This is a genomic window from Massilia polaris (assembly GCF_012927275.1).
GTDB classification, from domain to species: domain Bacteria; phylum Pseudomonadota; class Gammaproteobacteria; order Burkholderiales; family Burkholderiaceae_D; genus Telluria_A; species Telluria_A polaris.
Genome location: NZ_JABBGG010000002.1, coordinates 226,313 through 281,347, shown reverse-complemented (window position 1 = coordinate 281,347; position 55,035 = coordinate 226,313). Strand labels below are relative to the sequence as shown.

The window sequence follows — 55,035 nt, the reverse complement described above, 5'->3', positions numbered from 1 at the left end:
CGAGTATCACTACATTCATGAGCAGTCGTTCAGAAAAGTTGAAAAGATGAAAAGATGAAAAAGTTTAACACGCAAGATACCTTATTCCATCGGATTCAATTGCTGTGCGTGATCGCCCTCATGCTGGCCGTCGCCGCCTGCAGCAGCGTCCGTTTTACCTACAACAACGGCGATACGCTGCTTTATTACTGGCTGAACGCCTACGTCGACATCGATACCGACCAGTCCGACTGGGTGAAGAAGGATATCGACGACCTGTTCCAATGGCACCGCAGCACCCAGCTGAAGGATTATGTGCAGTTGCTGCAGAAAGGGCAGCGCCAGCTGGCCGGCAACCTGACCCAGGCCGACCTGCTGGCCGATTACCGCGAGATCCGCGCGCGTTCCGAGAAGCTGGCCAACAAGGCGGTGCCGGACCTGGCCGAGCTGGCGATCTCCCTCAAGCCGGACCAGATCGACACCCTGGCGCGCAAGTTCGAGTCCAACAACGACAAGTACCGCAAGAAGTTCCTGCGTGGCGATACCGACGATCGCAACAAGGTGCGCTTCAAGAAGGCGATGGAGCAGTTCGACCTGTGGTTCGGCGACTTCAGCCGTGACCAGGAAAAGACGCTGCGCAAGGCTTCCGACGCCCGTCCGCTCGACAATGAAACCTGGCTGGATGAGCGCATGCGCCGCCAGCAAATGATCCTGGCGCTGCTGCGCAAAGTGCACGACCAGAAATTGAGCCGCGAGGCGGCGATACCGCTGGTCCAGGGCCTGGTGCGCGACGTCTTCGCGCGCATGGACTCGCCTGAGCGCAAGGCGTTCTACGACGCATCGGCCGACGGCACGGCCAGGATGATCCTGACCGCCGTAAAGATTGCCACGCCTGAGCAAAAAGCCCATGCGCACAAGCGCATGCAGGGCTGGATCGACGACTTCAACGTGCTGGCGGCCGCCCGGCAGCAGTAGCGCGGCCGGCTGGGCAGGATGGCGCGTGGTATAGTCGCGCCGCTCAATTTCACCTGATATCCGATGCCTAAGAAACCAGCCAAGCCCGCCAAAGTCCCGGTCCACCGCGCCCCGCCGCCACAGCAGGTGCGCATCATCGGCGGCGAATGGAAACGCACGCCGCTGCCGGTGCTCGACGCCCTTGGCCTGCGCCCGACCCCGGACCGGGTTCGCGAAACGGTGTTTAACTGGATAAACCATTTACGCGGCGCCGAATGGCACCATGCGACCGTGCTCGACCTGTTCGCCGGCAGCGGCGCGCTCGGTTTCGAGGCGGCCAGCCGTGGCGCCCGCTCGGTACTCATGCTCGACAGCCACACCCCGGTCGTGCGCCAGCTTGAAGTCATCAAGGACAAATTGAAGGCGGAAGCCGTGACGATCATGCGCGGCGACGCCTTCGTTACCGCGCAGGGCATGGCGCAGCGCGGCCAGCGTTTCGACCTGATCTTCCTCGACCCGCCGTACGGCCAGGATTTCCTGGCCAAGGCCTTGCCGCTGTGCGAAGGCTTGTTGAATGAAGGCGGTCTGGTCTATGCCGAAGCCGGCGACGCCTTGCCATTTTCACCAGAACAGGGCGCGATGCCGGACTGGCTGGCCCCGTGGGAGCAAGTGCGCGCTGACAAAGCGGGCATCGTGTTCTATCATCTGCTCAAACTGCACGAAAAGTCGGCGGAAACGCCACAGATGAGTGCTTAACAGTGTGGTCAATGACCCAACAAGGGTAGGCTGGCTGAATTCAGGCATAATGCGCGTTTAAATTGGTGCATCGCAAGGGAGCCGAAATGGTTGTAGCCGTCTATCCGGGAACGTTCGATCCGCTTACCCGCGGTCATGAAGATTTGGTGCGCCGCGCATCCGGTCTTTTCGACGACCTGGTCGTCGGCGTGGCCGACAGCAAGAACAAGAAACCGTTCTTTTCCCTCGACGAACGCCTCGAAATCGCCAATGAAGTCCTTGGCCATTATCCGAACGTGCGGGTCGAGAGTTTCTCGGGCCTGCTCAAGGATTTCGTGCGCAAGCATGATGCGCGCGTGATCGTGCGCGGCCTGCGCGCCGTGTCCGACTTCGAATACGAGTTCCAGATGGCGGGCATGAACCGCTACCTGCTGCCGGATGTCGAAACCATGTTCCTGACGCCGTCCGACCAGTACCAGTTCATCTCCGGGACCATCGTGCGCGAGATCGCCATGCTGGGCGGCGATGTGTCGAAATTCGTGTTCCCGTCGGTCGACCGCTGGTTGCAGAAGAAAATCGCGACGTTGGCGCCGCCAACGGCTTAAGTAGAGCAGCAATATGGCCTTACTCATTACCGACGATTGCATCAACTGCGACGTCTGCGAACCGGAATGCCCCAACGAGGCCATCTCGATGGGCCCGGATTTCTACGTGATCGATCCGAACAAGTGCACCGAGTGCGTCGGCCATTTCGATGAGCCGCAATGCCAGCAGGTGTGCCCGGTCGCGTGCATTCCGCTCAACCCGGCCTGGCGCGAATCGCGCGAGGAACTGATGGCCAAGTACGAGCGCCTGACCGCCGACAAAGCGGCGTAAACAGCCCTCACCGTCAGTCCGCAAGCTCCCACTTGCCGCTTTTTTAATCCCTCCCGTACTTCTTCTTTACCGCGCTCCACGCGACCTTGTGCGCGGTTTCCCCACGCCGCTCGGAAACCGATGCGGCTCTGCAGCATGGAAAAAGTGCCATCTGGTTACTTTCTTTGAATTAATGAATGCTATATTTGTTGATAATAAATTAGCACGCCCATTCTTTTAGAGGCCAACGGACAAATGAGAATCAGAGACATGAGTATTGGCCAGCGCCTGGCCATCGGGTTTGGTATTGTCATCGCCTTGCTGGTGATGCTTGCCGGGATTTCCTATCAGCGGATTACCAGCCTGAACAAGGAAGTATCCGCGATGGTCGAGCAGCGCTATCCGAAGACCGTCGCCGCCAACCAGGTCAAGGCCGACGTCAACGAGGCCACCCGCAGCATGCTGAGCGTGCTGGTGATGAGCGATCCGGACCAGGTCAGGAAAGAGCTGGCGAACGTGGAAGCGCGCAACACCAGCGCCACTGCGGCGATCGAGGCGCTGGCCGACAGCACCACCGACGCGCGCGGCACGGAGATATTGAAGGAAATCGCTGCCAGCCGGGCCAAGTTCCTGCCCGCGCAAGCCGCCTTCATCAAGCTCATCAATGATGACCTGAGGGATGACGCGATGATGAAATTCATGTTCTCGCTGCGCCCGCAGCAGGCCAGGTATTTCGCCCAGCTCGACCAGTTCATCGCTTACCAGGATGGCGTGATGGCCAAGGCCGGCGCCGAAGCGGCCGCGGTCAGCAGCCGTACCCAGTTCCTGATTTTGGTGCTGGCAGGCGTGGCGGCGGCGATCTCGGTCGGCATCGCCGTGGTCACCACGCGCGGCATCACCGGGCCGATCGGCTACGCCGTCAAAGTGGCGCGCCGCGTGGCCGAAGGCGACCTTACCAGCGTCATCAACGTCACCAGCCGCGACGAAATGGGCCAGATGCTCGAAGCGCTCAACCATATGAACGCGAGCCTGGTCGAGATTGTGGGCGATGTCCGCCTGGGTACCGAATCAATTTCTTCGGCATCGGGTCAAATCGCCAGCGGCAACCTCGACCTGTCGTCGCGGACCGAACAGCAGGCCGCCTCGCTCGGCCAGACCTCCGGTGCGATGCGGGCGCTGACCGAGACCGTGCAGCAGAACGCCGACAACGCGCGCCAGGCCAACCAGCTGGCGGCGAACGCGTCGGAAGTGGCGGTGCGCGGCGGCGCGGTGGTGTCGAAGGTCGTGTTCACGATGGGCTCGATCACCGATTCGTCGAAGAAGATCGTCGATATCATTTCGGTCATCGATGGCATCGCGTTCCAGACCAATATCCTGGCGCTGAATGCCGCCGTCGAGGCGGCGCGCGCAGGCGAGCAGGGCCGCGGCTTTGCCGTGGTGGCGGCGGAAGTGCGCAACCTGGCCCAGCGCTCGGCGGCGGCGGCCAAGGAAATCAAGGCGCTGATCGGCGACTCGGTCGACAAGGTGCGCGAGGGCAGCAGCCTGGTCGAGCAGGCCGGCGCGACCATGCAGGAGGTGGTCGCCAGCGTTCGCCATGTGACCGATATCATGGCCGAGATCACCGCGGCCAGCCAGGAGCAAAGCAGCGGCATTGCCGAGGTGAAGCAGACGATCCTTGAAATGGACGAGACAACCCAGCAGAATGCAGCGCTGGTCGAGGAGGCGGCCGCGGCGGCGGCGTCGATGCAGGACCAGGCGGCCAACCTGGCGCGCGTGGTCAGCATCTTCAAGGTCGAGGCGGGCGGGGCGCAGGCAGCGATTCACGCCCCCGTGTCTACCGTTCGGCGTCCGCCTGCGTTAAGGAAACAGATTGCCGCGGCGCCGAAGGCGAAGCGGGTAGTAAGGCAGGAACCTGAACTGGTCGCTACTGAAGAGTGCTAAACCCGGTCCACTAATATTTTCAACAATGGAGACACCATGATTGCTACGAAAAACCTCGGTATCAAGGGCTTGCTGGCCGGCCTGGCGATTGCCTGCTCACTGACCCTGCCGGCGATGGCTGCCGAGATCAACGGCGTCAAGTTCGCCGATACCGTCAAGGTCGGCGGCAGCGACCTCAAGCTCAACGGCCTGGGCATGCGCACCAAAGTCGTGTTCAAGGTGTATGCGGCCGGCCTGTACCTGACCGAGAAGAAGACCACCCCGGCGGACATCATGATGGTCCAGGGCCCGCGCCGCGTCACCCTGGTGATGATGCGCGACCTGACCTCCGAGGAATTCGGCAACGCCTTCATGACCGGCCTGAACAACAACCTGAGCCAGGCCGAAAAGTCGAAGATCGTCAGCCAGATCAGCAAGTTCGGCGAGATCTTCGCCAGCATCGAAAGCCTGAAGAAGGGCGACGTCCTGCACATCGACTGGATCCCGGGCACCGGCACCCAGACCGAACTGAACGGCAAAAAGGTCGGCGAGTCCGTACCTGACCTGGCATTCTACAATGCGATCCTGCGCATCTGGATCGGCGACAAGCCGGCCGACAGCTCGCTCAAGCCAGCCCTGCTGGGCGCGCGCAGCTAAGCAAGCACGCATAAAAAAACGCGGCGCCGGCAATCCGGACGCCGCGTTTTTTCTGTGTAGCACTTCGGGGTCAACGTGACCCGGTCCGTCCCCGGGGACGGACCCCGAATTTGGGGTGCGCGAATTTGGGGTGCGCCGAATTTGGGGTGCGCCGAATTTGGGGTGCGCCGAATTTGGGGTGCGCGAATTTGGGGTGCGTGCTTTTTAAGCGCGTGCTGCGAGGGCGCGCAGTTCGGCCGCGTGGCTCGGGCCGTGCGAGGCGTTGATCATGCGTTGCAGCATCTGGGCGTCGCGCATATGGCGGCGCGCCTGACGCTGTTCCTTGGTCAGGCGTGGGCTGACGACCAGGAGCATGGCGCGCGCGATGCCAACCAGCAGCGGCTTGAAAAACACCAGCAGGCCTGCAACGGCGGCGAAGCTGAACACGCCACGCACCAGTGGAAATACCTGCACGCCGGCAGCGGTTTGAAGTAGTGTAGCGGTAGTCGACAAGATATTTCCTAAAGCCAATTTTCGTTATGCAGAACTATACTGCACCGCAACATATCATGCCAATTTCAGTTTCCGATAACCATTATGCGAATCGTGAATGGTTTGCGGTACTATTTGGCACTCACCTTTATTTCGGTTTCCCATGAGCTTCCTGACGCTTGACTTGAACCTGCTGCGCGTTTTCGACGCAGTGATGACGGAGCAAAACCTCACCCGCGCCGCCGGCCACCTGGCGATGACGCAGCCGGCCGTCTCGAACGCCATCAAGCGCTTGCGCGAGAGCCTCGGGGACGAACTCCTGATCCGCACCGCCTACGGCGTCAAGCCGACTCCGCGCGCCGAGGCCTTGTGGCCGGCGGTGCGCTCGGCCCTTGCCGGGCTGGAAGCGGCCGTGATGCCGGAAACCTTCGACGTGTCGCAAGCGCACGCCACCTTCCGGATGGCGATGGCCGACGCGACCGCCGTGCTGTGGCTGCCGTCGCTGATGCGTTCGATCGAGAGCGAGGCGCCGAAAGTCAACGTGCGCATGGTGCCGCTGACCACGCGCGAGCCGCGGCCGATGCTGTTGCGTGGCGATATCGACCTGGCGGTGGGATTCTTCCCCGGCGTCGCAGCGCAATTGTCGAGCGAAATGAGCTCGCCGATCCGGCACGAACGTCTTTACTCAGGGAAGTATGTGTCGGTGATGCGCAAGGATCACCCGCTGGCCAAGGGCGAGCTGACACTGGACAATTACTGCAAGGCGAATCACTTGCTGGTCAGTTTCTCGGGACGGGCGCACGGCCTGGTCGACGAGGCGCTGGCGCAGCTGGGGCGTGAGCGCAGGATCTGGCTGACGGTGAACCAGTTCTTCACGGCAGGTAAGGTAGTGGCGAACTCGGATCTGATTACGGTGTTGCCGAAGCACCTGATCGCGTCGACGGGTATGACGAATGCGCTGGTATGGCGCGAGTTGCCGTTCCCGATGCCGGCGGTTCACCTCGACATGCTGTGGCACGAACGCGACGCCCGCAGCCCCGCGCACAAGTGGCTGCGCAAGCACCTGGAAAGCATGAATGCCACGTCGATCAAGTCGGGGATGGAGAGCGACTAACATCGTCGATCGACCCCGAGACCTTTGATCCGTCGTTCCCGCGAAAGCCTCGGCGGCCCCGCGGGAACGACGGTGCTTACTTGATCGGCAGCTTGGTCGAGTTTTTCACTTCTTCCATCACCGCGTACGTGTGCGTCTCCCGCACACCCTTCTGCAGCAGCGTCTTGCCCAGGAACTCCCGGTACGCCGCCATATCCTTCACGCGCGCCTTGACCAGGTAGTCGAACCCGCCCGCCACCATGTGGCACTCCAGCACTTCCGGAATCATCTGCACGCTGCTCTTGAACGAATCGAACACTTCCGGCGTGGTTCGATCGAGCACAACTTCAATGAACACCAGCAGCGACACATCCAGCAGCTGAGGATTCAGCTGCGCCGTGTAGCCCATGATGTAGCCAGACTCATGCAATTTCCGCACCCGCTCCAGGCAGGCTGCAGGTGACAAGTTGACACGTGCGGCAAGTTCCACATTGCTGATGCGGCCATCATTTTGTAGCTCTGAAAGAATTTTTTTGCTAATCTTATCCAGCATGTGAATCGTCTCCTAATTAATATTATTTGGTTAAATTCTCTCACCAAAAACTATCTATGGCTAGTCTTCTGTATTACCAGAATTAATCCAGAAGATTTCGCTCTACAATCGAATCATCTTTTCGCGCAATTTCCCCTCGTTTCTTTGATCAAAAGCAGGAGCGGATGCTGCGCGGGTTCAAGTATTTCCGATTCCTTTGTTAAGAGCTTTTCCCATGTCTACTGCGCCATCCCTCCCCTTCGCTGCACTCCAGTCTGAAATCAAGCGTGAGCAATCGTCATTACGCGCCGCCATTACGGGCGCCTATCGCCGCGAGGAAACCGAGGCTGTCGACTGGCTGCTGGCGCAGGGTGCAAAACCGTCGCCTGAGGCCGCTCCGCTGGCCCACCGCCTGGTGTCCGCGGTACGTGAAAAACGCACCCGTTCGTCCGGTGTCGACGCGCTGATGCACGAGTTTTCGCTGTCGTCGGAAGAGGGGGTGGCGCTGATGTGCCTGGCCGAAGCACTGTTGCGCATTCCCGACAGTCAGACCGCCGACCGCCTGATTGCCGACAAAATCAGCAAGGGCGACTGGCGCAAACACCTCGGCGAATCGCCATCGCTGTTTGTCAACGCGGCGACCTGGGGCCTGCTCATCACCGGCAAACTGGTCTCGACCAGCAGCGAAAACACCCTCGGCTCGGCCCTGACCCGCCTGATCGGCAAGGGCGGCGAGCCGCTGATCCGCAAAGGCGTGGACATGGCGATGCGCATGCTGGGTAACCAGTTCGTCACCGGCCAGACCATCGGCGAAGCACTCAAGAACAGCCGCGACAACGAGGCGCGCGGCTACCGCTATTCGTACGACATGCTCGGCGAAGCCGCGCTGACCGAAGCCGATGCAAAAAACTACTACGCTTCGTATGAAACGGCGATCCACGCGATCGGCAAAGCCTCGAATGGCCGCGGCATCAAGGATGGCCCGGGCATCTCGATCAAGCTGTCGGCGCTGCACCCGCGCTACAGCCGCGCGCAGCACGCCCGCGTGATGGAAGAACTGCTGCCGCGCGTGCGCAGCCTGGTCCTGCTGGCCAAGCAGTACAACATCGGCCTGAACATCGACGCCGAGGAAGCCGACCGCCTCGAAATCTCGCTCGACATGATGGAAGCGATGGCGTTCGACCCTGAACTGGCTGGCTTCGACGGCATCGGCTTCGTGGTGCAGGCTTACCAGAAGCGCTGCCCGTTCGTGCTCGATTACCTGATCGACCTGGCCAGGCGCAGCGGCCGCAAATTCATGGTGCGCCTGGTGAAGGGCGCCTATTGGGACGCCGAGATCAAGCGCGCCCAGGTCGACGGCATGCCGGGCTATCCGGTCTACACCCGCAAGGTCTACACCGACGTCTCCTACCTGACCTGCGCGCTGAAGCTGCTTGGCGCGTCCGCTTCGATCTATTCGCAGTTCGCCACCCACAACGCGCACACGCTGTCGGTCATCTACACGTGGGCGAAAGAGAAGGGCATCGAAGACTACGAGTTCCAGTGCCTGCACGGCATGGGCGAAACGCTGTACGACCAGGTCGTCGGCGCCGAGAACCTGAACAAGCCTTGCCGCATCTACGCGCCGGTCGGTTCGCACGAAACGCTGCTGGCCTACCTGGTGCGCCGACTGCTGGAAAACGGCGCCAACTCGTCGTTCGTCAACCAGATCGTCGACGCCAAGGTGGCCATCGACACCTTGATCGCAGATCCGTTCGAAGCGTCGCGCAAGCAGGGCGGCGTGGCGCACCCTGGCATCCCGCTGCCGCTGGAGCTGTTCGGCCTCGAGCGCAAGAACTCCGCCGGTATCGACCTGACCGATGAAAACGTGCTGCGCGGCGTATCCGAAACGCTCGCCGCGCCGCGCAACTACAACGCCGCACCGTTGATCGATGGCGCAGCCGCCACGTCGGCGTGGGCCGATATCGTCAACCCGGCCAACCGCCAGGACATCGTCGGCCGCGTCAGCGAAGCTACTGCCGCCGACGTCGAAACCGCGCTCGCACGCGCCGATGCCTTTGCAAGCGACTGGCAGGCGACGCCGCCAGCGCAACGCGCCGACATCATCGCGCGCGTCGCCGACCTGTTCGAGGAAAACCGCGACGAGCTGATGGCGCTGGCCGTGCGCGAAGCCGGCAAATCGCTGCCGAACGCAATCGCCGAGATCCGCGAAGCGGTCGACTTCCTGCGCTATTACGCTGCGCAGGTTCATGGCTCGAAGAATATCCAGGCGCTTGGTCCGGTTACCTGCATCAGCCCATGGAACTTCCCGCTGGCGATCTTCACCGGCCAGGTCGCCGCTGCACTCGCAGCGGGCAACGTGGTGCTGGCCAAGCCTGCGGAACAGACGCCGATCATCGCGCACCGCGCCGTGGAGCTGTTCCACGAAGCGGGCATTCCGAAAGCGGCGCTGCAGTTCCTGCCGGGCCGCGGTGAAGTCGTCGGCGCTGGACTGTGCAACGATGCGCGCGTCAAAGGCGTAATCTTCACCGGCTCCACCGAAGTCGCGCAACTGATTAACAAGACGCTGGCGGAACGTTCGGTGCGCGAGTCCTGCGACATCGCGCTGATCGCCGAAACCGGCGGCCAGAACGCGCTGATCGTCGATTCTTCCGCGCTGCCGGAACAAGTGGTGCAGGACGTGATGACCTCGGCCTTCGACAGCGCCGGCCAGCGCTGCTCGGCGCTGCGCGTGCTGTTCCTGCAAGAAGAAATCGCCGACAAGACCATCAAGATGCTCAAGGGCGCGATGCTGGAACTGCGCGTCGGTTCGCCGGACCGCCTGTCGACCGACATCGGCCCGGTGATCGACAGCGAAGCACAAGGCAACCTGCTGGCGCACATCGATCGCATGAAGGGAAAAGCCACCGCCCACTACTCGCTGCCACTGTCGCCAGCGGCAGCAGCTGCCGGTACCTTCGTTCCGCCGACCGTGCTCGAAATCGGCTCGCTGTCGGAACTGACGCATGAAGTCTTCGGCCCTGTGCTGCACGTGATCCGCTACCGCCGCGCCGACCTGCCGAAGGTGATCGAGTCGATCAACGCCACCGGTTACGGCCTGACGCTCGGTATCCATTCGCGCATCGACGAAACGATCGACTACATCGTCTCGCGCGCACACGTCGGCAATATCTACGTGAACCGGAATATCGTTGGCGCAGTGGTCGGCGTGCAGCCGTTCGGCGGCGAAGGCAAATCGGGCACCGGCCCGAAAGCCGGCGGCCCGCTGTACGTCAAGCGCCTCCAGCGCGGCGCGCCTCCGCTGCTGCAGCACGAACGCCAGCCGACGCCTGGCCTCGACGCGCTGATGGTATGGGCTAAAGGCAATGGCATTGACCGCGTCGTCGAACTCGGCACCGAATACATGCGCACCACCTTGCTCGGTTCGACCCTGGCATTGCCAGGACCTACAGGCGAACGCAATTCGCTGGCCTTCGTCCCACGCGGCGTGGTGCTGTGCGCAGCAAGCAGCGCTGGCGCACTGGTCAACCAGCTGGCGGCTGCGCTGGCCACCGGTAACCGCGTCGTCGTCGTTGCGCCTTCGAAGGAGCTGATTCTTGAAGGCTTGCCGCCAGAAGTATCGGATCGCATCGAGGTTGTCGGCAGCGTCGAGAACTGCAAATACGATTACCAGATCGCGCTGGTCGAAGCGCAGCTGGCGCCAAGCCTGCGTCCTGCATTCGCTGCCTTCACCGGCGCGATTGTCGGCGTGATCGAGACCTCAAGCGACACCGCGATTCCGCTGTGGCGTTTGGTCGCTGAGCGCGCGGTTTGCGTCAACACAACTGCGGCTGGCGGTAACGCAAGCCTGATGACATTGGGTTTGTAATAGTATTAGGATGTAAAAAAAACGGGGACAACCCGAGCCGTTGCATTAATAAACTTGGAGGTTCACATGATAGTAGGCGTTCCAAAAGAGATTAAGAATAACGAGTATCGGGTTGGCCTTACGCCACCAAGTGTCCGCGAACTGACACAGCGCGGGCATCAGGTGCTGGTCGAGAAAAACGCTGGCGCCGAAATCGGGCTGTTCGATGAGCAGTACGTCGCCGCCGGCGCAACCATGGTCGACACGGCAAAGGAAATCTTCGCGCGTGCCGAAATGATCGTCAAGGTCAAGGAACCGCAGCCGGGCGAATGCGCAATGCTGGGCGAAGGCCAGATCCTCTACACCTATCTCCACCTCGCTCCCGATCCGGAGCAGACCGCGGCGCTGGTCAAGTCGGGCGCCGTTTGCATCGCTTACGAAACCATCACCGGCCCAGGCGGCGGCCTGCCCCTGCTCGCGCCAATGAGCGAAGTCGCGGGACGCATGGCCATCCAGGCCGGCGCTGCGCATCTCGAAAAATCAAAGGGTGGAATGGGGCTGCTGCTTGGCGGCGTTCCAGGCGTGGCGGCTGGCCACGTCGTGATCATTGGCGCCGGCGTGGTTGGCGCCAACGCAATGCAGATGGCGATTGGTACCGGGGCGCGCGTCACGGTCCTCGACAAGAATGTCGACCGCCTGCGCCAGCTCGACCTCATTTACGGTAACCGCATCTTGACCCAGTACTCGAATGCACACTCGATTGAGGAAGCCGTGCTGTCGGCCGACCTGGTGATCGGCGGCGTGCTGGTACCAGGCGCCGCGGCGCCGAAGCTGGTCACGCGCGACATGATCTCAAAGATGAAGAAGGGCGCCGTGGTCGTCGACGTGGCGATCGACCAGGGCGGCTGCTTTGAAACCTCGCATCCAACCACCCATGCCGATCCGACGTTCGTTGTCGATGGTGTCATCCACTACTGCGTGGCCAACATGCCGGGCGCGGTTGCACGCACATCCACCTTCGCGCTGAATAACGCCACCATCGGCCATGCAGTCGCCCTGGCGAGCAAAGGCTGGAAGCAGGCGCTGATCGACGATCCTCATCTCAAGGACGGCCTGAACGTCTGCAAAGGGAAGGTCACCTACGCCGCAGTGGCGCAGGCGCTGGGCTACGACTACGCGCCGGCAGACTCCATGCTTGGCTGATAACCTCCGTACGTCGTCTGGCAGTAGCGCCGGACGATATGGAACGCATAACGCGCGGCTACCGATTTCACGAAACGCATGAAATCGGTGGCCGCGTCTTCGTTTGCGTTGTCCGAAATCGTCCGGATGACAGCAAATGGCACGCCCAGCTCGAAGCAGACCTGGGCGACCGCCGCCCCCTCCATTTCCACAGCCAGCAAACCCGATAAAGATTCGTTGAGCTGCGACATGTGCACGCCGCAGCTGACAAAGCGATCACCGCTTCCGATGAGTCCACGGTGAACCCGTGGGCGCTCAAGGCGGAATACCGCGCGTTCCTTGTCGTCGATGGATTCTTCGAAGTCATGCGCCAGGAACTGATGTGCTGCATCGGCGACCACATTGCTGATGTGTACATCGGAAGGGAAGTGCGACAAGCCTGTCAGCGGCACTTCAAACTTTGGAAACAGCGGACTGGCATCCATGTCGTACTGGACCAGTGAATCGGCCACCACGATGTCGCCAACAGCCACCCGTGCGTCTCCTGCACCTGCAACCCCGGTAAACAGGATGTGGGTAACTCCGAACTTCTCCACAAGCATGGTGGCGGTAGTGGCTGCTGCAACCTTCCCAATACGCGACAGGACGCACACAGCGTCGATTCCAAAGAGTCTCCCCTGGGTGTAGTCCCGCATGCCATGGATGAGCCTGGAGGCCCCTTGCATGGCTTCCACTAGGCCCTGCTGTTCTTCGTGGAGGGCGCTGATGATACCTAAACGCATATTTTGTCCGTGTTTTTCAGTCTGGAAGACGGGGTTTTGCGGTGAACAGTGGCCTGTGCAGGGGTTATCCCCGAACTTCCGCTGTTCTTTTGGTTTACATAGTAAGTATGTATACAAAAATAGTAGTAGTAGTAAACGAGGCTTATTTTTGTGGATAAGTCTGTTTACATCTTTACGATCATCGACTTAGGCGATTTGTAAACTGCTGGACAATGATTGTATCTAGCAAGGACGGATGGTGGATAAAAACCGAGTTTTGCACAAGCAGGTCGCTTTTGCACATCTCATCCTGTGGATATGCAGTGACTTATCCACACAAGGACCGGCGCTACGCGCCGGTTTTTTGTTTTTCAAGTTGACCTGTGCGCTTGCAAAGTTCGAGCGTCCAGAAAAACACGAGCCTTCGTTTTTTTTCAGGCCATCAGAAAATTTCTTTTACCCCAAGTTTTTCAAAACGAGACCTGGTGTGTGGTTTTTGCATCGCAGGCGACGCCGCGAGGGTTTTCTTTTCGTTTCTTGTTTACTTAAAAGGTATGTATACAAGCATAGTAGTAATAGTTAACGCGGGCACTTTCCTGTGGATAAGGCCATAATTCGCTCTACAATCATGCGTTTACGAATTTTATAAGCCGGTTGCCAACTCTGTATGTGGCTGGTACCAATTCTGGACAAAAATCAGCTTGTGTATAAAGTTGGGCTTATCCACAAACCGTACCTGTGGATATTCATAGAGTTATCCACACCCTGCCCGGCCACCCCCCTGCCCAAGCGCCAAAGCTTCTGTTAATCTGGCATTTCAGACGGGGGAGGAGCCATGGATTTGCAGTCGCTGTTCAAGTTTCCGATCATCCAGGGGCCGATGGCAGGCGGTTCTTGCACACCTGAACTTATCGCAGCGGTATCGAACGCTGGTGGACTGGGTTCATTGCCTGGTTCGCTGCTCGCGCCAGATGCCATTCGCGATCAGGCCGCCAGAGTCCGGCAGCTGACCGACCGGCCTTTCCTGATTAACCTGTTCGTCCTGAAGACACCGCAACCAAGCCGGGAAGAAATCGACCGGGCCGCAGAACTGATGCGCCCCATTTGGGAAGGCCTGGGCTGGACCGAGCTGCCGACGCCTGCGCAGTGGTGCCAGGACTTCGAAGCCCAGTTCGACACCTTGATCGAGCTGCGTCCCGCGGCCGCCAGTTTTACCTTCGACATTCTCACGGCCACCCAGGTCGAGCGCTTGCATGACGCCGGCATCTTTGTGATCGGCACCGTGACGACGGTTGAAGAAGCCGAGGCCTGGGAAGAGGTTGGAGCCGATGCCGTGATCGCATCGGGTGTCGAAGCAGGCGGACATCGCGGCACGTTCATCGGCGCCCAGGAGGATGCGACGCTTGAAGCACGGGTCCTCTGGCCAAAGGTTGCGCGGGCCGTCGAGATTCCGGTGATCGCCGCGGGCGGGATCATGACCGGCATCGACATCAACGAAGCCCTCGCGGCAGGGGCGACAGCAGTCCAGATGGGCACCGCCTTCCTGGTCTGCGACGAAACGGGCATTTCACCCGAATATAAATTCCGCCTCATCAATGCGGGCGATACACCCACCCGGCTGACCCGTGCTTTCTCCGGGCGCTACGCCCGCGGCCTTGAAAATCGTTTCATGAAGCAATTAGTAGATGTTGAGAAACAACTTCCGGCGTATCCTGTACAAAATGCATTAACAACAAGCATCCGGGCGGCAGCTTCCGCCAAGGGTGATACCGAACTGATGTCGTTGTGGGCAGGAGCGGAAGTGCGGCGCGCGCGGGCCATGCCGGCGGCGAAACTGATGCAAACGCTGATAGCAGAGATGCGAACCGAGTAGAGGAGACTTGATTGGAACCGGCTGGGGAATACGACTACATCATCGTTGGGGCAGGAACCGCAGGCTGCGTTCTTGCCAACCGTCTTACCAGGAATCCCGACAACCAGGTATTGCTGATCGAAGCCGGCGGTCGCGACGACTACATGTGGATTCACATCCCGGTCGGCTACCTGTACTGCATCAACAATCCCCGCACCGACTGGCTCTACAAGACCGAGCTCGACGCCGGCCTGGGCGGCAGGGCGCTGATCTATCCGCGCGGCAAAGTCCTCGGTGGCAGTTCCTCGATCAACGGCATGATCTACATGCGCGGCCAGTCGGCCGATTACGACCGCTGGGCCGAGCTGACCGGCGATCCGTCTTGGGCATGGGACGAGGTGCTTCCCCTGTTCAAGAAGAGCGAGAATTACCACGGCGGCGCCGGGCCGGTCCATGGCAGCGGTGGCGAATGGCGCGTGGAAAAGCCGCGCTTGTCATGGCAGATCCTCGACGCCTTCCGCGACGCCGCCGAACAGGCAGGCATCCCGAAAACCACTGATTTCAACGGCGGCGACAACAGCGGTTGCGCGTATTTCGACGTCAACCAGAAGCGCGGCGTCCGCTGGAACACGGCCAAGGCTTTCCTGCGGCCTGCTTCCAAGCGCCCGAACCTGACCATCATGACCGGCTGCCACGTCGAACGGCTGATCATCGAAAGCACCGAACAAGGCAAGGTTTGCCGCGGCGTCGAATTTACCGGCGGCGGCAAAGCCTGGCGTGCAACTGCAGTAAAGGAAACCTTGCTCGCTGCGGGCGCGATCGGTTCGCCGCAGATCCTTCAGCTATCGGGGATCGGGCCGGCGAGCGCGCTGCATGCGCTTGGCATTACCCCGCAGGTCGACCTGCCCGGCGTCGGCGAGAACCTGCAGGATCACTTGCAGCTTCGGATGATTTACAAGATCAATGGCGCCCCGACACTGAACACCCGTGCGGCCAGCTGGGTAGGGCGCATGAAGATCGGCATGGAATACGCGCTGTTCCAGAGCGGGCCGATGTCGATGGCGCCGTCGCAGCTGGGCGCTTTCGCCAAGTCGGATGACAGCCAGGTGACGCCGAACCTCCAGTATCACGTGCAGCCTTTGTCGCTGGAAAAATTCGGCGACCCGCTCCATCCGTTCCCGGCATTTACTGCAAGTGTGTGCAACTTGCGCCCGACCTCGCGCGGCCATGTGCGGATCGCATCGAACGATTCGTATGCGCCGCCCAAAATCACGCCCAACTATCTCAGCACGCCAGAGGACCGGAAAGTCGCCGCGGCTGCGCTCAGCGTGACGCGCAAGATCGTTGCCTCGCCCGCGCTGGCGAAATATGAGCCGGAAGAATACCGTCCCGGCGTCCACTACCAGACCGAGGACGAGCTGGCCGAAGCCGCCGGTCTCATCGGCACGACGATCTTCCACCCGGTCGGCACCTGCAAGATGGGCCGTGCGGACGACCCCGGGTCGGTTGTCGACAGCCGCCTCTGCGTAAAAAATGTGCAGGGCCTGCGCGTCGTCGACGCCTCGGTCATGCCGTACATAACGTCCGGCAACACGAACTCACCGACCTTGATGATCGCGGAGAAAGCCGCCGTGATGATCCTCCAGAAGAGTACTTAGACTACATTGCAGGCTGGTGGTTGCCCCAAAAAAGAGCGTTTTTGACGGGCGGGCCTATCTGCACACATGGTAGTTATACTATGTTGTGACAGAAAACTAATGTGTGTATTATCCAAATAAAAGCTTGCAAAACGGTATGAAAACAGAATACTGGAGACCCAATGACAGACGTCATTCTGGAAACAAAAAGCTTGACCAAGGAGTTCAAAGGGTTCACGGCGGTAAGTGACGTGAACCTGAAAGTCGAGCGTGGACACATTCACGCGCTCATCGGCCCTAACGGCGCCGGCAAAACCACTTGCTTCAATCTGCTCACCAAATTCCTGGTGCCGACCTCGGGCGAAATCCTGTTCAACGGCAAGGACATCACGCGCGCGAAACCTGCGCAGATCGCCCGCATGGGCATCATCCGGTCGTTCCAGATCTCGGCCGTGTTCCCGCACCTGACCGTGCTGCAAAACGTGCGCATTGGACTACAACGCGGACTCGGCAACACGTTCAACTTCTGGGAAAGCGAACGCGGACTCGACCGCCTCAACGACCGCGCCATGCAGTTGCTGAAGGAAGTCGACCTCGAAAGCTTCGCCGACACCGTCACGATCGACATGCCGTACGGCCGCAAGCGCGCGCTCGAGATCGCCACCACCCTGGCGATGGAACCTGAACTGATGCTGCTCGACGAGCCGACCCAGGGCATGGGCCACGAAGACGTGCACCGCGTGACCGAACTGATCAAAAAAGTATCGGCAGGGCGCACCATCCTGATGGTGGAGCACAACATGAACGTCGTGTCCGGCATCTGCGACAAGATCTCCGTGCTCCAGCGCGGCGCCATGCTGGCCGAAGGAACGTATGCAGAAGTTTCGAAGAATCCACAAGTGATGGAAGCCTACATGGGTACCACGAACGTCGAGCTGGAAGGAGCGCATTGATGACGGCTGCGCTAGCAATCACCAACCTGCAGGCCTGGTACGGCGAGTCGCACATCCTCCACAACGTGAATCTGTCGGTCAATCAAGGCGAAGTTGTGACACTGCTGGGCCGTAACGGCGCCGGCCGCACCACCACGCTGCGCGCGATCATGGGCCTGACCGGCGCACGCCAGGGCTCGATCAAGATCAACGGTGTCGAAGCGATCGGAATGCCAACGCACAAGATCGCCCACCTCGGCGTCGGTTACTGCCCGGAAGAGCGTGGCATTTTCTCGTCGCTGTCGGCCGAAGAAAACCTGATGCTGCCGCCAACCCTGGACAGCGGCAAGGGCATGTCGGTCGACGAGATCTACGAGATGTTCCCGAACCTGAAGGAGCGCCGCAACAGCCAGGGCACCCGCCTGTCGGGCGGCGAACAGCAGATGCTGGCCGTCGCGCGCATCCTGCGCACCGGCGCGCGCCTGCTGCTGCTGGATGAAATTTCCGAAGGCCTCGCGCCGGTCATCGTGCAGGGCCTGGCCCGCATGATTACCACGCTCAAGGCCAAGGGCTACACCATCGTCATGGTGGAACAGAATTTCCGCTTCGCCGCACCGCTGGCGGATCGGTTTTATGTGGTGGAGCACGGTCAGATCGTCGAGACCTTCGCCTCATCCGAATTGGACGCCAAGATGCCGGTACTTACCGAGCTGCTTGGTGTCTGAGAAGTGCTTTCATTACTGATACTTATATCCAAAAACGGAGACAAAATGAAACGTAAAGCTATCGCCATCGCCGCCGCCACCTGTGCCATCGGCTTTTCCCTGCCTGCGGCAGCGCAGGTGTCCGGCGACACCATCAAGATTGGCATGCTGACCGACATGTCGGGCGTCTACTCCGACATCGACGGCGTCGGCGGCGCGGAAGCCGTCAAGATGGCGATTGCGGATGCGGGCGGCAACATCGCCGGCAAGAAAATCGAATTCGTATCGGCCGACCACCAGAACAAGGCAGACATCGCCGCCAGCAAGGCGCGCGAATGGTTCGACCAGCAGGGCGTCGACATGCTGATCGGCGGCACCAACTCCGGCGCCAACCTGGCGATGGCCAAAGTCGCTGCGGAAAAGAAGAAGGTCTTCATCTCGATCGGCGCCGGCTCGGCCCGCCTGACCAATGAAGAATGCTCGCCGTACACTGTGCACTATGCGTATGACACCATCGCGCTGGCGCGCGGCACCGGCGGCGCGATCGTCAAGCAGGGCGGCAAGTCGTGGTTCTTCCTGACCGCCGACTACGCGTTCGGCGCATCGCTCGAGAACGACACCACCGACGTCATCAAGAAGAGCGGCGGCACGGTGGTTGGCAACGTCAAGCACCCGCTGTCGGCATCGGACTTCTCGTCCTTCCTGCTGCAGGCGCAAAACTCGAAGGCCCAGATCCTCGGCCTGGCCAACGCCGGCGGCGACGCGATCAACTCGATCAAGGCAGCTGCTGAATTCGGCATCAACAAGAAGATGAAGCTGGCCGGCCTGCTGATGTTCATCAACGACGTGCACACGCTCGGCCTGAACATGACTCAGGGCATGTACCTGACCGACGGCTGGTACTGGGACCAGAACGCGGAATCCCGCGCCTGGTCGAAGCGCTACTTCGCCAAGATGAAGAAGATGCCATCGATGCTGCAAGCGGCTGACTACTCGGCGACCATGAACTACCTGAACGCGGTCAAGGCGACCAAGACCGACGGCTCCGACGTGGTCATGGCTCACCTGAAGAAGACCAAGATCAACGACATGTTCGCCAAGAACGGCGTGATCCGTGGCGACGGCCGCATGGTGCACGACATGTACCTGATGGAAGTCAAGAAGCCATCCGAGTCGAAATACCCATGGGATTACTACAAGGTCGTCCAGACCATCCCAGGCGACCAGGCCTACGCCACCAAGGCGGAAACCAAGTGCGCGGCCTGGAAGTAATCGTTTAATCTCAAGCATCATCGTAGGGCGGATAAGGGGCTTGCCCCGCATCCGCCGAACGCATGCGTCACCGCGTCCTCGGCGGATGCGCGCGTCCTCGGCGGCAGCCACGCTTATCCGCCCTACGTCCGCATTCCCTCTTTGCAGACATAATCCATGGAAATTTTCGGCGTCCCCTTGCAGGCAATGATGAGCCAGCTCCTGCTGGGCCTCGTGAACGGCTCGTTCTACGCGATGCTGTCGCTCGGCCTTGCCGTCATTTTCGGCCTGCTCAATGTAATTAACTTTTCCCACGGCGCGCTCTATATGATGGGCGCCTTCCTTGCGTGGATGGGACTCTCCTATTTCGAGGTCAACTACTGGGTCATGCTGATCGTGGCGCCCCTGCTGGTTGGCCTGTTCGGCATCGTCATCGAAAAGACCATGCTGCGCTGGCTCTACAAGCTGGACCACCTGTACGGCCTGCTGCTGACCTTCGGCATCACACTGCTGCTTGAAGGTATCTTCCGCTCGTTCTACGGCGTCTCCGGCCAGCCTTACCCAGTGCCTGACGCACTGGCCGGCGCGACCGACCTGGGCTTCATGATCCTGCCGAACTACCGCGGCTTCGTCGTGTTCGCTTCGCTGGTGGTCTGCCTGGCGACCTGGTTCGTGATCGAAAAAACCAAACTCGGCTCGTACCTGCGTGCCGGCACCGAGAACCCGAAGCTGGTTGAAGCGTTCGGCATCAACGTTCCGCTGATGGTCACGCTGACCTACGGCTTCGGCGTCGCTTTGGCGGGCTTTGCAGGGGTGCTGGCGGCGCCGATCATCAATGTGACCCCACTGATGGGTTCGCACCTGATTATCGTCGTGTTCGCGGTTGTGGTGATCGGCGGCATGGGTTCCATCATGGGCTCGATCCTTACCGGCCTCGGGCTGGGCATCATCGAAGGCCTGACGCGCGTGTTCTATCCGCAAGGTTCTGAGGTAGTCGTGTTCGTCGTCATGGTGGTCGTCCTTCTGCTGCGTCCCGCCGGTTTGTTCGGCAAAGAAAAGTAACCGAGAAGATACGAGCAAATCATGAACAGAAAAATTCTTTACCTGATCGCATTCGCCATTGCGCTTGCGATGCCATTCTTCGCGTATCCGGTCTTCCTGATGAAGCTGCTGTGCTTCGGCCTGTTCGCCTGCGCGTTCAACCTCTTGATCGGCTACACCGGCTTGCTGTCGTTCGGCCACGCGGCATTCTTCGGCGGCGCCGGCTACATGGCCGGCTATGCGCTGCGCGACATGGGCTTGCCGGTTGAGCTGGCGATCCTGGCCGGCGTCGCTGGCGGGGCGCTGATCGGCCTCGTGATGGGCGCGCTGGCGATCCGCCGTTCCGGCATCTACTTCTCGATGATCACGCTGGCACTGGCGCAAATGGTCTCGTATGCAGCGCTTCGCGCCCCGTTCACGGGCGGCGAGGATGGCCTGCAGGGTGTACCGCGCGGCAAGCTGCTGGGCGTGATCGACCTGAGCAACGACGTGACCATGTACTACTTCGTGCTGGCGATTGCGATTGGCGGTTTCGCGCTGATCATGCGCACGGTTCACTCGCCGTTCGGACAGGTGCTCAAGGCCATCAAGGAAAACGAGCCGCGCGCCATTTCGCTGGGCTACGACGTCGACCGCTACAAGCTGATGGCCTTCGTGCTGTCGGCAGCGCTGGCAGGCCTCGCAGGAGCCACCAAAACGGTCGTGCTGGGCTTTGAAACGCTGACTGACGTCCACTGGACCATGTCGGGCATGGTGATCCTGATGACGCTGGTAGGCGGCATGGGAACCTTGGTCGGACCGATCCTTGGCGCATTCATCATCATCACGCTGGAGAACAAGCTGGGCGATGTGGGAACGTTCCTGGCGCAGGCGACCAATATCGAGTGGTTCGGTACGCTGGGCGAGTCGGTTGGCATGGTGACCGGTCTGATCTTTATTGCTTGCGTGTTGCTGTTCCGCCGCGGGATTGTTGGCGAGATTGGCGCGGCGATCGCCGCGGCAGGGCGTAAGCGACCTTCCTAAGCGGCAAGGAAAAGTAGGGCGGATAAGCGAAGCGCATCCGCCCTACGAGTTTCTAAAGGGCGGCTGCGTAGATCGCGTAAGCATCCGCCCGCGTCACATCCCTCGGATTATTCCCAAGCAGCCTTGTCTGCAACATCGCATCATCGGCCAGCCTGTCCAGGTCCGCTTCCGCTATACCCACCTGCCTCAACGCCGTCTCTATCCCGGTCATCCGCGCCACTTGCTGCATCGCAGCAATCAGCGCCTCCGCCCGCGCCTCTTCGCTCCCGCTGACATGCGGTGCCACGACCGACGCCAGTTCCGCGTAATGGCTCGTTGCTTCCGGCAAGTTGAACCTCAACACATGCGGCAGTACCAGCGAGTTGGACAAACCGTGCGGCACATGGAAGATTCCGCCGATAGGGTAGGCGAGTGCATGGACCGCGGCGACCGGGGCATTCGAAAATGCCTGGCCCGCGAAGCAAGCTCCAAGCAGCATCGCCTGTCGGGCGTGCAGGTTTCCACCGTTCTCACAGGCCGTCATTAAGTTGCCAGAAAGTAATGACAATGCCTGACGCGCCAGATTGTCCGACATCGGATTCTTTTTGTGGCGACTGGTGAACGCCTCGATCGCATGCACCATCGCATCGATGCCGGTTGCCGCTGTAACGAGCGGCGGCAGGCCCAGAGTCAACTCCGCGTCAAGGAGGGCGAGGTCGGCATATAGCTGCGGCGCGACCACACCCATTTTGGTCGTCTCCCCCGTCGTCACGATGGCGATGTTCGTGACTTCGGAGCCAGTGCCTGCGGTGGTCGGAACCTGTACCAGCGGAAGGCGCTCGCCCTTCACGTTCCCTATTCCGTAGATTTCTGAAATCGGCTGGTCGCTGCCCGCCAGGACGGCGATCAGTTTCGCGACGTCCATCGAGCTGCCGCCACCCAGGCCGATCACGATGTCCGTGTCGTGAGCGCGTGCAAAATTCACTGCGCTGACGACCACGCCTTCCGGTGGATCCGCCACCACGTCCGAAAAGACCTGGACGCTTATCCCCTGCTTTTCCAGGCTCGCGCGCGGCGCTTCCACCAACCCGGTCCGGAGGAAGCCCGGGTCGGTGACGATCAAGGCACGCCGGACGTCCGGGAAGCGTGCGGCAATGTGCTTGCCCAGCTCTCGGGCACTGCCTGGCTCGGACACGATATGAGGAACGGTAATGAAGGTGAAGGCTTTGAACTCGGTCATGAATTTCTGGCTCCGGTGCGTTGAATGTTCAGCTTACACGATGCTACCGTAAGAGGAAATCCTGCTGCCGGCAGTGCGAAACGTTCTTCCGTACAATATTGCTTTTGACGTGCTGGAGCGGTAATGATCGATGTGGTGATGCTGGGAAGCGCGGCCTTCCTTGCCGGCCTGGTGGATGCGGTGGTGGGCGGGGGCGGGTTGATCCAGCTGCCCGTCATGTTTTCCCTCTTTCCGAAAGAGGTTCCCGCGACCTTGCTTGGCACCAGTAAATTGGCCGGCATTTTTGGCACCGGCGCCGCCGCGGTCAATTACGCGAGGCGTGTCCGGGTCGCATGGAGCGCGGCGGCACCTGCAGCCATGGCAGCCTTCGCATTGTCGTTCGCAGGCGCCTATACCGTCACCAAGGTTCCAGCCGACTTTGTCCGCGCCCTGCTGCCAATCCTTCTTGTGGCGGTAGCCGTCTACACGTTCAGGAAGAAGGACTTCGGCAGCGTTCACGCACCCGTCCACAGCGGCAATGCCGAACGGATGTTCGCGGTGGCGATGGGGGCGGGGATCGGTTTCTATGACGGATTCTTTGGCCCCGGCACCGGTAGCTTCCTGATGTTCCTGTTTGTCCGCTTCTTCGGCTTCGACTTCCTGAGTGCGTCCGCTGCTGCCAAGGTAGTCAACGTCGCATGTAACTTGTCGGCATTGATGTGGTTCGGCTACAGCGGCCACCTGCTGTGGCAGCTCGGCCTGATGATGGCGGCTTGCCAGGTTGCAGGATCGCTGGTCGGAACCAAGCTCGCGATTAAGCACGGCAGTGCGTTCGTCCGGAGACTGTTCCTGGTTGTCGTGTCAGTTCTCATCCTCAAAACCGCTTACGATGCCTTCGTGAAGTGGTGACGTAGCTCATTGTTTCACGTGGAACATACCGCCGATGCGATCACTCGACTGTTCCACGTGAAACAATTTCCAACTCTTCCGTCGTAATTCGGCCCATTCCGAGTCTTCCATACGAAAAGACTCTATAATTTGGCCTCACTCCTCGCATTGCGCTTTCCATCATGCTATTTCCAACTGAATTCGACGTCATCGTCGTCGGCGGCGGCCATGCCGGTACCGAAGCCGCACTCGCTTCTGCCCGTATGGGCCAGAAGACCTTGCTGCTCACCCACAACATCGAGACGCTCGGTGCTATGTCTTGCAACCCGTCAATCGGCGGAATCGGCAAGGGCCACCTGGTCAAGGAAGTCGATGCGATGGGTGGTGCGATGGCAATTGCCACCGACGAAGCCGGCATCCAGTTCCGCATCCTGAACTCGTCGAAAGGTCCCGCTGTGCGCGCGACCCGCGCCCAGGCTGACCGCATCCTGTACAAGCAGGCGATCCGTTCACGCCTGGAAAACCAGCCGAACCTGTGGCTGTTCCAGCAGGCGGTGGACGACCTGATGGTGGAGGGCGACCGTGTCGTCGGCGCCGTCACGCAGATCGGCCTCAAGTTCCGTGCGGCTGCAGTCGTGCTGACCGCGGGTACTTTCCTCGATGGGAAGATCCACGTGGGCCTGCAAAGCTATTCAGCGGGCAGGGCAGGAGATCCGCCAGCGATGTCGCTGTCGGCCCGATTGAAGGAGCTGAAGCTGCCTCAGGGCCGCCTGAAGACCGGTACGCCGCCGCGCATCGATGGCCGCAGTATCGATTTTTCCGCGATGTCCGAGCAGCCGGGCGACCTCGATCCGGTGCCGGTGTTCTCGGTCATGGGCAACACCGCGATGCACCCGCGCCAGGTCCCGTGCTGGGTTACGCACACCAATGCGCGCACCCATGACATCATCCGCGCCGGTCTCGACCGCAGCCCGATGTACACCGGCGTCATCGAAGGCGTCGGCCCGCGCTACTGCCCGTCGATCGAAGACAAGATCCATCGCTTCTCGGCGAAGGAATCGCACCAGATTTTCCTCGAGCCGGAAGGCCTGACGACCAACGAGTTCTACCCGAACGGGATCTCGACCAGCCTGCCATTCGATGTGCAGCTGGAGCTGGTACGCTCGATGAAGGGCATGGAAAACGCCTTCATCCTGCGCCCGGGCTACGCCATCGAATACGATTATTTCGACCCGCGCGGGCTGAAAGCGTCGCTCGAAACCAAGGCCATCAAAGGCCTGTACTTCGCCGGCCAGATCAACGGCACCACCGGCTACGAAGAAGCGGCCGCGCAGGGCATGCTGGCAGGTATCAACGCCGCGCTGCAGAGCAAGGGCCGCGACGCATGGGTGCCGGGCCGTGCCGACGCCTACCTCGGCGTGCTGGTCGACGACCTGACCACCCAGGGCGTCGCCGAGCCGTACCGCATGTTCACCAGCCGTGCCGAGTACCGCCTGAGCCTGCGTGAGGACAATGCCGACATGCGCCTGACCGAAATCGGCCGCAAGCTGGGCTGCGTGGGCGATGCACAGTGGCAAGCATTCGAGACCAAGCGCGAGTCCGTCGCACGTGAACTCGAGCGCCTGCGCTCGACCTGGGTCAACCCGCGCATCCTCGCGGCTGCGGAATCCGAGCGCGTCATCGGCCAGGCCATCGAGCGCGAATACTCGCTGGCGGACCTGCTGCGCCGTCCGGGCGTGCAGTACGACACCCTGATGGGGATGGTCGGCGCGGAAGGGCAGGCATTGGCCGGACCGGGCGTCGAGGACCCGGCCGTGAAGGAGCAGATCGAGATCCAGTTGAAGTACGCCGGCTATATCGACCGCCAGGCCAAGGAAGTCGAACGCCACGAGCACTACGAAAACCTGAAGCTGCCGGAGACTTTCAATTATCTCGACGTGACCGCGCTGTCGATCGAAGTGCGCCAGAAGCTGGACAAGCAGCGTCCCGAAACTCTTGGCCAGGCATCAAGAATTTCCGGAGTGACACCTGCCGCTATCTCACTTTTGCTGGTACATTTGAAGAAGCGCGGAGCAAAAGGCTTTGCCTCGCTGAACGAGGAGCTCGCTTGATGAAATTCTTCGACCGCGCCGCAGTGGCGCAAGTATTGGCCGATGGCATCAAGGAACTCAAGCTTGACCTGAACGAGACACAGCACGAACAGTTGCTCGACTATCTTGCGCTGCTGTTCAAATGGAATTCGGTATACAACCTGACGTCGCTGCGCGACCCGATGCAGATGGTGACCTTACACCTGCTCGACTCGCTGACCGCCGTTCCTGCGTTCAGCGAAGCGCAGAACGTGCTGGACGTCGGGGCAGGGGGCGGATTGCCGGGCATCGTGCTGGCGATCGCTCGTCCAGGCATGAAAGTATCGCTGATCGACACGGTGCATAAGAAAACAGCGTTCCTGACCCAGGTAAAGGCGGAGCTCGGACTTGCCAACGTGACGGTCTACACGGCCAAGGTGCAGGAACTGCAGGTGAAACAGCTTTTTGACGTCATCACATCGCGGGCCTTTGCCGACCTGTCCGATTTCGTCAACTGGTCGGGGCATTTGCTGGCGCAGGGCGGGCAATTCATCGCGCTGAAAGGCGTGGCGCCGCCGGAGGAGCAGGAAAGGCTGCCGGCAGAGTGGAAAACGACAGGGCTGCAGGCCTTGAAGGTACCGGGGCTGGACGCGGAGCGGCACCTCGTTTTCATCAAGCGATCCGAGTAAACCATATAAACGGTATAAATAGTTTATACCCGATATACTGAATAAATCGTATCAACGGTTTAGATAGTATAAACGGTATAAATCGTTATTGTTGCGTCTACGATAAGAACATACATGGCAAAGATATTCTGCGTTGCAAACCAAAAGGGCGGGGTAGGCAAGACCACGACCAGCGTGAACCTGGCTGCGGGACTGGCCAAGCTTGACCAGCGCGTGCTGCTGGTCGACCTTGACCCTCAAGGCAACGCGACAATGGGCGCCGGCATCAACAAGGCCGGCCTCAAATCATCGATCTACGAAGTGCTGCTCGGCGAGGCCGACGTCAACACCGCGCGCATGCGTTCGGAGGCGGGCCGTTTCGATGTGCTGCCGTCCAACCGCGAGCTGGCCGGCGCCGAGGTCGAAATGGTCCAGCTGGAGCAGCGCGAGCGCCGCCTGAAGGATGCGCTGGCGGCCGTCGACAGCGAATACGACTTCGTGCTGATCGACTGCCCGCCCGCCCTGTCGATGCTGACCCTGAACGGCCTGTGCGCCGCGCACGGCGTGATCATCCCGATGCAGTGCGAGTACTACGCACTGGAAGGCCTGTCCGACCTGGTCAACACGATCAAGAAGGTGCACGCCAACTTGAACACCGACCTGAAGATCATCGGCCTGCTGCGCGTGATGTTCGATCCGCGCATGACGCTGTCGCAGCAGGTCTCGGCGCAGCTCGAGGAACACTTCGGCGACAAGGTATTCAAGACCATCATCCCGCGCAATGTGCGGCTCGCCGAGGCGCCGTCGTACGGCATCCCTGGCGTAGTGTTTGACCCCGCCTCGAAAGGCGCGCAGGCGTACATCGCTTTCGGCGCCGAGATGGTCAAACGTATCAAGACAATGTAATCAGAGAGAGTAACAACGCATGGCTACCAAAAAACTCAAAGGCCTCGGCCGCGGCCTCGACGCACTGCTTGGCGGCGCTGACGGCAATGGCAACGGCGCCTCCGCCGAACAGGGCCAGCCATCCGTGCTGGCGCTGAGCCAGATGCAGGCCGGTAAATATCAGCCGCGCACCCGCATGGACGAAGGCGCGCTGGCCGAACTGGCCGCGTCGATCAAGACCCAGGGCATCATGCAGCCGGTGCTGGTGCGTCCGGTAGGGCAGGACAGCGTCACCGGCGCGGTGAAGTACGAGATCATCGCCGGCGAGCGCCGTTTCCGCGCGGCGCAGCTGGCAGGGCTGGAAGAAGTGCCGGTGCTGGTGCGCGACGTCGACGACCAGGCCGCGGCCGCGATGGCGCTGATCGAGAACATCCAGCGCGAAGACCTGAACCCGCTGGAAGAAGCCCAGGGCATTCATCGCCTGATCTCCGATTTCGCCTTCACGCATGAGCAGGCGGCCAACGCGGTCGGCCGCTCGCGCAGCGCGGTGTCGAACCTGCTGCGCCTGATGAACCTGGCCGGCCCGGTGCAGACCATGCTGATGGCGGGCGATATCGACATGGGCCATGCGCGCGCGCTGCTGGCGGTCGACGCGGCCAGCCAGATCAACCTGGCCAACCAGGTAATCGCCAAGCGCCTGTCGGTACGCGAGACCGAGAAGCTGGTCACCCGCACGATGGAAGAACAGTCGGCGCCGCCGGCGGAAGCGCGCCAGAAGGAAAAGTCGGGCGACATCGTCCGCCTCGAAGAAGAGCTGTCGGACAAGCTGGCCACCCCGGTCGTCTTCAAGATGGGCGCCAAGGGCAAAGGCCAGATGATCATCGACTTTGCCGATCTGGATATCCTCGACGGCGTGCTGGCGCGCCTGCGCGCCTGATTCCAGCCCGCTCCCGCCCGCGCGGGAGCGGGGCTGCGCACGGGTGACGTTTCAGGTGTGAATGCGCGTCTAAGCCCGTGATTTACCGTGGTTTTTCAACAATTGTCCCCATATTGATGACCCGCTGTATTTGACTCAGTTCATCATCAACCGCTATAATCCCGCTGATTCACGTAATCCTAGACCCGAAACACGGCATTTCACAAACGGCTGGCGCGAAGAAGAAAAAATGTTGCGCTTAGTCTCCCTGCAATTGATGGTAACGGTAGTCGCTGGCGCTTTCGCCGCACTGCTCGGGGGAATGCCTGCGATGTTTTCGGCTGTGCTGGGCGGATTATGTTGTGTCGTGCCCAATGGATTGATGGCGTTTCGCCTGTACGTCAATTCGAAAACGCCAGGCGGGGTCAACCCGTTCTCGTTTTTTATCTGGGAATTTATAAAGATTGCATTAACGCTGGCGCTCCTTGCGGCGACCGCGTTGCTCTACCGCGATCTGAACTGGCTGGCCATGTTGGCCGGGTTCATCGTGGCGCTGAAAAGTTACATAATCTTATTATTTAGGCACTGACATGAGCACACCAGTTGAAGGCGCGGCGGCAGCACATGCACCGACTGCATCAGAATACATCAGCCACCACCTTGGCCACCTTTCGAACAAGCATCAGACCTTCGTCGTCGACTTCACCGTCTTCAACATCGATACCATTTTCTGGTCGATCTTCGCCGGCGTGGTCGGTTCGCTGATCATGTGGTCGGCCGCGCGCCGCGCCACTTCCGGCGTGCCGGGCCGCTTCCAGGCTGCCGTCGAACTGCTGGTCGAAATGGTTGAAAACCAGTCGAAAGCCATCGTGCACGGCGACCGCAGCTTCATCGCGCCGCTGGCACTGACCGTGTTCGTCTGGGTCGCCCTGATGAACTCGCTGGACTTCCTGCCAGTCGACATGTTCTCGTCCTTCTTCGCACTGATGGGTTGGGATAGCGTCATCGCCTACCACCGCGTCGTGCCTACCGCCGACCTGAACGGTACCCTCGGTATCTCGCTGGGCGTGTTCGTCCTGATGATCTACTACGGCATCAAGATCAAAGGCTTCGGCGGCTGGGTCAAGGAACTGCTGACCGCGCCGTTCGGCATCTGGATGGCGCCGTTCAACCTGCTCCTGAACATCATCGAATATGCAGCAAAAATGGTGTCGCTCGGTATGCGACTCTTCGGCAACATGTACGCCGGCGAACTGCTGTTCCTGTTGATTGCACTGCTCGGTTCCATGGCGACCACGTTCGGCTTCCTCGGCCATGTGGTGGCAGGTTCGATTTGGGCGATCTTCCACATCCTGATCGTGTTCCTGCAGGCATTCATTTTCATGATGCTGACGCTGGTCTACATCGGTCAGGCTCATGAAGGCCACTGATCGACGCTGCAAAAGAATCGAAAGATAGTGGTTGTAACGAAGTTGTAGTTTTTTAATCAAAATTTTTAATTTAACCTTTGGAGTACTTTCATGACTGATACCTCTTTTGTTGCTTTGGCTTGCGGTTTGATCATTGGCCTGGGTGCTATCGGCGCCTGTATCGGTATCGCTATCATGGGCGGCAAATACCTGGAAGCGTCGGCTCGCCAGCCTGAACTGATGAACACCCTGCAGACCAAGATGTTCCTGCTGGCTGGTCTGATCGATGCGGCATTCCTGATCGGTGTTGGTATCGCAATGCTGTTCGCATTCGCAAGCCCGTTCAAAGCAATGGTCGTTGGCGCCTAAGTCCGCGCACCGTTTTGCCTGAATAGCCGAACCATCGCGGTTCGGCATCCGTTTTTGTGAGAAGGAAAATACCGTGAACTTAAACGCAACCTTGTTTGCCCAGTTCGTGGTCTTCTTCATCCTGGCGGGCTTCACGATGAAATTCGTGTGGCCTCCACTGATGAAAGCGCTCGACGAGCGTGCAGAGAAGATCGCGAGTGGCCTGGCCGCAGCAGACCGTGGCAAGGCAGAAATGGCTGCAGCCGAGAAGCGCGCACAAGCCGAACTGGCGACCGCACGCGACGAAGGCCAGAAGCGCATTGGCGACGCTGAAAAGCGCGCCGCTGCGATCATCGACGAAGCCAAGAAAACCGCATCGGAAGAAGCTGCCCGCATCGTGGCCAGCGCCAAAGCCGAAGCAGAGCAGCAGGTAGTACGTGCACGCGAAGAACTGCGCGGCCAGGTCGCGACCCTCGCGGTCCGTGGCGCCGAACAGATCCTCAAGCGCGAAGTGAACGCAGCGGCCCACGCCGACCTGCTGTCGCAACTGTCTGTCGAGCTGTAATCATGGCTGAACTCGCAACCGTCGCCCGTCCCTACGCCGAAGCGCTGTTCCGTGTTGCCAAACAAGGCAACATGGCGGCCTGGTCCGAACTTGTGTCCGAACTGGCGCAAGTTGGCGCCAACCCTGATGTGCAGGCGTTTGCGGCTAACCCGAACGTCACCGACACCGTCATGGCCGCTACCCTGGCCTCGCTGGTCAAGTCGCCAGTGACGCCTGAAGCGACCAATTTCATCCAGATGCTGGTTGAAAACGGCCGCGTCTCGCTGCTGCCGGAAATCGGCGAGCAGTTCCAGGTACTGAAAAATGCCGACGCCGGCGCCGCTGACGCTGAGATCACCAGCGCATTCGAGATCTCGGATGCCCAGGTAACCCAGCTGGTCGCTCTGTTGGAAAAGAAATTCGGCCGCAAGCTCAACCCAACGGTCAACGTGGATCCAGCACTGATCGGTGGCGTGCGCGTGGTCGTAGGCGATGAAGTGCTCGACACCTCGGTGCGCGCCAAGCTGCAACAGATGCACGTTGCGCTGGCTGCCTGACCGACATTCGCACTCGCCCACGGCAACGCCCTTGCCCTACGCATCAAGAAACTATTAGGAGTTAGCATTATGCAACTTAATTCATCTGAAATCAGCGAACTGATCAAGAGCCGCATCCAGGGCCTCGAAGGTTCCGCTGAAGTTCGCAACCAAGGCACGGTTATCTCCGTCGCTGACGGTATCTGCCGCATCCATGGTCTGTCGGACGTGATGCAGGGCGAGATGCTGGAATTCCCAGGCAACACCTTCGGCCTGGCGATGAACCTCGAGCGCGACTCGGTCGGCTCCGTCATCCTGGGTGCTTACGAGCACATCTCGGAAGGCGACGTCGTCAAGACCACCGGCCGCATCCTGGAAGTACCTATCGGTCCTGAACTGCGTGGCCGCGTGGTCAATGCACTGGGCCAGCCGATCGACGGCAAGGGTCCGATCAACACCACCCTGACCGCACCGATCGAAAAGATCGCTCCGGGCGTGATCGCCCGTGAATCCGTGTCGCAGCCAATGCAGACCGGCCTCAAGTCGATCGACGCGATGGTACCGATCGGCCGTGGCCAGCGCGAGCTGATCATTGGCGACCGCCAGACCGGCAAGTCGGCTGTGGCAGTTGACGCGATCATCAACCAGAAGGGTCAGAACATGACCTGCGTGTACGTTGCGATCGGCCAGAAAGCATCGACCATCAAGAACATCGTGCGTTCCCTGGAACAGCACGGCGCGATGGAGTACACCATTGTTGTCGCAGCGTCGGCGTCGGAATCGGCAGCGATGCAATACATCTCGGCCTACTCGGGCTGCGCGATGGGCGAATACTTCCGCGACCGCGGCGAAGACGCACTGATCGTCTACGATGACCTGTCGAAGCAAGCTGTCGCTTATCGTCAAATTTCGCTGCTGCTGCGCCGCCCGCCGGGCCGCGAAGCTTATCCAGGCGACGTGTTCTACCTGCACAGCCGCCTGCTCGAGCGCGCAGCACGCGTGAACGCCGACTACGTGTCGAAGTTCACCAACGGCGCAGTCACCGGCAAGACCGGCTCGCTGACCGCACTGCCGATCATTGAAACCCAGGCAGGCGACGTTTCGGCGTTCGTTCCTACCAACGTGATTTCGATTACCGACGGCCAGATCTTCCTGGAAACCTCGCTGTTCAACGCCGGTATCCGTCCTGCGATTAACGCAGGTATCTCGGTATCGCGCGTCGGTGGCGCCGCCCAGACCAAGGTCATCAAAAACCTGTCCGGCGGTATCCGTACCGACCTGGCGCAGTACCGTGAACTGGCTGCGTTCGCGCAGTTCGCTTCCGACCTGGACGAGTCGACCCGCAAGCAGCTGGACCGCGGCGCCCGCGTGATGGAACTGCTGAAGCAGGCTCAGTACTCGCCGCTGCCGATTTCGCTGATGGCCGTGTCGCTGTTCGCAGTGAACAAGGGCTACCTCGACGACGTCGACGTCAAGAAAGTGCTGCCATTCGAAGCAGGCCTGCATGGCTACATGAAGACCAAGCAAGCTGCGCTCCTGAGCAAAATTGAAGAGACCAAGCAACTGGACAAAGATGGCGAAGCTGCCATGGCTGCCGCAATTGCCGACTTCAAGAAATCCGGCGCATTTTAATGGCGGTTCGGCGCCGCAAGTGACCGCGGCGCCAAATGCATAAGGAGTAAGGACTCATGGCAGTAGGCAAAGAGATACGTGGCAAGATCAAGAGCGTAGAGAATACGAAGAAGATCACCAAGGCGATGGAAATGGTCGCCGCATCCAAAATGCGCAAGGCGCAGGACCGGATGCGTGCAGCCCGTCCCTACAGTGACAAGATTCGTAACATCACCTCCAACCTTGCTACTGCTAATCCAGAGTACACGCACCCGTTCATGGCGCAAGCCAGGGGCGTGCGCGCGAAGGCAGTTGGCTTCATCGTCGTCACGACCGACAAGGGTCTGTGCGGCGGCATGAACACCAACGTGCTGCGCCTGGTGACGCAAAAGATGCGCGAGCTGGAAACGGCTGGCAACAAGATTGAAGTTGTTGCGATTGGCAACAAGGGTTTGGGGTTCATGAACCGGGTGGGTGTCAAGGTGGTATCGCACGCGATCCAGATCGGCGACACCGCGCACCTCGACAAGCTGATCGGGCCTGTAAAAGTCATGCTCGACCGCTACGAGGCAGGTGAGCTCGACGCGGTGTACGTTTGCTATACCAAGTTCGTCAACACGATGAAGCAAGAGGCGATGGTCGAGCAACTGCTCCCGCTGTCGTCCGCGCAGCTGCAGGCTGACAAGGATAGTCTCTCCTGGGACTATATCTACGAGCCGGAAGCGCAGACCGTGATCGATGAACTGCTGGTGCGTTACGTGGAAGCGCTGGTTTACCAGGCGGTCGCAGAAAACCTGGCGTCCGAGCAATCGGCGCGCATGGTGGCGATGAAGTCGGCAAGCGACAACGCCGGCAACGTCATTGGCGAACTGAAGCTGATCTACAACAAGACCCGCCAGGCTGCGATTACCAAAGAACTCTCCGAGATCGTCGCCGGTGCGGCAGCGGTCTAAACCCAGTTTTATATAAATATTGAAGGAACGAACATGGCTGATGGCAAAATCGTTCAGTGTATCGGCGCAGTTGTTGACGTTGAGTTTCCGCGCAACGCAATGCCGAAGGTTTTCGACGCACTGAAAATGGCAGGCTCCGAACTGACCCTGGAAGTACAGCAGCAGCTGGGTGACGGCATCGTCCGTACCATTGCGCTGGGCTCGTCCGACGGTCTGCGTCGCGGCATGATGATCCAGAACACCGGTGGACCGATCATGGTTCCAGTTGGCAAAGCCACGCTGGGCCGCATCATGGACGTGCTGGGTAACCCGATCGACGAATGCGGTCCTGTCTCGCACGCGCAGACGGCATCGATCCACCGCGTGGCTCCTGCGTACGACGAACTGTCGCCATCGCAAGACCTGCTGGAAACCGGCATCAAGGTGATCGACCTGGTCTGCCCGTTCGCCAAGGGTGGTAAGGTCGGTCTGTTCGGCGGTGCAGGTGTAGGCAAGACCGTCAACATGATGGAACTGATCAACAACATCGCCAAGGCACACTCGGGCCTGTCCGTGTTCGCCGGCGTCGGTGAGCGTACCCGTGAAGGTAACGACTTCTACCACGAGATGGCTGATGCCAAGGTTGTTGACCTGGAAAACCCAGAGAACTCCAAGGTAGCGATGGTTTACGGCCAGATGAACGAGCCGCCAGGTAACCGTCTGCGCGTCGCGCTGACCGGCCTGACGATCGCTGAATCGTTCCGTGACGAAGGCAAAGACGTTCTGTTCTTCGTGGACAACATCTACCGCTTCACGCTGGCAGGTACCGAAGTATCCGCACTGCTGGGCCGTATGCCTTCCGCAGTGGGTTACCAGCCTACCCTGGCCGAAGAAATGGGCCGCCTGCAAGAGCGTATCACGTCGACCAAGACCGGTTCGATCACCTCGATCCAGGCCGTCTACGTTCCAGCGGATGACTTGACCGACCCGTCGCCGGCTACCACCTTCGCCCACCTGGACTCGACCGTCGTGCTGTCGCGTGACATCGCATCGCTGGGTATCTACCCTGCGGTCGACCCGCTCGACTCGACCTCGCGCCAGCTGGACCCGCTGGTCGTTGGCCAGGAGCACTACGACACCGCGCGCGCTGTCCAGGGCACCCTGCAGCGCTACAAGGAACTGCGTGACATTATCGCGATTCTGGGCATGGACGAACTGGCGCCGGAAGACAAGCTGCTGGTGGCGCGTGCACGTAAGATGCAGCGTTTCCTGTCGCAGCCGTTCCACGTCGCTGAAGTCTTCACCGGTTCCCCAGGCAAGTACGTTTCGCTGAAGGACACCATCAAGGGCTTCAAGATGATTGCATCGGGCGAGCTGGACCACCTGCCGGAACAAGCGTTCTACATGGTTGGCACGATCGACGAAGCAATCGAAAAAGCCAAGAAGCTCGGCTAAGACTGGCACAAGCGCCGCGCTGGAGACAGCGCGGCGTCTTAACCCGATAGGACACACATGGCAAACACAATTCACGTTGACGTGGTATCGGCCGAAAAGAGCATCTTTTCGGGCGAAGCCGAGTTCGTCGCGTTGCCGGGTGAAGCAGGTGAGCTGGGTATCTACCCGAAGCACACCCCGCTGATCACGCGCATTCGGCCGGGTGCTGTACGGATCAAGGTGCCTGGCCAGGCGGAAGAAGAGTTCGTCTTCGTCGCCGGCGGCATTTTGGAAGTGCAGCCGAACGCAGTGACGGTCCTGGCCGACACCGCGATCCGCGGCGGCGACCTGGACGAAGCGAAAGCACTGGAAGCGAAAAGACAAGCGGAAGAACTGATGGTCAACCGCGAATCCGAAATCGACTACGCCAAGGCGCAATCCGAACTGGCGACGGCGATCGCCCAGCTGGCTGCAATCGCCAGGCTGCGCCAAAAGCGCTAAGCAGTAACAGCAGGAAATTCGAAAGGCAGCCGCGGCTGCCTTTTTTTATCGTTGAGCGTTTTTCGTGCGGCAGGTATTTTCAGCGCAGCGGCTCGGTCAGCCGTGCGCGTTTCTCGTCACCGGACATCACGGCGTCGAGCAAGTCGTCGATCTGCTGGTTGATGCCGCCCAGTTCGTCATGCAGCTTCTTGCGGCGGCAGCGTATCGCATGGATATCGGCACTGCTGTTCTCCTGCTCCGCGCGGATATACAGCGACACGCTGAGCGAATACCCGTGCTCGACAATCTCATCGATGGCGGCCAGTGCCGAGACGCCGGGTTCGCTCTTGCGGGCCGCGCAGGCATGGGCGATCCAGTCGATGGCCTGCGCTGAAAATGTATTCTTGCCGCCCGCGCCGGTTGCGAACCCGCGCGCATCGATGAACAGGACATTGCGCGTGCTGCGCTTGCGCCGCATGACCAGCATAGCTCCCCCGACTGGCGTGCCGTGGAACATTTTCTCGGGCAGCGCGATCACCGCGTCGACCAGGTCGTCCTTGACCAGCCGCATGCGGATACGGCCTTCCTGGGCCCCGCGCGACAGGACGCCGCTGGAAACGATCGCCACCATGCGTCCGGAATCGTCCTTCATTGACGCGACCATGTGCAGCAGGTAGGCGTAGTCGCCGTTATTTTTCGGCGGCATGCCGCGGCGGAAGCGTTCGTGCCGTTCCGGCGGCGGATTCTCGGCGCGCCATTCCTTCGCGCCCCAGGGCGGATGGGCGATCACCACATCGAACTTGCGCTGGCCATCGTCCGACTCGAGCACGTTTTCGGGCTGGAGGGAATCGGACATGCCGATATGTTCCGACGAAAAACCATGGTAGAGCGCGCTGACTTTCGCCAGCGTCCACGCGGTGGCGTGGGGCTCGGCGCCGAACAGCCTGACTTGCTTCGGGCTGCATTTCAGCGTTCCCTCGCAATGGATCAGCATCTGCCCGGTGCCGCAGGCCGGGTCGTACACGGACTCGCCTGCCTGTGGCTGCGCCAGCCTGGCGGCCAGCTCGCACAACGAGGCCGGTGTATTGAACTCGGGCGCCGAAAAGCCCGTCACGAGGCAGCTGCGCGCAATCGCCAGCGCTTCCTTCATCAGGTCGAAGCTGCACTGGTAGCGGTCCTTAAACCACAGGATTTCCACCGCGCGCATCAGCAGGCTGCGGCCGTCGTCGTCGGACTTGAAGCGTGGCGACGTGAAGTCGAGGCCGCTGAACAAGCCGTTCAGTTCGGTAGGGTTGGCGTCTTCGAGCTGCTTGAACATCGCTTCGAACCAGTGGCCGAGCTGGTCTTCGTGCAAGGTCAGCGGCACGTGGTATTCGAGGCAGCCAGGCAGCTCGAGGTGGCAGGGGAGCGGGAGGGAATCGCGGCGGGCGTCGGCCAGCCAGCGCAGGGTGACAAGGGCGATCAGGAAGTGAACAGACGGGGCAGGCGGGAACGCATGGCGGAGCAGGGCAAGGATTTCGGTGACCCCCGCTCGCGCCTCTTTCTTGGAAGTTTTAGCCATGCGAGCCTCGTTGTTCGAGCAGCGCCTCGCACGCATGCTCGATCTCGGCATGGTCGAGTTGTTCAAGCTCCAGCCGCAGGCGCGAACGTTGATCGGCGAGCGACTGGAGGTCGGCGATTGCCTGCTGGTCTTTCAGTGGCGGCACGGCCACCTCGATCCGCAGCAGGCTGGACTTGTTGAGGGCCTGGATCGCGGACCCGGCCAGCAGCTGGGTGATGCCGGCCTGCACGTCGGGCCGGTTCAGGTACCAGCACAGGTAGTTGGCGCGCACATCCTTGCGCGCGCGGATCACGAATATTTGCCCGGCCGTGAAGACCGGCAGCGGCGCCCCGCGGAACAGCCGGGCGGGATAGGAAGAACCGCGTCCCGGCAGCAGGATGTCGCCTTCTAGCAGGCGGTCGGCCAGCTGGCCGTCGTCGGCGTCGACCGTTGGCAGCGACGCATAATCGGCCGGCCAGCGCGACACGATGTCGCGGATGGCAAGCACGCAGGCGTTGCCGTCCGCGCCGTCGGACGGGACCCGGTCGCGGAAGGTCATCAGGGTTCGAACGGATGCAATGTGATCGAGTTTCACGTTGATGGCTTTTGCATCTGCCTCCGCTAGGAGACCCGGCGAAGGCGCGGTGGCTGCTGCTCAGGACGATTTCGACCGTCGGCTCATAAGACTCGCTATTCCAAGGACTATTATGCAAACGATCAGTCCACCCATGCGATGATCGTCGATAACCAGGATCGCGCGAACAGTGGCGTCAATGACGCTGATCAGTGAATCGTCCATTTTCTGCTCCTTATTTGCAACAAGTTGTAAGGGAAGGTAGGGGTACAAGGATGACGCTGCGACCATGCAATTTCCTCCTGCTCATAGACGAGTCATCGACCCAGGCCGACCGCACGCCCGGGTACTTGCCTACACCAGCGCTTCGAGCCTGACCTCGTTCGCTCCAGCTGGTGACGGCGGTACGCTGTCTACACTGCTCGCCAATCCCATACACTTGCGTACTGATCGGTTTGAGTACCTACCACGGCATGCGTTCCGTATAGACGAGCTGAGCTTGCTCTTCCTCAATCTCCCGGCCGGTCCGGGTTGGTTTTCCCGTTGGCGAAATGAACTTGCCTTTCGCCCCCCAAATTGCCCTTCCATCGTAAACATGCCGAAGGCGGAGTTGCAACACGACGGCGGCGACCCGGTCACCCATGCCCGCACGGCGGAAAAGCCGCTGGAGCGCATGGCGGTCAAGATCGCCCCTGCGACATTCGACTCCTACCTTGGCCGTTACGAGCTGGCCCCTGGCTTCCTGCTGGAAGTGAAACGCGACGGCGAAAGCAAGATGCCGGGCAAGCGCATGTAAGACGCCCCGGAGGACGGCTTATTGTGCGCGCGCCAGGCGCTCGGTCACGCGCTGGTGGAAGTAGCCGTTCTCCAGGTAGCGGTAAAGGTTAGCGCCCGGGCAAGCGGTGTGGGCGTAATCCTTGTGCCCGTGGATGCGGTCCACGGGCACCTTGTGCTTCGCCGCCAGCAGCGCCATCAGGTCGACCACCGCGTCGAGCTGCTTGCTGTTCGGCTGCACTTCCTCAAAATTGCCGACCACTTCGATCAGCGCGTGCCCCTTCGGGTCGTATTCGGTGTTGGTGTCTCCCGCAAACGCGATGTCGCGTCCGCCGTAGATGTTCCCGTCGAGGTCGATGATGTAGTGATACGGAATGTCGGCCCAGTTCTTCGTGTTGCGCGACCAGGTCTGCAGCTTGCGCAGGTAGGCGCGCGGATCGGTGCCGGCCTTGAACGGCTCGCCCTGGTGATGCAGGGTGATGTGGTCGATCGTATGCGCGCGCACCCTGGCCGGATCGGCCGGCGTGCCGCCCCAGGCCTGCACCGTGACGATGTTCTGTTCGACCTTGGCCAGCGGCGCATCGCCGAATGTCGTGCAGCCGGCAAGGCTCAAGGCGGCCAGCGTGATCGCGAGGGTGGTGCGTACGGTCATGGGAAACTCCAAAAGGTTCAGGGCGCCATCTTTCCACAAGTGCGATCTCCCCGGCAATCTGATTTTCAAGAACGCGCCGCAGCCTGATGTCTATCTGTTACGCTTTAGGAAACAACAATCCGGGGACGCGCAGCATGAGGTCGGTAAAGGAAATTCTTCACGACAGTAAAACCATTGCAGTCGTTGGCATGTCGAACAAGCCCGAGCGCGACAGCTTCATCGTCGCCCGGTACCTCCAGTCGCATGGCTACCGCGTGGTGCCGGTCAATCCGACGTACGCCGGAACCGAGATCCTGGGCGAGAAGGTCTACCCGTCACTGCGGGAAGCGGCAGGCGCGCTGGGCGCCGGCGGGCAGCAGATCGACGTGGTCGACTGCTTCCGCAAGTCGGACGACATCCCACCGGTGGCGCGCGAGGCGATTGCGATCCGCGCCCGCGTATTGTGGATGCAACTGGGCGTCGAGAACCAGTTGGCGGCCGACATGGCCAGTTGCGCCGGGCTGGACGTCATCATGGACCGCTGCATAAAAATCGTGCACGCCTCACTGACATGAAGGCACGCGAACAGTTCCGGGTTCCGAAGGACTTCACGCTGCGCGACGAAGATGCCGGCGCCAGGCCCTTGCGCAGCGACGATGCCAACCATGGCCTCGACAAGGACCAGGTCAAGCAGCGCGAGCGTGAGTTGACCAGGCAGCTGATCGAACAGGTCGCCGTGTGCCAGGAGATGCTTTACGCGCAGCGCAAGCACAAGGTGCTGATAATCCTTCAGGGCCTCGACACCTCGGGTAAGGACGGCACGATCAAGGCGCTGTTCAGCCACATCAATCCGATCGGCCTGCGCGCCGTCGCCTTCCGCGCCCCCAACGACGACGAGCGCGCGCACGACTTCCTGTGGCGGGTACACCGGCAGGTGCCGGTGCTTGGCGAGATCGCGATCTTCAACCGCAGCCAGTATGAGGATGTGCTGGTGCCGGTCGTCGAAGGCGCCATCGACGGCAAGGAAGTCGAGCGGCGCTACGGACATATCCGCGACTTCGAGCGCATGCTGGTCGAAACGGGCACGCTGGTCGTCAAGATATTCCTGCACATCTCAAGCGACGAACAGCGTGAGCGGTTGCAATCGCGTATTGACGATCCGGACAAGCAGTGGAAGTTCGACCCGATGGACGTCGCCAAGCGCAAGCACCGTGGCGACTACCAGCGCGCCTACGAACAGGCGATCGGCGCCACCGACACCGACGACGCGCCCTGGTACATCATCCCGGCCGACTCCAAGACTCACCGCAACCTGATGGTCGCGACGCTGCTGCTGGAGATCGTCCAGGGCCTGAAGCTGCAGTTCCCGGAACCAGACCGAAAACTATCCAAGCTGAAGATCGAATGACCGTGGTCAAGTGGCATAATACGAAATTCCACCCACTCAGACCGCAGGCCGACGCCAAATGTTCAACCCTACCGTATTCGCCATGGCCGTGTTGTCCGCAGCCGCGCTGGCCAGCGCACCCGCAATGGCGCAAACCGCCGGCGCCGCGCCTTCCGCGACCGCCCGCACCAGCTGCCCCGCCACGCTGCGCCACACCTTCAAGCGCCTGCAGGACGAAGCGCCGCAAGACCTCTGCCAGTACGCAGGCAAGGTCGTGCTGGTCGTGAACACCGCCAGCTACTGCGGCTTCACCAGCCAGTACGAGGGTCTGGAAAAGCTGTACGCCAAATACGGTCCGAAGGGCCTGGTCGTGCTGGGCTTCCCGTCCAACGACTTCGGCAAGCAGGAGCCGGGCAACTCGAAGGAGATCGCCGACTTCTGCTTCAACACTTACGGCGTCAAGTTCCCGATGTTCGCCAAGAGCTCAGTCAAGGGCGCGGATGCGAATCCGCTGCACGCGGAGCTGATCAAGGCGACTGGCAAGGAGCCGAAATGGAATTTCACGAAGTACCTGATCGACCGTAACGGCAAGGTGATCGAGCATTATCCGAGCAAGGTGACGCCTGAGGACAAGCAGCTGGTCAGCAAGATCGAGCAGGCGCTGGGGTCTTGATTCACGCCTGGGACGGATCCGCGCGCAGCGGGCCTCGCAGTGCATTGCACACCACGACCTCTTGCGCGCTACCGAGCATCGCGCGCGTGATCACGCGCTCGCTTGCAGCCCATGCCGGATCCGCCAGCATTACCGAGCGCATGACGCCGGGCAGGGCGCCCGACGACAGCGGCGGCGTGTACCAGCGCCCGTCCAGCTTCACGAAAACATTCGAACGACCGCCCTCGGTCAGCTCGCCGCGTTCGTTGAAGAACAGCGTATCGAACGCACCGTGCGCCTCGGCGTCGCGCCAGGCGGCGTCATAACGGCCGCGCACGCTCGTCTTGTGGCGCAGGAAAAGGTCGTCGGAGCGCGTCGCATCAGGCGCCAGCAGTAGCTTCACCGGCTCGTCGAGCGCCAGGAGCGCCGCCGCCTGTATCGACATCGCGCCGTCCTGCCTGAGAGCGAAGCGCATGCGAAACACAGCGTCCGCAAGATCATCGCAGGCCTTGTCCAATGCCGCCGATGCCGCATCCCGGTCGAAGGCAAATCCAAAATAATCCGCCGACTTCGCGATCCGCGCCAGATGCAAATCGCGGTGAGCGATCCCGTCGCGGGTGGCGCGCATCGTTTCGAACAGCTCGAAGTCGTTCGTCAGCCCGGTGAGGAAGCGCGCCTTGAGGCGGCATTCCGCGAATTCATCGACCGGATCGCTGTCGAACACGATGCCCGCGCCGACGCCCATCTCGCCGGCGCGCACGCCGTCGTGCGCGGGCTTGAGCGCAAGTGTGCGGATCGGTACCGACATGCAGAAATCGCCGAAATCCTGCCCCGCCGCGGGCGGATCGAACCAGCCGATCGCGCCGGTGTAGATACCGCGCGGCGCCGGTTCCAGTTCGTCGATGATTTCCATCGTCCGCCGCTTCGGCGCGCCGGTGATCGACCCGCATGGGTACAGCGCCTGGTACACGTCGGCCAGCGACACGCCGGCACCCAGCTTCGCGCGCACCGTCGATGTCATCTGCAGCACGCTGGTATAGCGCTGCACGTCGAACAGCGCAGGCACCTCGACGCTGCCCGTTACAGCGATGCGCCCAAGGTCGTTGCGCAGCAGGTCGACGATCATCAGGTTTTCGGCGCGGTTCTTGGTGTCCTGCGCCAGCGCTGAGGCGCGCCGCGCGTCCTCGGCGTCATCGCCCGACGCAGGCGCGGTGCCCTTCATCGGCCGCGTCACCAGCTCGCCGCTGGAATGGCGCACGAACAGTTCCGGCGACAGCGACAGCACCGCTTCGCCGCCGGGCAGCGCGACCAGCGCGCCGTATGGCACCGGCTGGCGTGCGCGCAGGCGTGCGTACAGGCCGTGCAGCGACCCGAACGCATCGAAGCGCAGCCGGTACGTGTAGTTGACCTGGTAGGTGTCGCCAGCGGCGATGTAATCGTGGATGCGGTTGAGCGCGCGCGTGAATTCGGCTTCGTCGACGTTGGCGCGCACGCCCGATATGCCGGCGGGGCCCGCATCGGCTTGCGCGGCCAGCCATTCGCCAACCTGGGCCGGCGTCAGGTGCTCGCATCGGCCGAACAGCAGCACTTGCGCCAGCGGCGTGTCGCCGGTTTTTCCCGGGATGTGCTGCAGCTGTCCACCCAGCTCATACGCCAGCAGCGTTACCGCGTACTGCCCGCGCCCCAAAGCGCTTTGCATGTCCGCCAGCAGTTGCGGCCACGTGGCGATGTCGTCGCAGCGCAGGACTGCCTTGCAGTCGCTGTAGAGGCGCGAACGCGCCTGCCCCGCATCGGGACTGGCATCGTCAAGCAGGGCGAAACAATCAGCGTGATTCATCGTGCAGCGTGAACAATCATGCAGCGAGCATCAGGGCCAGCTGGAGCGAGGTGCCTTCGGTAGGGTTCTGGCGGAAGCCGCTTTTGGCGTAGCGGTGCCAGCGCCCGACCACGTAGCTGACCAGCAGGCTGGCGCGCGCGGCGACGTCGGCTTCGTTACCGTGTCCCTGCGTGACAGCGACGCGCAACGACTGTTTGCACGCCAGTTCCACCTTGTCGTAGAACTGGTTCATGCGCAGCTGCAGGCGCTCGTCTTCGTTGACCAGCGCGTCGCCGATCAGCACGCGCGTCATGCCGGGGTTGTTGGCGGCGAAGGCCAGCAGCATCTGCATGATGGCGTGCGCCTGCTCGACGCCGTTGGCCTCGCGCTCCGAGATCTGGTTGATCAGGCCGAACACGCTCGACTCGATGAATTCGATCAGGCCTTCGAACATTTGCGCCTTGCTGGCGAAATGGCGATACAGCGCCGCCTCGGACACGTCCAGCCGCGCCGCAAGGGCGGCGGTGGTAATCTTTTCGCCTTTCGGCTGCTCCAGCATCGCTGCGAGGGCCTGGAGGATTTGCAGCTTGCGCTGTCCCGGCTTGGTGCTTGCCATGTCGTCTCTGCGGGTAGGGTTGATTGGCTCAGCGCAGCCGATGCAAGCGGGCGGCCAGCTGACGTAGCGATTTTACTTTGACATCGACGTAAGCGGGGCGTTTTAGCATTTTCGGCAGGGCCGCGGCGCCAATCGGGTCGCTCATGCGCAGATACTGCGTGATCCACACGGTGCGCACGCCCAGCTGCTTGGCGCTGCGCAGGTTGGCCAGCGTGTCCTCGACCAGGATGGCGCGGCGCGCCGACACGCCGTACTTGCGCAGCAGGCGGCGCATCATCAGCTTGGACGGCTTGGGCCGCAGCTGCCCGTGCACGTGCATGTCCTCGATCGCCACATGGTGGCTGAAGTGGCGCCGCAGTCCAAGGTGGCGCACCACGTCGGTGGAGTAGCGGGTCGGCGCATTGGTGAACAGGATTTTGCGGCCGGGCAGGGCGCGCAGCAGGCGTTTGAGCCCGCGTTCGGTGCGTATCATTTGCTGCAGGTCGCCGAGCGCGTGGGTCTCTTCCAAAAAGTCCGCCGCGCGCACCTGGTGGTGCCTGATCATGCCGAGCAGCGTGGCGCCGTAGCGCTTCCAGTACAGCAGCCGCGCCGCGTCGACAGCTTCCGGCGTCGCCGGCGTGACGCCGTCGCCCAGCACGCGCGCGATAAACACGTTCATGTTGGCGCTGATCGCCGGGAAGATCGAATGCGACGCGTCATGCAGGGTGTTGTCCAGGTCGAACAGCCAGAGCGGGGAGGACGGGTTAGTATGCGACACAGGCACCTTTTCAAAGACCACGGGGAAAACGAATGCGACGCCAGATTATAGTGATTTTGCTTAGCCTGTTTTGCTTTGCCTTGCCTTCCGCATGGGGCGCGGACCGCGGCGCGTTGTTCAAGGTGAGCGGCAACGGCCACACCATGTACCTGTTCGGCACCATCCACGTCGGCGTTCCCGCTTTTTATCCGCTCGAGCCGCGCATCGCAGCGGCGGTGGCGGGGGCATCCACGCTGGCGCTGGAGATCGACGCCGGGCGCGATCCGGTGGCGATGGCCAGGGCATTGAAACAGCATGGCATGCTTGCACCGGGAGGAAGCCTCTATCAGCGGATGAAACCTGAACTCAGGGAGCGCCTGCAAAAGGAACTTGCCCGCGTCGGGATCGATCCCGCTGTGGTAACGAACATGAAGCCATGGCTGGCCGCCACCTTGCTGACGCTCGGCGAATTCGGCTCGCAAGGCTATCGCCCCCAGCTGGCTGTCGACCTCCACCTCGCGAAACTGGCGCGCGAGCGCGGGGTGCCAGTGACCGAGCTCGAAACGATAGACGCGCAGCTTGCCTTGTTCAGCGCGGTGCCGGAGGCCGAGCAGCTGGGCTTTCTGGAGGAGGCGGTCACGCTGGCCGAACAAGGCAAGCAGGCAGCCGAGGCGCGGCAGGCCGTCGATGCATGGGGCAGCGCGGACCAGGCCGGGCTGGACGCCATCGCCAGGCGCATCGAGGAGGATCAGACGGCGAGTGGCCGCTTCATGCGCGAGGTGGTGCTGGAACAGCGCAACGTGACGTTGGCGGACAAACTGACGCAGCTGCTGGCGCAGAAAAACAACAGCGTCGCGGCGGTGGGAGTGCTGCACCTGGTCGGAAAGACAAGCGTACCGGCGCTGCTGCGCGCGCGCGGCATGGCGGTGGAGCGGGTGTACTGAGGGGAGTGGTGCCCTTTACGTGGATTGAACACGTGGCCTCTCCCTTACCAAGGGAGTGCTCTACCACTGAGCTAAAAGGGCGACTGATATGGCGGCGAACGCCGCCACAAATCTTTAGTGCGACCGAATCATAGTTCCGAAAGCTTGCTCGGTCAAGACTTCCAGCAACAAAGAGTGCTCGATGCGGCCGTCGATGATGTGAACCGTGTTCACGCCCGACTTGGCGGCGTCGAGTGCCGACGAGATTTTCGGCAGCATGCCGCCGGAAATCGTACCGTCCGCGAACATCTCGTCGATTTCGCGCGCCGACAGGTCGGTGACGAGGTTGCCTTTCTTGTCCTGCACGCCGGCGATGTTGGTCATCATGATCAGCTTTTCGGCTTTCAGGATTTCCGCGATTTTGCCCGCCACCACGTCGGCGTTGATGTTGTAGGCCTGGCCGTCCTGGCCGAAGCCGATTGGCGAAATGATCGGGATGAACGCGTCGTCCTGCAGGGCCTTGACCACGGCCGGGTTGATCGCCTCGATCTCGCCGACGAAGCCGATGTCAAGGAACTCGCCCGGCTTTTCGCGGTCAGGCATGGACATCTTGCGTGCGCGGATCAGGCCGCCGTCCTTGCCGGTCAGGCCGACTGCCTGGCCGCCGTAGTGATTGATCAGCATGACGATGTCCTGCTGGACTTCGCCGCCCAGCACCCATTCGACCACTTCCATCGTTTCTTCGTCGGTAATGCGCATGCCCTGGACGAAGGTGCCCTGCTTGCCGATCTTTTTCAGTGCGTTGTCGATCTGCGGTCCGCCGCCGTGGACCACGACCGGGTTCATGCCGACCAGCTTGAGCAGGATGACGTCGCGTGCGAAGCCGTGCTTCAGGCGCTCGTCGGTCATTGCGTTGCCGCCGTATTTGATGACGATGGTTTTGCCGTGGAAGTTACGGATGTACGGCAAAGCCTCAGCCAGGATCTGCGCCTTGATCTGCGGGGACACCGCGGTCAGGTCGTTCTGCTGGTCGATTTTCACATTAGTCACGGGAGCGGTCATGGCGGGTCCGAAAAAGAATTGGCGAGATTTTACAGGCAAACCGGGCAGGTCTTGTGGGCATTATAGGGCCATCTTGTTGTATTTTAAGTCCCGGTCGGCTATGGTGCGGCAGTATGGCCGTCCCAGGGCGCCATATGAGGCAAAACACGATAGCGAGGATTCAACATGAGCACATGCACACGCTGCGGTACCGAGTTCGGCTGTTCGATGGCCGACGGCCTCGACGCGCCCTGCTGGTGCACCGAATTGCCGTCCGTCGTGCCGGTACCGGGCGAAGCGGCGGCGTGCTGGTGTCCAGCCTGCCTGCGGCAGCACATCGCGACGGCGCCGCCGCCGCCACAGCCGTCCTGACGACGCGCTGAACCATCTCGCATCGTCCGCATCTAACTTCCGTCACATTCCACGTTCATGACCAGGGGCCGCGCATGAGCAAGCTCTACGATGGCGACGTCGTTGCCTGGGCGCTTGAGCAGGTTGCCGCACCTCTCTTGGTTCGGAAGTGTCGGATGGATTTGGATATCAACCAGCTTGCTTGCATCGCCGCAGCCTGCACCACCGGCGCATTCGAACCTTACTTCGAACGCGCCGGCGCCTCGCGTTAGCGGCGCGTCTGGAAGAAACGCATCATTTCACGGCTTGCGTCCGGACCCTTGCTGTCCGTATAACTGCCGCTTGAATGCCCGCCCGACCACGCATGGCCCGCACCGTGGATCAGCCACTGCTCCGCGTGCGGCTTGCCTTCGTCGGTGTGATGGACGATCCGCGTGTACCTATGGCCGTTCGGCACGCTGCCAGGCTCGGTCACCGGCTTGCCTTGCAGGTGGCGTGCGCCGCGCTTGATCAGCTCGTCGCCATTGGCCGGGTGCACGGTGTGGTCCTTGTCGCCGTGGAAGACGATGATCGGCACGCCACGGGTTTCGATGTCCGGACGGCGGAAATCGCCACGCATCGCCGCCAGCGCCGACGGCAGGTCATTCGCCGAAGCGAACGGCAGCCCGGAGTGGACACCGACAGCGGCGTACAGTTCCGGATAGAGCGTGCCCATGATGGTCGCCATTGCGCCGCCGGCCGACAAGCCTGCGACGTACACCTGGCTGTCGATCACGGCATGGCTGGCCATCACCTTGCGCGTAATGCCGGCAATTATCGAAGGCTCACCCTGGTCGCGTTGCTGGTCGAGCGCATTGAACCAGTTCCAGCAGCGCGACGAATTGGCTTGCTGCGACTGGGCCGGATATACGACCAGGCAGTTCATTTCCTCGGCCAGTTCATTCATGCGCGTACCGGCGGCGAAGTCGTCCGGATGCTGGGTGCAGCCGTGCAGCATCACCACCAGTGGCACCGGCTGGCCCTTGTAGCTGCTCGGAATGTACAGCTTATAGGTGCGTGTTCCCGCCGCATTGGTGTAGCTGGCGTCGAGGAACTGGCCGGGAAGCGGCGTCGTGGCGGGACGTGACGGCTCGAGTCCGTTCATGACCCCGGGAATCAGCTGGTCGAGCAGGCTCTGCACGCCCGCAGGCGTTTGCGGCATCTTGCGCGCCGATGCTGGAACACCTTGCAAGCGGCGCAGGGCGTCCTGGATTTTTTTCGTAGCGGCTGATGGCGTATCGCCCATCAGGTTCCTGGTCGCCGCGCGCATTTGCGCCAGCAGCTTCGGATTGAAATTCATAAGTGGTCCTCGGTTGCGTTCTTAGTCTACCCAATGCGATCTCAGCGTCAACTGCAATTCGCTGCGGTGCGATAATGGCGGTTTGGCTATCTGGGCAAACGATGGAAAGGGAAACGCGGCGTTGCGTTCGCAGGAAGCGATACCGCGCCAAAATGCTGCGGTGCCGCACTGATGTCACCATACCGCTTTTTGATGGTCATGGCGACGTTTGTTTCAAAAGGATACGTGGAAAGATGATTGATTTCTCCCGGAAGAACGGGGTTTTAGAGTGGCGACCGGGGTGCGGCGGCCATGCATGTGGGATTACTCCCACATGCAGGCAGGTCACCCGTAACCGTGCCAAAATGACGCATTGCAGCAAATGCGTGCCGAACACATGGACGGCTGGGCTGTGAGCGGCGAAGTGCAATCACCCGTCCCATCGCCATGCATCAATCTGTGCGAGATGGGCCCCGACGGCCTGTGCCGTGGCTGCATGCGCACGATCGACGAGATCATTAACTGGAGCAATGCGAGCGACGATTACAAGCGCGCGGTGTGGATCGAAATCCACCGGCGCGAACAAGGCATTCAATTCGACTAGGCCATGAACTTCTACAAACCCGAAAAAACGATTACCGGTCCCGCCTACGGAACCGGCTTCAAAGTGTTCGCCACGGTGCTCACCGTCGTGCTGGTGGGGTATTCCGCCAGCATTGTCGTGCGCTTCCCCCTGCTGCAGTTCGGTATGGGAGTCAAAATGCTGCTGGCGTTCTCCGGCTTCATGCTGGCAATCAGCTATTACTGGTTCCTGCGCGCGCGCACGACGATCGACGCCGAAGGCATTCGCCAGACCTGGATGTACGACAAAAAAGTCGAATGGCGCGACGTACGCGGCGCCAAGATGATCGGCATCCCCTACCTGTCCTGGCTGTTCCCGCCGCGCATGGTCATCCGGACCGGCAACTCGTTCACCACCTTCAACGGCGGATCGCGCGAGGTGCTGATCGAGTTCGCGAAGATCGCGCTGGCATTCCAGATGAAGCGATGAACGACAACGCTTTTACCATCCCCGCGTCGATGCGCATTCTCGAGCGCGGCTGGCTCTCATCGAACAATGTCCTGTTCATCGGACGCGACGACACGGCGCTGGTCGACACCGGCTACCTGAGCCACGTGCCGCAGACGCTGGCGCTGGTCCAGCACGAACTCGGCGAGCGGCGCCTCGACCGCATCATCAACACCCACCTGCACTCGGACCACTGCGGCGGCAACGCGGCGCTCAAGGCGCACCATGGCAGCCGCATCGCGATTCCCGTTGCGGAAGCGGCCAAGGTCACGGCCTGGGATGAGGACGCGCTCAGTTTCAAGGCGACCGGGCAGCAGTGCCAGCGTTTTACGCATGACGACGTGCTCACGCCTGGGGACGAGCTGGTGCTGGGAGACATGCCGTGGAAGGTGCTGGGCGCGCCGGGGCATGATCCGCACTCGGTGATCCTGTACTGCGAGCAGGAACGCATCCTGATTTCGGCGGACGCGCTCTGGTACAACGGGTTTGGCGTGATCTTCCCGGAACTCGATGGCGAGTCTGGATTCATCGAAGCAAGGGCGACGCTGGCGCTGATTGATACGCTGGAGGTGCGGCTGGTGATTCCGGGGCATGGACCGGCGTTCACCGATGCGAAGGGAGCGGTCCAGCGCGCGCTCAAGCGGGTCGATTTCCTGGAAGCGGACCCGAAGCGCAATGGGGAGAACGCGGTGAAGGTGCTGCTCAAGTTCCTGCTGTTGTCGCGACAGAGCATTCCGCTCGATGAAGTATGGACGATGTTTGAGACGGTGCCGCTGCTGGTGTCGACGGCGAAGCGCTATTTCGGCTGGCCGGCTGACCAGATGGCCGAGTGGACCGTGCACTCGCTGGTAAGGGCAGGGGCCGCGAAGCGCCAGGATGGGATGCTGGTGAATCGGGAGTTTTAAGCCCCGGCGGCACGTCGTTCCCGCATTCGCGGGAACGACGGATACTGCCTGCGACTAGAAGTGGTACTCAGCCCGCACCATCGGGGTCTTGGCGCGGAAGCCGTTGCCGCCGGTGGTCGCCGAGGTATTGCCGAACTTGTTGTTCCAGTACTGGTACTCGAGACCGATGCGGAACTTGTTCTTCGCGTAGCCCATCACGGTGCCGATGTCGTACATGATCTGCATGTCGAGGTTGGTCTCAACGCCGGTGTCATTGCCGACTTCGTCCTTGCCCTTCGATGCGATCCAGTTCAGGTAACCCTCGAACGAGACGCGCTCGCCCAGTGGAATGCCCCATACTGCGTTGAACATCGGGTGCACGTCGAAGGTGTAACGGCCGTTGACGTTCGAAATCGGAGCGAACGCGCCGCTCGGTGCATTGCTTTCATGCATAGCCAGGATGCTGGTGTTCAGGAAGCCCGGCACGTCCCACATCAGGGTTGGACCCGCAACCAGCATGCGCTTGCGCGAGTTGTAGCCGACGTCGTTCTTGGTGTTCCAGTCGAACCCGAAGGTTGCGCCAACGCCGCGTACCTTGCCGAACTTGATGTCCGAACCGCGTACCTTGCCGAAGTCGACGGTGTGGCGATACACAACGTAGGCTTCCTGCGCGCCTTCGTCCTGGTTCAGCGAACCCGGGTCGGTTTCGTCCGATTGCAGCATGTCGACGTTGAAAAAGTTGCTGCCGTATTTGTAGCCGCTTACATGGGTCAGGCCGAAGATGTGCTTCTTGACGTCTTGTGGGTTGAACGGCTCGGCGAACTTGCTGCCAGCCCTCCAGCTGATCGAAGTATCGCTCCAGTCGGCTGCTTGCGCGCTCGCGCTCATTGCAAAAGCGGCGGCCAGGCAAAGCGGCACAAGGCGTGTCTTCATTTGATGCATTTTCACTCCAAAAGTAAGTTGCTATGAAAAGAAAGCTACCCCACGGTTGCGCTCTCTCTTGACCCAGGATGAGAGGGCCCCTGCAAACCGTGCGGTCGAAAATTTTAATACCCATTATATTTTGTTGCGTATAATCATCGCCTCTTCGGGCGACATGGGCGCCCAAATTTCTTGTTTTTGGGCGTGTTGTGTGGGTCAGGTGTTGTTTCTGCGCCTAATTCATATATCGCCGCAATACCTATGACCGATAAATGTTGCAGATACGGCTACGATAAGTGCTCGTTACATGAGCAGGGCGAACCATGACGACCCGTCTGGAATTGCACGACATCACAAAACGGTATCCATCCGTTGTCGCTAACGACAGCATCAGCCTGACCGTCGAGCCGGGACAGATCCATGCCGTGCTGGGCGAGAACGGCGCCGGCAAGTCGACCCTGATGAAAATCATTTACGGCGCCGTCAAGCCGGATGCCGGCCGCGTGCTGTGGAACGGCAAGGACGTGAACATCGCCAACCCCGCGCAGGCGCGCGAACTGGGTATCGCGATGGTGTTCCAGCATTTCTCCCTGTTCGATACGCTGACCGTCGCCGAGAACATCGCGCTTGGCCTTCCTCCAGACACCAGGCTCGACGAACTCACGCGCCGCATCGAAGAAACCGCGCGCGAATATGGGCTCGAACTCGAACCCCAGCGCCACGTGCACACGCTGTCGGTCGGCGAATGCCAGCGCGTCGAGATCGTCCGCGCGCTGCTGGCCAGGCCGCAGCTGCTGATCCTCGACGAACCCACCTCGGTGCTGACGCCGTCCGCCGTCGAGTCGCTGTTCGCTACCCTGCGCAAGCTGGCCGCGGCCGGCTGCAGCGTCCTGTACATCAGCCACAAGCTCGACGAAATCCGCGCGCTGTGCCACACCTGCACCGTTATCCGCGCCGGCAGGAACAGCGGCGTGTGCGACCCGCGCCAGGAAACGGCGGCGAGCCTCTCGCACATGATGATCGGCTCGAACCCGCCGCGCATCGAGCACGTCGAACGCGCCACCGGCGACACCATGATGGCGGTGCGCGGCCTGTCGCTGGCCAAAAGCCACCCGTTCGCGGTGGAACTGAAAGACATCAGCTTCGACGTGAAGGCCGGCGAGATCGTCGGGCTGGCCGGCGTATCGGGCAATGGCCAGCAGGAGCTGCTGGCCGCGCTGTCGGGCGAAGACCGGCGCGCCGCACCCGATGCCATCAACGTGTGCGGCGCCGCCGTTGGACGCTTGCCGCCGGGCCGCCGACGCCGTCTCGGCTTCGGCTTCGTGCCGGAAGAACGGCTTGGACGCGGCACCGTGCCGGAGATGTCGCTGGCGGATAACGTCCTTCTGTCGCTGCAAACACCATTGACGATCGCGTACGGCTTGGTGCGCCGCAATGTGCTGGCCGAGCGCGCAGCCAGCATCATCGAACGCTTCAAGGTCAAGGCCTCAGGCCCTGCCGCGCTGGCGCGCAGCCTGTCGGGCGGGAACCTTCAAAAATATATCGTCGGCCGCGAAGTGATGCGCAACCCGAAGGTGCTGGTCGTCGCGCAGCCTACCTGGGGCGTGGACGTCGGCGCCGCCGCGCAGATCCGCGCCGAACTGGTCGCCCTGCGCGACGCCGGCTGTGCGCTGCTGGTCATCTCCGAGGAGCTGGACGAATTGTTCGAAATTTCAGACCGCATGCACGTCATCGCGAAAGGGCGCCTGTCGCCGTCGATCAAGACTGCCGACGCCAGCACCGCGCTGGTCGGCCAGTGGATGAGCGGACTGTGGCCGCAAGGGGAGGGCGCGCATGTTCAGGCTTGAGCAGCGTCCCACGCCATCGACCCTGATGGGCATCCTGTCGCCGGTGCTGGCCGTCCTGCTGACGGTGCTGTGCGGCGCGATCATGTTCATCGCACTCGGCAAAGACCCTCTCGCGGGGCTGGCGGTGTTCTTCATCGAACCGGTGCGCGATCTGCAGGGCTTGTCGGAACTGGGCGTGAAGGTCGCGCCGCTGTTGATGATCGCGGTCGGCCTGGCGATCTGCTTCCGCGCCAACGTTTACAACATCGGCGCCGAAGGCCAACTGGTGCTCGGAGCGATCACCGGCGGCGCCGCCGGTTTGCGGCTCGACGAGGCGGGCCTGACGGGAGCAAGCGCGATCACGCTGATGCTCATGGCCGGCATGGCCGGCGGCATGGCGTGGGCCGCGATCACCGCCTTCCTGCGCGACCGCTTCAACGCCAACGAGATCCTGGTGTCGCTGATGCTGGTGTATATCGCACAGCTGCTGCTTAGCTACCTTGTCCACGGCCCGCTGATGGACCCGGAAGGCTTCAACTTCCCGCAATCGAAAATGCTGTCGGACGGCTTGCTGCTGCCGATCGTGCTGGCTGAAACGCGCCTGCACCTCGGCCTCGTGCTGGCCGTCGTCGCCGCCGCTGGCGGGTGGCTGTACCTGTCGCGCAGTATCTCGGGCTTCCGCCTGCAGGTCGGCGGCATGGCGCCGATGGCCGCGCGCTACGCCGGCTTCTCGTCGCGCGGCGCCTTGTGGACCTCTATGCTGATCTGTGGCGCGCTTGCCGGCCTGGCAGGCGTGGCCGAAGTCGCCGGCCCGCTCGGCCAGCTGACACCGTCTGTGTCGCCGGGTTACGGCTTCGCCGCGATCATCGTCGCCTTCGTCGGCCGCCTGCATCCGATTGGCGTCGTATTCGCCAGCGTGATCATGGCGATGTTCTACATCGGCGGCGAACTGGCGCAGTCGCGCCTCGGCATGCCGTCGGCAATTACCGGCGTGTTCCAGGGCATCCTGCTGTTCGCACTGCTCGCATGCGATGTGCTGATCCACTACAAGCTGCGCCTCGGCGCGGGGAGCAAATAATGGAAGCCTACGCAGCGCTATTGGCCGCGGCGATCAACGCCGGCACGCCGCTGATGCTGGCCGCACTGGGCCTGCTGGTCAACGAAAAAGCCGGCGTCGTCAACCTCGGCGCCGAAGGCATGATGCTGGTGTCGGCCATCGTCGGTTTCGCGGTCGCGGTCAACACCGGCAGCGTGGGCCTTGGCTTTGCGGCCGGCGCCGCGGCCAGCATGGTGCTGTCGGGGTTCTTCGCGTGGCTGGTGGTCTGGCTCGGCACCAACCAGTATGCGACCGGGCTGGCGCTGGCGCTGTTCGGCGGCGGCGCGTCGACCTACATGGGCATCAGCTATGTCGGCAGCACGCTGGACAGCCCGAAGTTCGCGGTTCCCTTCCTCGAAGACATCCCATTCCTCGGCGCGGCGCTGTTCCGCCACCATCCGATGGTCTACGCCGCGGTTCTCCTGTGCGCGGCGATTGCATGGTTCCTGTATCGCACCCGCGCCGGCCTGGTGCTGCGCGCGGTGGGCGAGTCGCCCCAGTCGGCACATGCAATCGGCTACGACGTGCGCCGCATCCGCCTGTACGCGATCCTGTTCGGCGGCGCATGCTGCGGCATGGCAGGCGCCTTTTTGTCGCTGGTGTACACGCCGCTGTGGGTCGAAGGCATGGTCGCTGGCCGCGGCTGGATCGCGCTGGCCCTGACCACTTTCGCCACCTGGCGTCCGGCGCGCGTGCTGGGCGGCGCCTACCTGTTTGGCGGCGTCACCATGCTGGCCTTCCATGCGCAGGCCGTTGGAATTTCGGTACCATCCCAGTTACTGTCGATGCTGCCCTACCTCGCAGCGATTCTCGTGCTGGTGCTTATTTCCAGCAACGCGAACTACATCAAACTGAATATGCCGGCTTCGCTCGGCAAACATTTCAAGCCGGGCGCCTGATAACGCGCCAGGTAGCATCCATCGTTCGGCCGTAATTCCCCGGCGGCCGGGCCGATGCTGATAGTTGACGGGGGTCACGATAGGAAAATCATGTCGAAATTCACGCTGCGTCGCGCCCTCTGCGCCGCAATCCTGCTGCCAGCCGCCGCGCTCTCCCAAGCTGCCCCAGCGCAAGCGCCGCTCAACGTCGGCTTCGTGTACGTGAGCCCGATCGGCGACCTTGGCTGGACCACCCAGCACGACATCGCGCGCAAGCAGATGGAAAAGAACCTGGCCGGCAAGGTCACCACCAAATTCGTCGAAAACGTGCCTGAAGGTGCGGACGCCGAACGCGTGATCCGCGACCTGGTGCAGCAGGGCAGCAAGCTGGTGTTCACCACCTCGTTCGGCTACATGAACCCGACCCTCAAGGTGGCGAAGCAGTTCCCGAACGTGAAGTTCGTCCACGTCACCGGCTACAAGACCGCGCCGAACGTCGCCAACACCAATGCGCGCTTCTACGAAGGCCGCTACCTCGCCGGCGTCCTGGCAGGCAAGATGAGCAAGTCGAACGTGGCCGGCTATGTCGCCGCCTTCCCGATTCCTGAAGTCCTGCAGGGCATCAACGCATTCACGATCGGCATGCGCAGCGTGAACC

General features: G+C 61.4%; 58 protein-coding genes and 1 tRNA gene (2 of these 59 only partly in view). 44 read left to right on the top strand and 15 right to left on the bottom strand.

Annotated features, from left to right (window positions below):
- Positions 1-19, bottom strand: partial view of a bifunctional UDP-N-acetylglucosamine diphosphorylase/glucosamine-1-phosphate N-acetyltransferase GlmU gene (gene glmU / locus HHL21_RS05125; RefSeq protein WP_169464175.1) — the 5' portion only. It extends 1,358 nt beyond the left edge of the window; 19 of the gene's 1,377 nt are visible here — the first part of the coding sequence; the start codon lies at positions 17-19; its stop codon lies off the left edge, out of view.
- Positions 20-54: 35 nt separating this feature from the next.
- Here glmU and HHL21_RS05120 point away from each other — a divergent pair, with 35 nt between their 5' ends.
- The 6 genes from HHL21_RS05120 (at position 55) to HHL21_RS05090 (ending at position 5,100) form a co-directional block, all read left to right on the top strand.
- Positions 55-954, top strand: a complete 900-nt coding sequence (locus tag HHL21_RS05120) for a DUF6279 family lipoprotein (RefSeq protein WP_169464174.1) — start codon at positions 55-57, stop codon at positions 952-954.
- A gap of 63 nt (positions 955-1,017) precedes the next feature.
- The gene (gene rsmD / locus HHL21_RS05115) at positions 1,018-1,689 is read left to right on the top strand and encodes a 16S rRNA (guanine(966)-N(2))-methyltransferase RsmD (protein ID WP_169464173.1); all 672 of its coding nucleotides are present in this window, start codon (positions 1,018-1,020) and stop codon (positions 1,687-1,689) included.
- A gap of 86 nt (positions 1,690-1,775) precedes the next feature.
- Complete coding sequence (gene coaD, locus HHL21_RS05110) at positions 1,776-2,273, top strand: pantetheine-phosphate adenylyltransferase (protein ID WP_169464172.1); 498 nt, start codon at positions 1,776-1,778, stop codon at positions 2,271-2,273.
- 13 nt (positions 2,274-2,286) lie between these two features.
- On the top strand, positions 2,287-2,544 hold the full coding sequence (locus tag HHL21_RS05105) for a YfhL family 4Fe-4S dicluster ferredoxin (RefSeq protein ID WP_169464171.1): 258 nt from the start codon (positions 2,287-2,289) through the stop codon (positions 2,542-2,544).
- Positions 2,545-2,793: 249 nt separating this feature from the next.
- Positions 2,794-4,464, top strand: coding sequence for a methyl-accepting chemotaxis protein (locus HHL21_RS22005; RefSeq protein ID WP_169464169.1), 1,671 nt, complete (start codon positions 2,794-2,796; stop codon positions 4,462-4,464).
- Between the two features lie 36 nt (positions 4,465-4,500).
- Complete coding sequence (locus tag HHL21_RS05090; protein WP_169464168.1) at positions 4,501-5,100, top strand: chalcone isomerase family protein; 600 nt, start codon at positions 4,501-4,503, stop codon at positions 5,098-5,100.
- 204 nt (positions 5,101-5,304) lie between these two features.
- On the opposite strand, the gene HHL21_RS05085 is transcribed toward HHL21_RS05090, so the two are convergent.
- Positions 5,305-5,592, bottom strand: coding sequence for a hypothetical protein (locus HHL21_RS05085; protein WP_206085590.1), 288 nt, complete (start codon positions 5,590-5,592; stop codon positions 5,305-5,307).
- Between the two features lie 142 nt (positions 5,593-5,734).
- On the opposite strand from HHL21_RS05085, the gene HHL21_RS05080 reads away from it, so the two are divergent.
- Positions 5,735-6,685 (top strand): LysR family transcriptional regulator, encoded by a 951-nt coding sequence (locus tag HHL21_RS05080; protein WP_169464167.1) that lies wholly within the window; start codon positions 5,735-5,737, stop codon positions 6,683-6,685.
- Between the two features lie 76 nt (positions 6,686-6,761).
- On the opposite strand, the gene HHL21_RS05075 is transcribed toward HHL21_RS05080, so the two are convergent.
- A complete protein-coding gene (locus HHL21_RS05075; RefSeq protein WP_169464166.1) occupies positions 6,762-7,217 on the bottom strand; it encodes an Lrp/AsnC ligand binding domain-containing protein in 456 nt (151 codons plus the stop codon).
- Between the two features lie 214 nt (positions 7,218-7,431).
- Here HHL21_RS05075 and putA point away from each other — a divergent pair, with 214 nt between their 5' ends.
- On the top strand, positions 7,432-11,064 hold the full coding sequence (gene putA, locus HHL21_RS05070) for a trifunctional transcriptional regulator/proline dehydrogenase/L-glutamate gamma-semialdehyde dehydrogenase (protein ID WP_169464165.1): 3,633 nt from the start codon (positions 7,432-7,434) through the stop codon (positions 11,062-11,064).
- Between the two features lie 66 nt (positions 11,065-11,130).
- Positions 11,131-12,246 (top strand): alanine dehydrogenase, encoded by a 1,116-nt coding sequence (gene ald / locus HHL21_RS05065; RefSeq protein WP_169464164.1) that lies wholly within the window; start codon positions 11,131-11,133, stop codon positions 12,244-12,246.
- Here the strand turns inward: ald and HHL21_RS05060 are convergent.
- A complete protein-coding gene (locus HHL21_RS05060; protein ID WP_169464163.1) occupies positions 12,216-13,007 on the bottom strand; it encodes a 5'-methylthioadenosine/adenosylhomocysteine nucleosidase in 792 nt (263 codons plus the stop codon). The genes ald and HHL21_RS05060 overlap by 31 nt on opposite strands.
- Positions 13,008-13,821: 814 nt before the next feature.
- Here HHL21_RS05060 and HHL21_RS05055 point away from each other — a divergent pair.
- The 7 genes from HHL21_RS05055 to HHL21_RS05025 all read left to right on the top strand — a co-directional run bounded on the left by HHL21_RS05055 (position 13,822) and on the right by HHL21_RS05025 (position 21,426).
- Positions 13,822-14,859, top strand: coding sequence for an NAD(P)H-dependent flavin oxidoreductase (locus tag HHL21_RS05055; protein ID WP_169464162.1), 1,038 nt, complete (start codon positions 13,822-13,824; stop codon positions 14,857-14,859).
- A gap of 11 nt (positions 14,860-14,870) precedes the next feature.
- The gene (locus tag HHL21_RS05050; RefSeq protein ID WP_169464161.1) at positions 14,871-16,496 is read left to right on the top strand and encodes a GMC family oxidoreductase; all 1,626 of its coding nucleotides are present in this window, start codon (positions 14,871-14,873) and stop codon (positions 16,494-16,496) included.
- A gap of 161 nt (positions 16,497-16,657) precedes the next feature.
- Positions 16,658-17,428 (top strand): ABC transporter ATP-binding protein, encoded by a 771-nt coding sequence (locus tag HHL21_RS05045; RefSeq protein WP_169464160.1) that lies wholly within the window; start codon positions 16,658-16,660, stop codon positions 17,426-17,428.
- Positions 17,428-18,132, top strand: coding sequence for an ABC transporter ATP-binding protein (locus HHL21_RS05040; RefSeq protein WP_169464159.1), 705 nt, complete (start codon positions 17,428-17,430; stop codon positions 18,130-18,132). Before HHL21_RS05045 ends, HHL21_RS05040 begins: the two co-directional genes overlap by 1 nt.
- 45 nt (positions 18,133-18,177) lie before the next feature.
- A complete protein-coding gene (locus HHL21_RS05035) occupies positions 18,178-19,383 on the top strand; it encodes an ABC transporter substrate-binding protein (protein ID WP_169464158.1) in 1,206 nt (401 codons plus the stop codon).
- A gap of 156 nt (positions 19,384-19,539) precedes the next feature.
- Positions 19,540-20,424: a branched-chain amino acid ABC transporter permease gene (locus tag HHL21_RS05030; RefSeq protein WP_169464157.1), complete on the top strand. Its 885-nt coding sequence runs from the start codon at positions 19,540-19,542 to the stop codon at positions 20,422-20,424.
- Positions 20,425-20,445: 21 nt separating this feature from the next.
- A complete protein-coding gene (locus HHL21_RS05025; protein ID WP_169464156.1) occupies positions 20,446-21,426 on the top strand; it encodes a branched-chain amino acid ABC transporter permease in 981 nt (326 codons plus the stop codon).
- Between the two features lie 52 nt (positions 21,427-21,478).
- On the opposite strand, the gene HHL21_RS05020 is transcribed toward HHL21_RS05025, so the two are convergent.
- A complete protein-coding gene (locus tag HHL21_RS05020) occupies positions 21,479-22,645 on the bottom strand; it encodes an iron-containing alcohol dehydrogenase (protein WP_169464155.1) in 1,167 nt (388 codons plus the stop codon).
- A 123-nt stretch (positions 22,646-22,768) separates the two neighbouring features.
- On the opposite strand from HHL21_RS05020, the gene HHL21_RS05015 reads away from it, so the two are divergent.
- The 14 genes from HHL21_RS05015 (at position 22,769) to HHL21_RS04950 (ending at position 35,365) form a co-directional block, all read left to right on the top strand.
- Positions 22,769-23,533 (top strand): sulfite exporter TauE/SafE family protein, encoded by a 765-nt coding sequence (locus tag HHL21_RS05015; protein ID WP_169464154.1) that lies wholly within the window; start codon positions 22,769-22,771, stop codon positions 23,531-23,533.
- Positions 23,534-23,694: 161 nt separating this feature from the next.
- On the top strand, positions 23,695-25,623 hold the full coding sequence (gene mnmG / locus HHL21_RS05010; protein ID WP_169464153.1) for a tRNA uridine-5-carboxymethylaminomethyl(34) synthesis enzyme MnmG: 1,929 nt from the start codon (positions 23,695-23,697) through the stop codon (positions 25,621-25,623).
- Entirely contained in the window at positions 25,623-26,270 is a 648-nt protein-coding gene (gene rsmG, locus HHL21_RS05005; RefSeq protein WP_169464152.1) for a 16S rRNA (guanine(527)-N(7))-methyltransferase RsmG, read from the top strand. The genes mnmG and rsmG overlap by 1 nt, the downstream gene beginning before the upstream one ends.
- 114 nt (positions 26,271-26,384) lie before the next feature.
- Positions 26,385-27,155 carry a ParA family protein gene (locus HHL21_RS05000; protein ID WP_169464151.1) on the top strand — a complete coding sequence of 257 codons (771 nt, stop codon included), beginning with the start codon at positions 26,385-26,387 and terminating at the stop codon, positions 27,153-27,155.
- A 19-nt stretch (positions 27,156-27,174) separates the two neighbouring features.
- The gene (locus HHL21_RS04995; RefSeq protein WP_169464150.1) at positions 27,175-28,071 is read left to right on the top strand and encodes a ParB/RepB/Spo0J family partition protein; all 897 of its coding nucleotides are present in this window, start codon (positions 27,175-27,177) and stop codon (positions 28,069-28,071) included.
- A 130-nt stretch (positions 28,072-28,201) separates the two neighbouring features.
- Positions 28,202-28,639: an ATP synthase subunit I gene (locus HHL21_RS04990; RefSeq protein WP_370659666.1), complete on the top strand. Its 438-nt coding sequence runs from the start codon at positions 28,202-28,204 to the stop codon at positions 28,637-28,639.
- A 1-nt stretch (position 28,640) separates the two neighbouring features.
- Complete coding sequence (gene atpB / locus HHL21_RS04985; RefSeq protein ID WP_169464149.1) at positions 28,641-29,480, top strand: F0F1 ATP synthase subunit A; 840 nt, start codon at positions 28,641-28,643, stop codon at positions 29,478-29,480.
- A 90-nt stretch (positions 29,481-29,570) separates the two neighbouring features.
- Positions 29,571-29,828: a F0F1 ATP synthase subunit C gene (gene atpE, locus HHL21_RS04980; protein ID WP_169464148.1), complete on the top strand. Its 258-nt coding sequence runs from the start codon at positions 29,571-29,573 to the stop codon at positions 29,826-29,828.
- Between the two features lie 73 nt (positions 29,829-29,901).
- Positions 29,902-30,372, top strand: coding sequence for a F0F1 ATP synthase subunit B (locus HHL21_RS04975; protein WP_131429850.1), 471 nt, complete (start codon positions 29,902-29,904; stop codon positions 30,370-30,372).
- Between the two features lie 2 nt (positions 30,373-30,374).
- Positions 30,375-30,908 (top strand): F0F1 ATP synthase subunit delta, encoded by a 534-nt coding sequence (locus HHL21_RS04970; RefSeq protein WP_169464147.1) that lies wholly within the window; start codon positions 30,375-30,377, stop codon positions 30,906-30,908.
- A 69-nt stretch (positions 30,909-30,977) separates the two neighbouring features.
- A complete protein-coding gene (atpA, locus tag HHL21_RS04965) occupies positions 30,978-32,519 on the top strand; it encodes a F0F1 ATP synthase subunit alpha (RefSeq protein WP_169464146.1) in 1,542 nt (513 codons plus the stop codon).
- A gap of 56 nt (positions 32,520-32,575) precedes the next feature.
- Positions 32,576-33,451, top strand: a complete 876-nt coding sequence (atpG, locus tag HHL21_RS04960) for a F0F1 ATP synthase subunit gamma (RefSeq protein ID WP_169464145.1) — start codon at positions 32,576-32,578, stop codon at positions 33,449-33,451.
- A 33-nt stretch (positions 33,452-33,484) separates the two neighbouring features.
- Entirely contained in the window at positions 33,485-34,885 is a 1,401-nt protein-coding gene (gene atpD / locus HHL21_RS04955; RefSeq protein ID WP_169464144.1) for a F0F1 ATP synthase subunit beta, read from the top strand.
- Positions 34,886-34,942: 57 nt separating this feature from the next.
- Positions 34,943-35,365, top strand: coding sequence for a F0F1 ATP synthase subunit epsilon (locus HHL21_RS04950; protein ID WP_169464143.1), 423 nt, complete (start codon positions 34,943-34,945; stop codon positions 35,363-35,365).
- Between the two features lie 79 nt (positions 35,366-35,444).
- Here HHL21_RS04950 and HHL21_RS04945 read toward each other — a convergent pair whose 3' ends face one another.
- Together HHL21_RS04945 and HHL21_RS04940 are read right to left on the bottom strand one after the other, a co-directional pair.
- On the bottom strand, positions 35,445-36,905 hold the full coding sequence (locus tag HHL21_RS04945; RefSeq protein WP_169464142.1) for an N-6 DNA methylase: 1,461 nt from the start codon (positions 36,903-36,905) through the stop codon (positions 35,445-35,447).
- A complete protein-coding gene (locus HHL21_RS04940) occupies positions 36,898-37,443 on the bottom strand; it encodes a restriction endonuclease subunit S (RefSeq protein ID WP_169464141.1) in 546 nt (181 codons plus the stop codon). Before HHL21_RS04940 ends, HHL21_RS04945 begins: the two co-directional genes overlap by 8 nt.
- 625 nt (positions 37,444-38,068) lie before the next feature.
- On the opposite strand from HHL21_RS04940, the gene HHL21_RS04935 reads away from it, so the two are divergent.
- Positions 38,069-38,254, top strand: a complete 186-nt coding sequence (locus tag HHL21_RS04935; protein WP_169464140.1) for a hypothetical protein — start codon at positions 38,069-38,071, stop codon at positions 38,252-38,254.
- Positions 38,255-38,272: 18 nt separating this feature from the next.
- Here the strand turns inward: HHL21_RS04935 and HHL21_RS04930 are convergent, their stop codons facing one another.
- Positions 38,273-38,884, bottom strand: a complete 612-nt coding sequence (locus HHL21_RS04930) for a peptidoglycan recognition protein family protein (protein WP_169464139.1) — start codon at positions 38,882-38,884, stop codon at positions 38,273-38,275.
- Between the two features lie 188 nt (positions 38,885-39,072).
- Between HHL21_RS04930 and HHL21_RS04925 the strand changes: the two genes are divergently transcribed.
- From HHL21_RS04925 to HHL21_RS04915, 3 genes are read left to right on the top strand one after another with little or no spacing between them, the layout of a single operon-like run.
- On the top strand, positions 39,073-39,438 hold the full coding sequence (locus tag HHL21_RS04925) for a CoA-binding protein (protein WP_308640220.1): 366 nt from the start codon (positions 39,073-39,075) through the stop codon (positions 39,436-39,438).
- Positions 39,435-40,271, top strand: a complete 837-nt coding sequence (locus HHL21_RS04920; protein ID WP_169464137.1) for a PPK2 family polyphosphate kinase — start codon at positions 39,435-39,437, stop codon at positions 40,269-40,271. The genes HHL21_RS04925 and HHL21_RS04920 overlap by 4 nt, the downstream gene beginning before the upstream one ends.
- A gap of 58 nt (positions 40,272-40,329) precedes the next feature.
- Positions 40,330-40,923 carry a glutathione peroxidase gene (locus tag HHL21_RS04915; RefSeq protein WP_169464136.1) on the top strand — a complete coding sequence of 198 codons (594 nt, stop codon included), beginning with the start codon at positions 40,330-40,332 and terminating at the stop codon, positions 40,921-40,923.
- Between the two features lies 1 nt (position 40,924).
- Here the strand turns inward: HHL21_RS04915 and pabB are convergent, their stop codons facing one another.
- Genes pabB through HHL21_RS04900 form a run of 3 tightly spaced genes read right to left on the bottom strand, consistent with a single transcriptional unit; the run spans position 40,925 to position 44,097 of the window.
- Positions 40,925-42,739, bottom strand: a complete 1,815-nt coding sequence (gene pabB, locus HHL21_RS04910; RefSeq protein ID WP_169464135.1) for an aminodeoxychorismate synthase component I — start codon at positions 42,737-42,739, stop codon at positions 40,925-40,927.
- A 16-nt stretch (positions 42,740-42,755) separates the two neighbouring features.
- Positions 42,756-43,334 carry a nucleoid occlusion factor SlmA gene (gene slmA / locus HHL21_RS04905; RefSeq protein ID WP_169464134.1) on the bottom strand — a complete coding sequence of 193 codons (579 nt, stop codon included), beginning with the start codon at positions 43,332-43,334 and terminating at the stop codon, positions 42,756-42,758.
- A gap of 28 nt (positions 43,335-43,362) precedes the next feature.
- Positions 43,363-44,097, bottom strand: coding sequence for a pyrimidine 5'-nucleotidase (locus HHL21_RS04900; RefSeq protein WP_169464406.1), 735 nt, complete (start codon positions 44,095-44,097; stop codon positions 43,363-43,365).
- 26 nt (positions 44,098-44,123) lie between these two features.
- Here HHL21_RS04900 and HHL21_RS04895 point away from each other — a divergent pair, with 26 nt between their 5' ends.
- Positions 44,124-45,014: a TraB/GumN family protein gene (locus HHL21_RS04895; RefSeq protein ID WP_169464133.1), complete on the top strand. Its 891-nt coding sequence runs from the start codon at positions 44,124-44,126 to the stop codon at positions 45,012-45,014.
- Between the two features lie 6 nt (positions 45,015-45,020).
- Here HHL21_RS04895 and HHL21_RS04890 read toward each other — a convergent pair.
- Positions 45,021-45,095: transfer RNA gene (locus tag HHL21_RS04890), tRNA-Thr, on the bottom strand.
- A 33-nt stretch (positions 45,096-45,128) separates the two neighbouring features.
- On the bottom strand, positions 45,129-46,055 hold the full coding sequence (argB, locus tag HHL21_RS04885) for an acetylglutamate kinase (protein WP_169464132.1): 927 nt from the start codon (positions 46,053-46,055) through the stop codon (positions 45,129-45,131).
- Positions 46,056-46,220: 165 nt separating this feature from the next.
- On the opposite strand from argB, the gene HHL21_RS04880 reads away from it, so the two are divergent.
- A complete protein-coding gene (locus HHL21_RS04880; RefSeq protein WP_169464131.1) occupies positions 46,221-46,406 on the top strand; it encodes a cysteine-rich CWC family protein in 186 nt (61 codons plus the stop codon).
- A 74-nt stretch (positions 46,407-46,480) separates the two neighbouring features.
- Positions 46,481-46,657: a hypothetical protein gene (locus HHL21_RS04875; protein WP_169464130.1), complete on the top strand. Its 177-nt coding sequence runs from the start codon at positions 46,481-46,483 to the stop codon at positions 46,655-46,657.
- On the opposite strand, the gene HHL21_RS04870 is transcribed toward HHL21_RS04875, so the two are convergent.
- Positions 46,654-47,724 carry an extracellular catalytic domain type 1 short-chain-length polyhydroxyalkanoate depolymerase gene (locus HHL21_RS04870; protein WP_169464129.1) on the bottom strand — a complete coding sequence of 357 codons (1,071 nt, stop codon included), beginning with the start codon at positions 47,722-47,724 and terminating at the stop codon, positions 46,654-46,656. The two genes, HHL21_RS04875 and HHL21_RS04870, sit on opposite strands and share 4 nt — an antisense overlap.
- 361 nt (positions 47,725-48,085) lie before the next feature.
- On the opposite strand from HHL21_RS04870, the gene HHL21_RS04865 reads away from it, so the two are divergent.
- From HHL21_RS04865 to HHL21_RS04855, 3 genes are read left to right on the top strand one after another with little or no spacing between them, the layout of a single operon-like run.
- Positions 48,086-48,307, top strand: a complete 222-nt coding sequence (locus HHL21_RS04865) for a DUF1289 domain-containing protein (RefSeq protein ID WP_169464128.1) — start codon at positions 48,086-48,088, stop codon at positions 48,305-48,307.
- Between the two features lie 3 nt (positions 48,308-48,310).
- Positions 48,311-48,754: a hypothetical protein gene (locus HHL21_RS04860; RefSeq protein ID WP_169464127.1), complete on the top strand. Its 444-nt coding sequence runs from the start codon at positions 48,311-48,313 to the stop codon at positions 48,752-48,754.
- On the top strand, positions 48,751-49,677 hold the full coding sequence (locus HHL21_RS04855; protein WP_169464126.1) for an MBL fold metallo-hydrolase: 927 nt from the start codon (positions 48,751-48,753) through the stop codon (positions 49,675-49,677). The genes HHL21_RS04860 and HHL21_RS04855 overlap by 4 nt, the downstream gene beginning before the upstream one ends.
- Positions 49,678-49,731: 54 nt before the next feature.
- On the opposite strand, the gene HHL21_RS04850 is transcribed toward HHL21_RS04855, so the two are convergent.
- The gene (locus HHL21_RS04850; protein WP_169464125.1) at positions 49,732-50,589 is read right to left on the bottom strand and encodes an outer envelope protein; all 858 of its coding nucleotides are present in this window, start codon (positions 50,587-50,589) and stop codon (positions 49,732-49,734) included.
- 311 nt (positions 50,590-50,900) lie between these two features.
- Between HHL21_RS04850 and HHL21_RS04845 the strand changes: the two genes are divergently transcribed.
- The 4 genes from HHL21_RS04845 to HHL21_RS04830 form a co-directional block, all read left to right on the top strand.
- A complete protein-coding gene (locus tag HHL21_RS04845) occupies positions 50,901-52,424 on the top strand; it encodes an ABC transporter ATP-binding protein (RefSeq protein ID WP_169464124.1) in 1,524 nt (507 codons plus the stop codon).
- Positions 52,411-53,481: an ABC transporter permease gene (locus HHL21_RS04840; protein ID WP_169464123.1), complete on the top strand. Its 1,071-nt coding sequence runs from the start codon at positions 52,411-52,413 to the stop codon at positions 53,479-53,481. The genes HHL21_RS04845 and HHL21_RS04840 overlap by 14 nt, the downstream gene beginning before the upstream one ends.
- Positions 53,481-54,398, top strand: coding sequence for an ABC transporter permease (locus tag HHL21_RS04835; protein WP_169464122.1), 918 nt, complete (start codon positions 53,481-53,483; stop codon positions 54,396-54,398). Before HHL21_RS04840 ends, HHL21_RS04835 begins: the two co-directional genes overlap by 1 nt.
- Before the next feature lie 90 nt (positions 54,399-54,488).
- On the top strand, positions 54,489-55,035 hold the 5' portion of the coding sequence (locus tag HHL21_RS04830) for a BMP family ABC transporter substrate-binding protein (protein ID WP_169464121.1). Its footprint extends 536 nt past the window's final position; the window shows 547 of its 1,083 coding nt (coding positions 1-547); the start codon lies at positions 54,489-54,491; the stop codon falls past the right edge of the window.

What these genes read in the sequence shown, in the direction of transcription:
- atpB (WP_169464149.1), top strand. Translation starts at nt 28,641, where the DNA reads ATGAGCACACCAGTTGAAGGCGCGGCGGCAGCACATGCACCGACTGCA.
- rsmG (WP_169464152.1), top strand. Translation starts at nt 25,623, where the DNA reads ATGAAATTCTTCGACCGCGCCGCAGTGGCGCAAGTATTGGCCGATGGC.
- HHL21_RS05015 (WP_169464154.1), top strand. Translation starts at nt 22,769, where the DNA reads ATGATCGATGTGGTGATGCTGGGAAGCGCGGCCTTCCTTGCCGGCCTG.
- HHL21_RS04920 (WP_169464137.1), top strand. Translation starts at nt 39,435, where the DNA reads ATGAAGGCACGCGAACAGTTCCGGGTTCCGAAGGACTTCACGCTGCGC.
- rsmD (WP_169464173.1), top strand. Translation starts at nt 1,018, where the DNA reads ATGCCTAAGAAACCAGCCAAGCCCGCCAAAGTCCCGGTCCACCGCGCC.
- HHL21_RS04845 (WP_169464124.1), top strand. Translation starts at nt 50,901, where the DNA reads ATGACGACCCGTCTGGAATTGCACGACATCACAAAACGGTATCCATCC.
- HHL21_RS04870 (WP_169464129.1), bottom strand. Translation starts at nt 47,724, where the DNA reads ATGAATTTCAATCCGAAGCTGCTGGCGCAAATGCGCGCGGCGACCAGG.
- HHL21_RS05040 (WP_169464159.1), top strand. Translation starts at nt 17,428, where the DNA reads ATGACGGCTGCGCTAGCAATCACCAACCTGCAGGCCTGGTACGGCGAG.
- HHL21_RS04860 (WP_169464127.1), top strand. Translation starts at nt 48,311, where the DNA reads ATGAACTTCTACAAACCCGAAAAAACGATTACCGGTCCCGCCTACGGA.
- HHL21_RS05120 (WP_169464174.1), top strand. Translation starts at nt 55, where the DNA reads ATGAAAAAGTTTAACACGCAAGATACCTTATTCCATCGGATTCAATTG.
- coaD (WP_169464172.1), top strand. Translation starts at nt 1,776, where the DNA reads ATGGTTGTAGCCGTCTATCCGGGAACGTTCGATCCGCTTACCCGCGGT.
- HHL21_RS04850 (WP_169464125.1), bottom strand. Translation starts at nt 50,589, where the DNA reads ATGAAGACACGCCTTGTGCCGCTTTGCCTGGCCGCCGCTTTTGCAATG.
- argB (WP_169464132.1), bottom strand. Translation starts at nt 46,055, where the DNA reads ATGACCGCTCCCGTGACTAATGTGAAAATCGACCAGCAGAACGACCTG.
- HHL21_RS04915 (WP_169464136.1), top strand. Translation starts at nt 40,330, where the DNA reads ATGTTCAACCCTACCGTATTCGCCATGGCCGTGTTGTCCGCAGCCGCG.
- HHL21_RS05030 (WP_169464157.1), top strand. Translation starts at nt 19,540, where the DNA reads ATGGAAATTTTCGGCGTCCCCTTGCAGGCAATGATGAGCCAGCTCCTG.
- HHL21_RS04895 (WP_169464133.1), top strand. Translation starts at nt 44,124, where the DNA reads ATGCGACGCCAGATTATAGTGATTTTGCTTAGCCTGTTTTGCTTTGCC.
- HHL21_RS04945 (WP_169464142.1), bottom strand. Translation starts at nt 36,905, where the DNA reads ATGGCTAAAACTTCCAAGAAAGAGGCGCGAGCGGGGGTCACCGAAATC.
- HHL21_RS05000 (WP_169464151.1), top strand. Translation starts at nt 26,385, where the DNA reads ATGGCAAAGATATTCTGCGTTGCAAACCAAAAGGGCGGGGTAGGCAAG.
- mnmG (WP_169464153.1), top strand. Translation starts at nt 23,695, where the DNA reads ATGCTATTTCCAACTGAATTCGACGTCATCGTCGTCGGCGGCGGCCAT.
- atpA (WP_169464146.1), top strand. Translation starts at nt 30,978, where the DNA reads ATGCAACTTAATTCATCTGAAATCAGCGAACTGATCAAGAGCCGCATC.
- ald (WP_169464164.1), top strand. Translation starts at nt 11,131, where the DNA reads ATGATAGTAGGCGTTCCAAAAGAGATTAAGAATAACGAGTATCGGGTT.
- HHL21_RS05090 (WP_169464168.1), top strand. Translation starts at nt 4,501, where the DNA reads ATGATTGCTACGAAAAACCTCGGTATCAAGGGCTTGCTGGCCGGCCTG.
- HHL21_RS05020 (WP_169464155.1), bottom strand. Translation starts at nt 22,645, where the DNA reads ATGACCGAGTTCAAAGCCTTCACCTTCATTACCGTTCCTCATATCGTG.
- atpD (WP_169464144.1), top strand. Translation starts at nt 33,485, where the DNA reads ATGGCTGATGGCAAAATCGTTCAGTGTATCGGCGCAGTTGTTGACGTT.
- HHL21_RS05060 (WP_169464163.1), bottom strand. Translation starts at nt 13,007, where the DNA reads ATGCGTTTAGGTATCATCAGCGCCCTCCACGAAGAACAGCAGGGCCTA.
- putA (WP_169464165.1), top strand. Translation starts at nt 7,432, where the DNA reads ATGTCTACTGCGCCATCCCTCCCCTTCGCTGCACTCCAGTCTGAAATC.
- HHL21_RS04855 (WP_169464126.1), top strand. Translation starts at nt 48,751, where the DNA reads ATGAACGACAACGCTTTTACCATCCCCGCGTCGATGCGCATTCTCGAG.
- HHL21_RS05075 (WP_169464166.1), bottom strand. Translation starts at nt 7,217, where the DNA reads ATGCTGGATAAGATTAGCAAAAAAATTCTTTCAGAGCTACAAAATGAT.
- HHL21_RS05025 (WP_169464156.1), top strand. Translation starts at nt 20,446, where the DNA reads ATGAACAGAAAAATTCTTTACCTGATCGCATTCGCCATTGCGCTTGCG.
- HHL21_RS05045 (WP_169464160.1), top strand. Translation starts at nt 16,658, where the DNA reads ATGACAGACGTCATTCTGGAAACAAAAAGCTTGACCAAGGAGTTCAAA.
- HHL21_RS04840 (WP_169464123.1), top strand. Translation starts at nt 52,411, where the DNA reads ATGTTCAGGCTTGAGCAGCGTCCCACGCCATCGACCCTGATGGGCATC.
- HHL21_RS05105 (WP_169464171.1), top strand. Translation starts at nt 2,287, where the DNA reads ATGGCCTTACTCATTACCGACGATTGCATCAACTGCGACGTCTGCGAA.
- pabB (WP_169464135.1), bottom strand. Translation starts at nt 42,739, where the DNA reads ATGAATCACGCTGATTGTTTCGCCCTGCTTGACGATGCCAGTCCCGAT.
- HHL21_RS05035 (WP_169464158.1), top strand. Translation starts at nt 18,178, where the DNA reads ATGAAACGTAAAGCTATCGCCATCGCCGCCGCCACCTGTGCCATCGGC.
- HHL21_RS04930 (WP_169464139.1), bottom strand. Translation starts at nt 38,884, where the DNA reads ATGACCGTACGCACCACCCTCGCGATCACGCTGGCCGCCTTGAGCCTT.
- HHL21_RS05055 (WP_169464162.1), top strand. Translation starts at nt 13,822, where the DNA reads ATGGATTTGCAGTCGCTGTTCAAGTTTCCGATCATCCAGGGGCCGATG.
- HHL21_RS04925 (WP_308640220.1), top strand. Translation starts at nt 39,073, where the DNA reads ATGTCGAACAAGCCCGAGCGCGACAGCTTCATCGTCGCCCGGTACCTC.
- slmA (WP_169464134.1), bottom strand. Translation starts at nt 43,334, where the DNA reads ATGGCAAGCACCAAGCCGGGACAGCGCAAGCTGCAAATCCTCCAGGCC.
- HHL21_RS04865 (WP_169464128.1), top strand. Translation starts at nt 48,086, where the DNA reads ATGCGTGCCGAACACATGGACGGCTGGGCTGTGAGCGGCGAAGTGCAA.
- HHL21_RS22005 (WP_169464169.1), top strand. Translation starts at nt 2,794, where the DNA reads ATGAGTATTGGCCAGCGCCTGGCCATCGGGTTTGGTATTGTCATCGCC.
- HHL21_RS05080 (WP_169464167.1), top strand. Translation starts at nt 5,735, where the DNA reads ATGAGCTTCCTGACGCTTGACTTGAACCTGCTGCGCGTTTTCGACGCA.
- HHL21_RS04970 (WP_169464147.1), top strand. Translation starts at nt 30,375, where the DNA reads ATGGCTGAACTCGCAACCGTCGCCCGTCCCTACGCCGAAGCGCTGTTC.
- HHL21_RS04950 (WP_169464143.1), top strand. Translation starts at nt 34,943, where the DNA reads ATGGCAAACACAATTCACGTTGACGTGGTATCGGCCGAAAAGAGCATC.
- atpE (WP_169464148.1), top strand. Translation starts at nt 29,571, where the DNA reads ATGACTGATACCTCTTTTGTTGCTTTGGCTTGCGGTTTGATCATTGGC.
- HHL21_RS04995 (WP_169464150.1), top strand. Translation starts at nt 27,175, where the DNA reads ATGGCTACCAAAAAACTCAAAGGCCTCGGCCGCGGCCTCGACGCACTG.
- HHL21_RS04835 (WP_169464122.1), top strand. Translation starts at nt 53,481, where the DNA reads ATGGAAGCCTACGCAGCGCTATTGGCCGCGGCGATCAACGCCGGCACG.
- HHL21_RS04940 (WP_169464141.1), bottom strand. Translation starts at nt 37,443, where the DNA reads ATGACCTTCCGCGACCGGGTCCCGTCCGACGGCGCGGACGGCAACGCC.
- atpG (WP_169464145.1), top strand. Translation starts at nt 32,576, where the DNA reads ATGGCAGTAGGCAAAGAGATACGTGGCAAGATCAAGAGCGTAGAGAAT.
- HHL21_RS04875 (WP_169464130.1), top strand. Translation starts at nt 46,481, where the DNA reads ATGAGCAAGCTCTACGATGGCGACGTCGTTGCCTGGGCGCTTGAGCAG.
- HHL21_RS04880 (WP_169464131.1), top strand. Translation starts at nt 46,221, where the DNA reads ATGAGCACATGCACACGCTGCGGTACCGAGTTCGGCTGTTCGATGGCC.